The organism is Acinetobacter seohaensis (genome assembly GCF_056431365.1).
On record NZ_JBWKMK010000042.1, the window covers coordinates 1 to 57,671 of the forward strand.

The 57,671-nt window shown below is 41.4% G+C and carries 49 protein-coding genes and 4 tRNA genes (1 of these 53 running past the window's edge); 20 read left to right on the forward strand and 33 right to left on the reverse strand.

The window, feature by feature from the left end:
- Positions 1-104: 104 nt before the first annotated feature.
- From AC07E5_RS06765 to greB, 3 genes are all read right to left on the reverse strand, one after another.
- On the reverse strand, positions 105-1,217 hold the full coding sequence (locus tag AC07E5_RS06765; RefSeq protein ID WP_498625082.1) for a hypothetical protein: 1,113 nt from the start codon (positions 1,215-1,217) through the stop codon (positions 105-107).
- A 106-nt stretch (positions 1,218-1,323) separates the two neighbouring features.
- Positions 1,324-1,413 (reverse strand) — tRNA-Ser (locus AC07E5_RS06770).
- A gap of 86 nt (positions 1,414-1,499) precedes the next feature.
- Complete coding sequence (gene greB, locus AC07E5_RS06775) at positions 1,500-1,997, reverse strand: transcription elongation factor GreB (RefSeq protein ID WP_004972106.1); 498 nt, start codon at positions 1,995-1,997, stop codon at positions 1,500-1,502.
- A gap of 363 nt (positions 1,998-2,360) precedes the next feature.
- Here greB and AC07E5_RS06780 point away from each other — a divergent pair, with 363 nt between their 5' ends.
- On the forward strand, positions 2,361-3,476 hold the full coding sequence (locus tag AC07E5_RS06780; RefSeq protein WP_498625084.1) for an MltF family protein: 1,116 nt from the start codon (positions 2,361-2,363) through the stop codon (positions 3,474-3,476).
- Positions 3,477-3,639: 163 nt separating this feature from the next.
- Here AC07E5_RS06780 and AC07E5_RS06785 read toward each other — a convergent pair whose 3' ends face one another.
- The gene (locus AC07E5_RS06785) at positions 3,640-4,023 is read right to left on the reverse strand and encodes an SCP2 sterol-binding domain-containing protein (protein ID WP_004972111.1); all 384 of its coding nucleotides are present in this window, start codon (positions 4,021-4,023) and stop codon (positions 3,640-3,642) included.
- A gap of 248 nt (positions 4,024-4,271) precedes the next feature.
- Positions 4,272-5,192 (reverse strand): tRNA 2-thiocytidine(32) synthetase TtcA, encoded by a 921-nt coding sequence (ttcA, locus tag AC07E5_RS06790; protein WP_104853169.1) that lies wholly within the window; start codon positions 5,190-5,192, stop codon positions 4,272-4,274.
- A 556-nt stretch (positions 5,193-5,748) separates the two neighbouring features.
- On the opposite strand from ttcA, the gene AC07E5_RS06795 reads away from it, so the two are divergent.
- Entirely contained in the window at positions 5,749-6,636 is an 888-nt protein-coding gene (locus AC07E5_RS06795) for a lytic transglycosylase domain-containing protein (RefSeq protein WP_004972115.1), read from the forward strand.
- Between the two features lie 189 nt (positions 6,637-6,825).
- Positions 6,826-7,731 (forward strand): protease HtpX, encoded by a 906-nt coding sequence (gene htpX, locus AC07E5_RS06800; RefSeq protein WP_498625087.1) that lies wholly within the window; start codon positions 6,826-6,828, stop codon positions 7,729-7,731.
- 111 nt (positions 7,732-7,842) lie between these two features.
- On the opposite strand, the gene AC07E5_RS06805 is transcribed toward htpX, so the two are convergent.
- The 3 genes from AC07E5_RS06805 to AC07E5_RS06815 form a co-directional block, all read right to left on the reverse strand.
- Positions 7,843-8,433, reverse strand: a complete 591-nt coding sequence (locus tag AC07E5_RS06805) for a DUF4112 domain-containing protein (protein WP_234113856.1) — start codon at positions 8,431-8,433, stop codon at positions 7,843-7,845.
- Between the two features lie 146 nt (positions 8,434-8,579).
- Positions 8,580-9,914 carry a magnesium transporter gene (gene mgtE / locus AC07E5_RS06810; protein WP_075175071.1) on the reverse strand — a complete coding sequence of 445 codons (1,335 nt, stop codon included), beginning with the start codon at positions 9,912-9,914 and terminating at the stop codon, positions 8,580-8,582.
- A 165-nt stretch (positions 9,915-10,079) separates the two neighbouring features.
- The gene (locus tag AC07E5_RS06815; protein ID WP_498625089.1) at positions 10,080-13,184 is read right to left on the reverse strand and encodes a multidrug efflux RND transporter permease subunit; all 3,105 of its coding nucleotides are present in this window, start codon (positions 13,182-13,184) and stop codon (positions 10,080-10,082) included.
- A gap of 244 nt (positions 13,185-13,428) precedes the next feature.
- On the opposite strand from AC07E5_RS06815, the gene AC07E5_RS06820 reads away from it, so the two are divergent.
- Positions 13,429-14,610: a hypothetical protein gene (locus AC07E5_RS06820; RefSeq protein WP_498625091.1), complete on the forward strand. Its 1,182-nt coding sequence runs from the start codon at positions 13,429-13,431 to the stop codon at positions 14,608-14,610.
- A 38-nt stretch (positions 14,611-14,648) separates the two neighbouring features.
- Here AC07E5_RS06820 and AC07E5_RS06825 read toward each other — a convergent pair whose 3' ends face one another.
- The 5 genes from AC07E5_RS06825 to AC07E5_RS06845 all read right to left on the reverse strand — a co-directional run bounded on the left by AC07E5_RS06825 (position 14,649) and on the right by AC07E5_RS06845 (position 19,923).
- Entirely contained in the window at positions 14,649-15,800 is a 1,152-nt protein-coding gene (locus AC07E5_RS06825; protein ID WP_004972128.1) for a helix-turn-helix domain-containing protein, read from the reverse strand.
- Positions 15,801-16,060: 260 nt separating this feature from the next.
- Positions 16,061-17,695 (reverse strand): chaperonin GroEL, encoded by a 1,635-nt coding sequence (gene groL / locus AC07E5_RS06830; protein WP_498625092.1) that lies wholly within the window; start codon positions 17,693-17,695, stop codon positions 16,061-16,063.
- A 59-nt stretch (positions 17,696-17,754) separates the two neighbouring features.
- Positions 17,755-18,045 (reverse strand): co-chaperone GroES, encoded by a 291-nt coding sequence (locus AC07E5_RS06835; protein ID WP_004972131.1) that lies wholly within the window; start codon positions 18,043-18,045, stop codon positions 17,755-17,757.
- Positions 18,046-18,230: 185 nt separating this feature from the next.
- Entirely contained in the window at positions 18,231-19,004 is a 774-nt protein-coding gene (locus AC07E5_RS06840; RefSeq protein ID WP_286416596.1) for a metallophosphoesterase family protein, read from the reverse strand.
- Positions 18,985-19,923 (reverse strand): diacylglycerol/lipid kinase family protein, encoded by a 939-nt coding sequence (locus AC07E5_RS06845; protein ID WP_498625094.1) that lies wholly within the window; start codon positions 19,921-19,923, stop codon positions 18,985-18,987. Before AC07E5_RS06845 ends, AC07E5_RS06840 begins: the two co-directional genes overlap by 20 nt.
- A 417-nt stretch (positions 19,924-20,340) precedes the next feature.
- On the opposite strand from AC07E5_RS06845, the gene AC07E5_RS06850 reads away from it, so the two are divergent.
- Together AC07E5_RS06850 and AC07E5_RS06855 are read left to right on the forward strand one after the other, a co-directional pair.
- Positions 20,341-22,170: a phosphoenolpyruvate carboxykinase (GTP) gene (locus tag AC07E5_RS06850; RefSeq protein ID WP_096900993.1), complete on the forward strand. Its 1,830-nt coding sequence runs from the start codon at positions 20,341-20,343 to the stop codon at positions 22,168-22,170.
- A 293-nt stretch (positions 22,171-22,463) separates the two neighbouring features.
- Positions 22,464-22,898: a hypothetical protein gene (locus tag AC07E5_RS06855; RefSeq protein ID WP_131260784.1), complete on the forward strand. Its 435-nt coding sequence runs from the start codon at positions 22,464-22,466 to the stop codon at positions 22,896-22,898.
- 39 nt (positions 22,899-22,937) lie between these two features.
- Here AC07E5_RS06855 and AC07E5_RS06860 read toward each other — a convergent pair whose 3' ends face one another.
- Positions 22,938-23,606: a class I SAM-dependent methyltransferase gene (locus AC07E5_RS06860; protein ID WP_004972140.1), complete on the reverse strand. Its 669-nt coding sequence runs from the start codon at positions 23,604-23,606 to the stop codon at positions 22,938-22,940.
- Positions 23,607-23,876: 270 nt separating this feature from the next.
- Entirely contained in the window at positions 23,877-24,725 is an 849-nt protein-coding gene (folD, locus tag AC07E5_RS06865; protein WP_004972142.1) for a bifunctional methylenetetrahydrofolate dehydrogenase/methenyltetrahydrofolate cyclohydrolase FolD, read from the reverse strand.
- Between the two features lie 152 nt (positions 24,726-24,877).
- Here folD and AC07E5_RS06870 point away from each other — a divergent pair.
- The 3 genes from AC07E5_RS06870 (at position 24,878) to AC07E5_RS06880 (ending at position 25,893) form a co-directional block, all read left to right on the forward strand.
- Positions 24,878-24,951, forward strand: a tRNA-Cys gene (locus AC07E5_RS06870).
- 15 nt (positions 24,952-24,966) lie between these two features.
- Positions 24,967-25,052, forward strand: a tRNA-Leu gene (locus AC07E5_RS06875).
- 109 nt (positions 25,053-25,161) lie between these two features.
- Positions 25,162-25,893 carry a hypothetical protein gene (locus AC07E5_RS06880; protein ID WP_498625095.1) on the forward strand — a complete coding sequence of 244 codons (732 nt, stop codon included), beginning with the start codon at positions 25,162-25,164 and terminating at the stop codon, positions 25,891-25,893.
- A 73-nt stretch (positions 25,894-25,966) separates the two neighbouring features.
- On the opposite strand, the gene AC07E5_RS06885 is transcribed toward AC07E5_RS06880, so the two are convergent.
- On the reverse strand, positions 25,967-27,739 hold the full coding sequence (locus AC07E5_RS06885; RefSeq protein ID WP_498625097.1) for an alkaline phosphatase D family protein: 1,773 nt from the start codon (positions 27,737-27,739) through the stop codon (positions 25,967-25,969).
- 209 nt (positions 27,740-27,948) lie between these two features.
- Between AC07E5_RS06885 and AC07E5_RS06890 the strand changes: the two genes are divergently transcribed.
- Both AC07E5_RS06890 and AC07E5_RS06895 read left to right on the forward strand, forming a co-directional pair.
- Positions 27,949-28,034 (forward strand) — tRNA-Leu (locus tag AC07E5_RS06890).
- Between the two features lie 119 nt (positions 28,035-28,153).
- Entirely contained in the window at positions 28,154-28,579 is a 426-nt protein-coding gene (locus AC07E5_RS06895; RefSeq protein ID WP_167845853.1) for a hypothetical protein, read from the forward strand.
- Between the two features lie 25 nt (positions 28,580-28,604).
- Here the strand turns inward: AC07E5_RS06895 and AC07E5_RS06900 are convergent, their stop codons facing one another.
- The 4 genes from AC07E5_RS06900 to rlmE form a co-directional block, all read right to left on the reverse strand.
- On the reverse strand, positions 28,605-28,919 hold the full coding sequence (locus tag AC07E5_RS06900) for a DUF5713 family protein (RefSeq protein WP_131260668.1): 315 nt from the start codon (positions 28,917-28,919) through the stop codon (positions 28,605-28,607).
- A 90-nt stretch (positions 28,920-29,009) separates the two neighbouring features.
- Positions 29,010-29,864, reverse strand: coding sequence for a dihydropteroate synthase (folP, locus tag AC07E5_RS06905; RefSeq protein ID WP_498625098.1), 855 nt, complete (start codon positions 29,862-29,864; stop codon positions 29,010-29,012).
- A gap of 178 nt (positions 29,865-30,042) precedes the next feature.
- A complete protein-coding gene (gene ftsH / locus AC07E5_RS06910; protein WP_004972155.1) occupies positions 30,043-31,932 on the reverse strand; it encodes an ATP-dependent zinc metalloprotease FtsH in 1,890 nt (629 codons plus the stop codon).
- A gap of 136 nt (positions 31,933-32,068) precedes the next feature.
- On the reverse strand, positions 32,069-32,719 hold the full coding sequence (gene rlmE / locus AC07E5_RS06915; RefSeq protein WP_498625100.1) for a 23S rRNA (uridine(2552)-2'-O)-methyltransferase RlmE: 651 nt from the start codon (positions 32,717-32,719) through the stop codon (positions 32,069-32,071).
- Between the two features lie 297 nt (positions 32,720-33,016).
- Between rlmE and yhbY the strand changes: the two genes are divergently transcribed.
- The gene (yhbY, locus tag AC07E5_RS06920; protein WP_168418845.1) at positions 33,017-33,340 is read left to right on the forward strand and encodes a ribosome assembly RNA-binding protein YhbY; all 324 of its coding nucleotides are present in this window, start codon (positions 33,017-33,019) and stop codon (positions 33,338-33,340) included.
- Positions 33,341-33,349: 9 nt separating this feature from the next.
- Positions 33,350-33,889: a DOMON-like domain-containing protein gene (locus AC07E5_RS06925; RefSeq protein ID WP_070153929.1), complete on the forward strand. Its 540-nt coding sequence runs from the start codon at positions 33,350-33,352 to the stop codon at positions 33,887-33,889.
- Positions 33,890-34,012: 123 nt separating this feature from the next.
- On the opposite strand, the gene AC07E5_RS06930 is transcribed toward AC07E5_RS06925, so the two are convergent.
- Complete coding sequence (locus AC07E5_RS06930; protein ID WP_498625101.1) at positions 34,013-34,492, reverse strand: hypothetical protein; 480 nt, start codon at positions 34,490-34,492, stop codon at positions 34,013-34,015.
- 323 nt (positions 34,493-34,815) lie between these two features.
- Here AC07E5_RS06930 and carA point away from each other — a divergent pair, with 323 nt between their 5' ends.
- The 6 genes from carA (at position 34,816) to AC07E5_RS06960 (ending at position 41,448) form a co-directional block, all read left to right on the forward strand.
- Entirely contained in the window at positions 34,816-35,955 is a 1,140-nt protein-coding gene (gene carA / locus AC07E5_RS06935) for a glutamine-hydrolyzing carbamoyl-phosphate synthase small subunit (protein WP_498625102.1), read from the forward strand.
- Between the two features lie 15 nt (positions 35,956-35,970).
- Positions 35,971-39,201, forward strand: coding sequence for a carbamoyl-phosphate synthase large subunit (gene carB, locus AC07E5_RS06940; RefSeq protein WP_498625103.1), 3,231 nt, complete (start codon positions 35,971-35,973; stop codon positions 39,199-39,201).
- Positions 39,202-39,283: 82 nt separating this feature from the next.
- A complete protein-coding gene (gene greA / locus AC07E5_RS06945) occupies positions 39,284-39,760 on the forward strand; it encodes a transcription elongation factor GreA (RefSeq protein ID WP_004972169.1) in 477 nt (158 codons plus the stop codon).
- Positions 39,761-39,873: 113 nt separating this feature from the next.
- Positions 39,874-40,086, forward strand: coding sequence for a hypothetical protein (locus AC07E5_RS06950; protein WP_317097584.1), 213 nt, complete (start codon positions 39,874-39,876; stop codon positions 40,084-40,086).
- A 93-nt stretch (positions 40,087-40,179) separates the two neighbouring features.
- A complete protein-coding gene (locus AC07E5_RS06955) occupies positions 40,180-40,818 on the forward strand; it encodes a CatB-related O-acetyltransferase (protein WP_317097583.1) in 639 nt (212 codons plus the stop codon).
- 189 nt (positions 40,819-41,007) lie between these two features.
- The gene (locus AC07E5_RS06960; protein ID WP_178318542.1) at positions 41,008-41,448 is read left to right on the forward strand and encodes a universal stress protein; all 441 of its coding nucleotides are present in this window, start codon (positions 41,008-41,010) and stop codon (positions 41,446-41,448) included.
- Between the two features lie 155 nt (positions 41,449-41,603).
- Here the strand turns inward: AC07E5_RS06960 and AC07E5_RS06965 are convergent, their stop codons facing one another.
- The 3 genes from AC07E5_RS06965 to AC07E5_RS06975 all read right to left on the reverse strand — a co-directional run bounded on the left by AC07E5_RS06965 (position 41,604) and on the right by AC07E5_RS06975 (position 43,890).
- Positions 41,604-41,939: an MGMT family protein gene (locus tag AC07E5_RS06965; protein ID WP_004972177.1), complete on the reverse strand. Its 336-nt coding sequence runs from the start codon at positions 41,937-41,939 to the stop codon at positions 41,604-41,606.
- 84 nt (positions 41,940-42,023) lie between these two features.
- Positions 42,024-42,929: a KPN_02809 family neutral zinc metallopeptidase gene (ypfJ, locus tag AC07E5_RS06970; RefSeq protein WP_136144278.1), complete on the reverse strand. Its 906-nt coding sequence runs from the start codon at positions 42,927-42,929 to the stop codon at positions 42,024-42,026.
- Between the two features lie 34 nt (positions 42,930-42,963).
- On the reverse strand, positions 42,964-43,890 hold the full coding sequence (locus AC07E5_RS06975; RefSeq protein WP_004972181.1) for a DUF808 domain-containing protein: 927 nt from the start codon (positions 43,888-43,890) through the stop codon (positions 42,964-42,966).
- 191 nt (positions 43,891-44,081) lie between these two features.
- Between AC07E5_RS06975 and trpS the strand changes: the two genes are divergently transcribed.
- Entirely contained in the window at positions 44,082-45,095 is a 1,014-nt protein-coding gene (gene trpS / locus AC07E5_RS06980; protein WP_498625105.1) for a tryptophan--tRNA ligase, read from the forward strand.
- A 590-nt stretch (positions 45,096-45,685) separates the two neighbouring features.
- On the opposite strand, the gene sucD is transcribed toward trpS, so the two are convergent.
- The 9 genes from sucD to sdhC all read right to left on the reverse strand — a co-directional run.
- Positions 45,686-46,579 carry a succinate--CoA ligase subunit alpha gene (gene sucD / locus AC07E5_RS06985; protein WP_136144279.1) on the reverse strand — a complete coding sequence of 298 codons (894 nt, stop codon included), beginning with the start codon at positions 46,577-46,579 and terminating at the stop codon, positions 45,686-45,688.
- 11 nt (positions 46,580-46,590) lie between these two features.
- A complete protein-coding gene (gene sucC / locus AC07E5_RS06990) occupies positions 46,591-47,757 on the reverse strand; it encodes an ADP-forming succinate--CoA ligase subunit beta (RefSeq protein ID WP_070153939.1) in 1,167 nt (388 codons plus the stop codon).
- Positions 47,758-47,931: 174 nt separating this feature from the next.
- Positions 47,932-49,365, reverse strand: coding sequence for a dihydrolipoyl dehydrogenase (gene lpdA, locus AC07E5_RS06995; protein ID WP_004972188.1), 1,434 nt, complete (start codon positions 49,363-49,365; stop codon positions 47,932-47,934).
- A 60-nt stretch (positions 49,366-49,425) separates the two neighbouring features.
- Positions 49,426-50,640 (reverse strand): 2-oxoglutarate dehydrogenase complex dihydrolipoyllysine-residue succinyltransferase, encoded by a 1,215-nt coding sequence (gene odhB, locus AC07E5_RS07000; RefSeq protein WP_004972191.1) that lies wholly within the window; start codon positions 50,638-50,640, stop codon positions 49,426-49,428.
- A 16-nt stretch (positions 50,641-50,656) separates the two neighbouring features.
- A complete protein-coding gene (locus AC07E5_RS07005; RefSeq protein ID WP_096901045.1) occupies positions 50,657-53,479 on the reverse strand; it encodes a 2-oxoglutarate dehydrogenase E1 component in 2,823 nt (940 codons plus the stop codon).
- 883 nt (positions 53,480-54,362) lie between these two features.
- A complete protein-coding gene (locus AC07E5_RS07010) occupies positions 54,363-55,073 on the reverse strand; it encodes a succinate dehydrogenase iron-sulfur subunit (RefSeq protein ID WP_004972196.1) in 711 nt (236 codons plus the stop codon).
- 14 nt (positions 55,074-55,087) lie between these two features.
- Positions 55,088-56,986, reverse strand: a complete 1,899-nt coding sequence (locus AC07E5_RS07015; RefSeq protein WP_004972199.1) for an FAD-binding protein — start codon at positions 56,984-56,986, stop codon at positions 55,088-55,090.
- A 12-nt stretch (positions 56,987-56,998) separates the two neighbouring features.
- Positions 56,999-57,364: a succinate dehydrogenase, hydrophobic membrane anchor protein gene (sdhD, locus tag AC07E5_RS07020; protein WP_004972200.1), complete on the reverse strand. Its 366-nt coding sequence runs from the start codon at positions 57,362-57,364 to the stop codon at positions 56,999-57,001.
- Positions 57,364-57,671: the 3' portion of a succinate dehydrogenase, cytochrome b556 subunit gene (gene sdhC, locus AC07E5_RS07025; RefSeq protein ID WP_026438062.1), read on the reverse strand. 91 nt of this gene lie beyond the right edge of the window; only the last 308 of its 399 coding nucleotides appear in the window; the start codon falls outside the window, past its right edge; it ends in the stop codon at positions 57,364-57,366. Before sdhC ends, sdhD begins: the two co-directional genes overlap by 1 nt.

The window sequence follows — 57,671 nt, forward strand, 5'->3', positions numbered from 1 at the left end:
GAGATCCATGCACGTGTAGCAGTTCTTAACAGATTTACGGAATTAGGTCGACCACTTACCCAAGTTACGCCTTAAATTTGGCTCAATTAGGGGCGCTTTGCATTTCAAATCTTTGTGCAACAAAGCCTTTGAGAGTTGAAGACTAGTCTAGCTTTATCTTTTATAAAAGCTTTTGAATCAATCATTATATCTTTGCATGTCAAACCACAAATATTGAGGATTTTGTCCAACTCGCCAATTACCTCTTGTTTATTGTGGTATTCTTTTATTTCCATTAAATTTAATAATACATAAAATAAAATTGGTCGTTCTAAAAATTTAAGACCATTTTTTAAAGATGAATTGAAATAAATATAATCTTGTAATTCTTCAGCACTAAACCTCTGTGATGGCTTATATAGCCGATCCACTAAATTACTTTGATTCAATAATTCAAAATGCCTTTCTGTGAAATTCAAACATATATCTATTAGAACCCTAGAAATATCAAATAATTTTTGTAAATGTGTAATTCTAAAGCGGTTAGCAGTTAAATGAAAACAAGTCGAGTATTCTGTCAAATTAATATTATAAATATAATCCATATTAATTTTATCAAAACGGGCTATTAGAAAATTATAACTTGCTTCATTTTTAGATAACGACGAAATAAGCCCCATAGAATTTATATATTCATCAATAGTCGCAGAGCATTCCAATAAACTCACCATTGAAAAAGGGTGTCTAGATAAAGCCTCACCCTGAGAATTAAAATACCGAGCAAATAAAACTGGTCTATCAGATACGTGCCCATAAGAATCAAAGACCTTTCCGATAGTAGGTCGCAACTCCCATTGCTTGCTATTATCTTCCTGCCATAAATGACTGTAATAAGATGGATATCTAATCTTTTTTAATTCATTCGTAAAACTTTTTATTTTATGAAAACTAAATTCATCACCTTTATTCTGCTTAAATCTTTGTCTTAATGCTTGATCTAAATTATAAAAATGAGTAATCCCATAAGTTGTATGCGTCATATCAAAGTAATGTCGATATTCGTGGATAGCTGCAGAATAAAGCTTTAAAGACTCCTCAAAATCACTTAATTCTGCATCATTCTTTAAGTGTCGCAAAAAACTTTTATCATCTACATTTAAAAACACAGAATAGTCTTCAAACCCAAAACTTCCTAATAAATCTGAGTCTGCAAGAATATAGTTACTATTTAACCCCAAAACTGTTCTCCAAAATATTATTTTATTTAGCTTACTACAGGCTTACGTTGCATAAACCCCAAAAACAACAAAACCCTGACAATGTCAGGGCTTTGTTGGTAATATTTGGCGGAAGCGGTGAGATTCGAACTCACGGAGGACTCACACCCTCGTCGGTTTTCAAGACCGGTGCATTAAACCGCTCTGCCACGCTTCCAATGGCGGCTATCATATAAAGAAAAATTCAGCTTGGCAAATATTTTCTAAAAATTATGATCCAAATGTTCAAAATAAAATCAAAAATCAGTCATTTTCTGCAATTTCAGGCTTTTCATAGCGTATCGAATTAATAAACCAGCTCTTTTTGCCTAACGGCGTCTGCACTTCCACCTCATCATCTACCTGTTTAGACAACAAAGCTCTAGCCATAGGTGAATCAATCGAAATATGTTGTGGATGATGATCATAAATTTCATCCACGCCCACAATTCTCAAGGTCTTTTGCTCGCCTTGTTCATTTTCAATTTCGACCCATGCGCCAAAATATACTTTACCCTCTTGTTCTGGTGCAAAATCGACAATACGCAGCTCTTCTAAACGCTTGCCCAAATAACGTACCCGACGGTCAATTTTACGCAAAAGCTGTTTGTTATATTGGTAATCTGCGTTTTCAGAGCGATCGCCGAGACTTGCCGCCCAGTTTACTTTTTTGGTGATTTCAGGGCGTTCTTCATGCCACAAATGCTGTAACTCAGCCACGAGTTTATCGTGTCCAGAACGTGTAATTAAGTTAGATTTCATGGTGTTTTTGCAGCCGGTTTTTTACATTTGGTTAACATCAATCCTATATTTTATTGCATTTTTATACACAATAAAAATTTATAAAATTTATTTCTCAATGAAATGAATATCTTATGTTACATTTTTCAAAAAATTTATGTACAAAATTTGACATCCAAAATTTTCATCTTTATTATTCGCACATCTTTTAGTTTTGATCACTTTTTAACCTGTGTATAAATTTTACACATTTTCCCTTTAATCCCAAGTCATTTTGAATGACGTCATGACTGCCCAACCCTTATTGAATTTATCAAACTTGAAAAAGTTTAAGGTGTGTTGCCTTTGCTTTTTAGGGCATAAATTACTTGTAGCGGAGCCAACATGCACAGTAGTTCAACGTCTGGGTCTAGGCTTAGCCTTCACTCATTTTTTAATCGCCTCCCATTCAAAGTCCTCGCTTTCAGTACTGTTGTTCTCCCATTCCACAGTATTAACGCAGGCAAAGCCGTTCATCAATTTGACAGCGTCGTCAATCAGAACAAATTGACCGTTGTGTCTGTGGAAAATCCAACCACAGTGTTTAAAGATGGACAACATTTACATGGCTTTGGTTATGACCTTGTGCGTAACTATGCCGACAGCATGAATGTGAAACTCGAATTTAAAACGGTAAGCGACAATGCGACCGCTTTAAAATGGGTGTCTTCTGGTAAAGCGAACTTTGCCATGACCACGTCGAGTATCCAAAGCATCGAAAAGCAGCAACTCACGGCATTTTCTGCCAGTTGTGGCGATTTAAATACTTTAAAGCGTAATGGTTTAAATAGTGAGCTGAACTGGGTGTTTAAACACGCAGATGATCCTCTTAGCCAAACCGCAAGCAACTTTGTTTGTCGTGGCAAGCAAAACGGCTCAATTACCCAATTGGCTTCATTTTATAATCGTAATGTGGTCAAACAAGAATCGTGGGATGTGATCCAGCGGGATTTGCGTAATCGTTTACCTTTATATAAGGCCAACTTTAAAAAGACTGCCACGCAGTACGATTTAGACTGGCATCTTTTGGCGGCAATTGGTTATCAGGAATCTTACCTCAAACCCAACTCGGTTTCGCCAACAGGTGTGCGCGGTATTATGATGCTGACCAATAATACAGCCAAAGCGATGGGCGTAAGCAACCGTACCGATCCTGCACAAAGTATTCAGGGTGGTGCTAAGTATTATGACCAAATGCTGAGCCGTTATGAGCATATTCCATTTCCTGATCGTAACTGGTATGCCCTAGTCGCTTATAACATGGGTCCTGGTGCAGTCAGTCAAATTCAGAAGCGTATTCGCTCACAAGGCAAAAACCCGAACAATTGGGTTAACCTATATGCGTATTTAGACCGTAACAAAGCGAGCAACGGTCGTTATCGTCAAGCAGTGCAATATGTGACTCGTATTCGCGCCTACCTTGAGCATATTAAGACCACACCGCAATTGGTGAATATCTAAAATTTACCTCGCGTGATTGAGTTGCAGTGTATATCAGCTGCAATTCAAACATGAATAATGCGCTGTTAAAGCTGCAGTGCATAAAAAAGCCTAGTTGATACTTCAGCTAGGCTTTTTTGTACTATAGCGGGAAATTCGCCTGCTACAGCGTAAATCGCTTGAATTAAGCAGATTGCTCAAGAATCTTCTTAAATAAGTCTTTTTGTTCTTGGCTTGGTTTTGCAGTTTGTAATGCCATTAATTGTGACATATCGCCCTGTACTTTGATTTTACCTGTCATAAAGGCTTGCATAGCAGCCGCCATGTCAAACTCTAGGAATACTTTACGTAAAGTTTCCGCATCCATATTTAATGTTGTTTTTGCGTTGTCCGCCAAACCTTTTTGGATTTTACCGCCATCTAAAGACAATTCTGTGTTGCCTGCAGCATCAGTCACCACTAAGTTAATTGCCAGATTTGCAAGTGCTGGAGGTAGGTTTAAATCACCAGCTTGAGCCGTTAGATTTTCTACAGTTGCAAACCAATCATCAGTTAAAAAAGCAGGCATGATTTTTCCTCAATATATTTGTGCATGTGTGTTGTCTATCCAGACACCATCATTATTAAGCTGTTTTGCTTGCTGATTGTTATAGCATGAACCTTTCGTGAAAGGCTAAGAAATTTTGTACGGGACGTTCAGTTTTTGTATTTTTAGTCGAAATGACGACTTTCTCAAATAAATCAAATTCATAAAAAAACACCAAGCTCTGGCTTGGTGTTGATTACATTTTAAAGGGATTGACAGGCTGTTATCGCTTAGTCTGCAGCGTAGCCTAAATTGACCATATTGATGCGTTTGTTTTGCTCTGCTGCGTTTTGTTCGGCCTGATCGGCAAAATCAAATACGCGCTGGCTGTCTAACGCTTCAAAGTCGAATAATTCACGGTCTGCCAACTGCGATGGCGATACATTCTGTAATGCGCCAAAAATACTGTGCAAACGCTTAGGATGTGCTTTATCCCACTCACGTAACATGTCGTTAATAATGGCACGCTGTAAGTTTTCCTGTGAACCACACAAGTTACACGGAATAATTGGGAATTTACGCATTTCTGCATATTTAATGATGTCTTTTTCTTCCACATAAGCCAGTGGACGAATCAGCATATTTTTCTTGTCTGATGACAACAACTTCGGTGGCATGGCTTTTAAGCTACCGCCATGGAACAAGTTTAAGAAAAAAGTCGCCAAAATATCATCACGGTGATGCCCAAGCGCCACTTTGGTTGCCCCTATTTCCTGCGCAAAGCCATACAAAGAACCACGACGCAAACGCGAACACACTGCACAGTAAGTTTTACCTTCAGGCGTTAAACGCTTGGTGATGCTATAGGTGTCTTTTTCTAAAATGTAATATGGGATGTTATTTTCTTCTAAATAACGCGGCAATACATCTTCAGGGAAGCCCGGTTGCTTTTGGTCTAAGTTCACAGCCACCACATCAAAATTGATGGGTGCGATGCGCTTGAACTGCAACATAATGTCCAGCAAGGTATAACTGTCTTTACCACCAGAAATACACACCATGACTTTATCGCCATCTTCAATCATGTTGAAGTCACGAATCGCATGCCCGACTTGGCGACGCAGCTTTTTCAACAAACGATAATACGCAGAGCTGGTTGGAAGTTCTGGTTTGAAATTAAAGCCTTGATCGGACTCAACTGGTGAGAACATAGACGCGATTAACCCATGAAAAAAATTACCGCGCAATTTTAGCCGATTCAGACCAATCCCGCATCAAAAGAATGTAATTTCATCGCAATCTTCCTTTTCGTCAGAGAACTTAATTTCTGACTGCGCGTTCATTTCTGTTTGCACACTTTATTTTTGTCTGCGCAGATCGTTTTTTCTGCGGCAAGTTTGAACCCTCAGGTTCACTTTTTCGCCAAGATGCTTATCTTTTGGACTTTTCCACAGTTTTCCACAAAAGCTGTGGATAACTTTGTGGATTTAAAACAACTTGACAACGCCTCTTGCCGTTATTCTAAGGCTTCTCTTTAAATTGATTACTTTTTGATCGATTTTATTTTAATTTAAAATCATACACTTAAGTGTGTCAAGCTGATCCAATTAAAAAAAAATAAATATTTTTTTTGATTACTCTGTCAGCAATTAAGCTTGATTTTTTTCGACACTACTGTAAATGAATTTGTACAAAGCCTTTTCATCTGTGAGATTTTTGTTAAACTCCTCATAACTGTTTGGGGACAGCTTTTAGTGTATTCACAGCATGAACAATAAAATTAATGCCTTTTTACTGTATATTTTGGGGACTGCCAGCATCATGCCTTTGGCAACGACAACGCACGCAGGTCAAATTTATATGTATAAGGACAGCAATGGCAGTACCTTGCTGACCAACCGTAAAAGTGCAGATCGTTCGCTGACAAAAGTAAAAGTCACCTATTATCCAGACAGCAATATTCACAGTTATCGCAACTGGGGCAATTCCGAAGCATCGGTATTGCCAAGTTATAGCCGCAATAAAAATGCCTTTGACCATATTATTCAGCAGGCAGCACAGCAACACGGTGTTTCAGAAGGTCTAATTAAAGCGGTAATGCATACTGAATCGGGGTTTAATGTCAACGCCCGCTCGCCTGTCGGTGCGCAAGGTTTAATGCAGCTCATGCCTGCGACAGCACGACGTTTTAATGTTAGCAATGCTTATGACCCGCATGAAAACATTATGGCGGGTGCAAAATACTTGGCTTGGTTACTCAAACGCTTTAATGGCAACACCACTTTAGCTTTGGCGGGCTATAACGCAGGCGAAGGCAATGTTGCAAAATACGGCGGCGTACCGCCTTTTCGTGAAACACAGGATTATGTACGTCGTGTGACCAGTCGCTATAGCAACCTATATGCTAGCGGCGTTAGTGCAAGTTCTGGCAGTAACGCGATTACGGCAAATAACAATAGCAATACTCAGAGTCAAAATGCACAAGTGATTGCGCAGTCAGACAATTACACTGCCAGTAATCATCAAGTGGCGGCAAACAAACGTCCACAACGTCAAATTATTATGGCTGCCGATGGTCGCTTTACCGATGCACCTGCAGGTTCTTACGCGACAGGGAATGCCACGGCTTCGGCACGTATTTTTATTTCAGAATAAAAGCTACAGCACTTCATTTGAGCTTGCGGCAACGCAAGCCTTTTTGAAATGCCAATTGCAGTATCAGCGCAAAATATTTTTAGTACAGTTTTATTATTTTTTCTTGAATTTTTAATACATACACCGCATATTTACGGCATGGTTTATTAATAAATCAGATTACATTTTTAATATAAGAGGATTTACTCAATGATGCGGATTGGTTTGTTCTTGCTAACCAACCTCGCGGTACTGGTTGTAGCTGGCATAATTTTGTCACTCTTCGGTGTCGGTAGTTACCATGGCGCGGGTGGCTTAAACCTAGGCAACCTGTTGGTCATCTGTTTTGTCTTTGGTATGGTTGGCTCTTTAATTTCACTATTCATGTCTAAATGGATGGCGAAAAAAACAACTGGGACTGAATTAATTGACCCGAATGCCCCTCGTAACCAAGCTGAAGCGTGGTTATTAAATGAAGTTGCGCAATTGTCGCAACGTGCTGGTATCAAAATGCCAGAAGTGGGTATTTTCCCTTCTTACCAATCGAATGCTTTTGCAACAGGTTGGAATAAAAACGATGCTTTAGTCGCTGTATCTACAGGGCTGCTTGAGCGTATGAACAAAGATGAATTACGTGCAGTTTTGGCACACGAAATTGGTCACGTTGCCAATGGCGACATGGTGACCTTGGCACTCATTCAAGGTGTGGTCAACGCATTCGTCATGTTCTTTGCCCGTGTTGCAGGTGACTTCATTGACCGTAACGTATTTGGTCGTGAAGACGGCGAAGGACCTGGCTTGGCTTATTTTGCAATTACCATTGTACTGGATATCGTATTTGGTATTTTGGCCTCTTCAATCGTGATGTGGTTCTCGCGTCAACGTGAATACCGTGCCGATGAAGCAGGTGCACGTTTGGCAGGTAAACAAGCCATGATTTCTGCATTATTACGCTTACAAGCAGAATCTGAAATGCCAGATGCAATGCCAAAAGAAATGAAAGCTTTTGCGATTTCTGCAGGTAAAGAAGAAGGTTTTAGCTTGGCAGCGTTATTCCAAACTCACCCAAGCATTGAACAACGTGTTGCGGCCTTACAGCAATTAAATTTACCTTAATACGCATAGCAACACATTAACAGCGACACCAAAAAGCTTCCTCAGGGAAGCTTTTTTCATGTCTGTAAATTGAATCTGCCAGATGGTTTTGGACTTTTTAAACGGGCTGTTTTAAACGGCAAAACTTTGTGACCAGTGCCACAACCAACTTGCACCAAGCCAGACCGCCCAAATAAAGAAAATAAGAAAAATCACGCCAAGCAAATCAGGCAAATGTAACCACAGCCACGCCACCACTGGATTACGCCAAAATGCCGACTGCTGTTGTTTGCGTTCCAATCGCTCATGTAAAAAAGGATGTACCACATGATGCTCACTGTGAATCTGATATTCTTCACGGATATGCGTATGCACTACATCTAAAGCTTTACGGCTTGGACGAATAAATACATCAAATACTGTGCCGACAATTGGCACAAAACCAACTACTGCATCCATCACAGCAAGTTTAATCACTGGCGTGAGTTTAGTTTGCGGTACACCAATTTGTTTGGCTTTATAAATCGCATAACAGGTCAGTGCAAAACCTGCGACATCCCCCGCGACAGGTACAGTGCCTAATGCGGCATCTGCCCCCACACCCTGCTTGGTAAATGGAATACGCACCACAGAATCCATCATATTGGCAAACTTGGCTAAATCGCGCTCTAAGCGAATCACCTCTTGCTGGCTAAGTTTTTTTGAAGATGCTGGTTCTGGCATAGAAAACGTATCGTTGGGTAAATGCAATCTAATTGAGAATAAAGCAGTTTTTTACTCAGGTCTGTTATGATTTTATAAACAGAATTTTGATCAATGCAAAAAGTTTTAAGATGAGGTGTTGAATGAGTCATCATCACCGACAGCGTTTAAAGTAACAACTGTGAAGCAATAAATAAGTACACCACCACACCCGTTGCATCACAAATCGAAGTCACCAAAGGTGCAGAGGCGCTGGCAGGGTCTAGTTTCAGGCGATGCAAAATAAAAGGTAGACTCATGCCAATTAAACAACCCATCAGCACAATGCCCAGCATACTCAGTGCCAATACCACAGACACCATCATATCGCCACGGTAATAGCCTAAAATTGAAACCGCAAAAGCCATCGTTCCACCCAAACATAGCGCCACCAAACTTTCACGTCCGAGTAAATGCAGCCAATCTTTAAATTGCACATCACCTGTAGCCAGTGCCCGTACCATTAAGGTCGCAGACTGAGAACCCGCATTACCACCACTACCGACCAAAAGCGGCAAGAAAAAAACCAGTACAATATGTGCTGCAATAATGTCTTCATAATGCGCAATGCCAATTCCAGACAATAAACTGCCAAATACCAAAATCACCAACCAAAACACACGTTTGCGATATAAAAATAAAATTGGCGCAGTTTTTATACTCATGCCAGGTGAAGACGCTACCGCACTGGATTTTAAAAAGTCTTCTGTAGTTTCTGCCTGTACCACGTCCATCGCATCATCATAGGTGACAATCCCCAGTAAATGCTGTGCATCATCTACAATCGGTAAGGCCAAAAAATCATAATGGCTGAGTTTTTGCGCGATACTTTCCTGATCTTCAGTCACCAAACCTGTGACCAAATCGGTGCACATCACATTTTTAATTTTTTGTTCAGGCGGGTTTTGAATAATTTCCCTTAAAGAAATAACACCCAATAGTTTCATTAGTTCATCGACAATATAAATCAGGTACAAAGTTTCCCGATCTGTGGTCATTCTGCGCAATTCATCTATAGCTTGCTGCATGTTCAGTTCTGGCGAGAGCACCACGAAATCCGAACTCATAATCGCGCCCGCAGATTCTTCAGGATAGCGCGCTAAAGTCTGAATCTGTGCGCGTTTTTCTTCCGTAATGTGTAAGCTGACAAAACGCTGTAAATGCGGAGAAAGTAACTTAAATAAGTCGGTGCGGTCATCTGAATGCATGGCTGAAATCAGTTTGACCAATTGCTGCGGTGCAATCGCTTCGGCAATTTGAAGTTGTGAATGCAGTGGTAAAAATTCCATCACCAAGGCAGCACTGTCAATTTGTTCAATTAAACTCAGCTGTGCTTTCAGGCTTAAATACTGCATCAAGTCGGCTAAATCGGCAGGATTGATACTGTCGATCAGGCTGTGTACTGTGCTTGGCTGATGCAATTGTAAGGCTTGTTCTAACTGTTCAGCGTGCAGATTGGTCATTGCTCTCACCCACTCCATCATTCCAAAAACGTAAAATGAAGAATGGGCGCAGTGTCTCGGCCCAAACCAACCCTTAAAAAACCGAAAATCTGTAGATTTATGCAAGATTTTTAGCGTTTCATATCATAGCCTATAATTTTGCTAAGTGCCTAATAAAAAACATCTTTAGTTTATGGGTGATGAACGATTCACTTGAAATATAGAACGAACCAGCACATACATAAACGGAATAAAAACAAGCACTAAAATTGTGCCAAAAATAACTCCACCTAAAACACTCACCCCAATTTCCTGACGGCTTGCTGCACCTGCACCAAAGGCAAATACTAGCGGCAAAATACCTGCGCCAAATGCCAATGAAGTCATTAAAATTGGTCTAAGCCGTAAACTCGCACCTTCTAAAGCAGCTTGCACCACTTGTTTTCCCTGCTGCTGCGCCACAGAGGCAAATTCCACAATTAATATTGCATTTTTACAAGACAAACCAATGGTGGTCAGTAAGGCAATTTGAAAATAAATGTCGTTAGGAAAGCCGGCAAAATAACTAAATAGAATATTGCCACCTATACCCAATGGAATTGCAGTCATTACTGCGGTTGGAATGCTCCAGCTTTCATACAAGGCAGCCAAACACAGAAAAATAAAACCAATTGAAACCAAATATAAAATTAAGGCTTGAGCGCTGGACTGATTTTCTTCATAAGACAATCCACTCCATGCCAAATCTATTCCTTGTTGCTGTGCAACTAATTGTTCCAAATCACGCATAGCCTGACCAGAACTTTTGCCTTCTGTCGTATCGGCTTCCATTTGCAAGGCGCTATATCCCATGAAACGATTGACCACTTCAGGCCCACCGCCCCAGCTTAGCTGGGCAAACTGGCTAAATGGCACCATCTGGTTTTGTTGATTACGTACCGACCACTGATATAAATCTTCAGGTTGGGCACGAAACTCAGCATCGCCTTGCATAATCACACGTTTAATTCGGCCACGATCAATAAAATCATTAATATAATTGCCACCCCATGCAGCCGACAAAGTGCTGTTGATTGCAGTTTGGGTTAGACCCGCTGCCATGGCTTGTTTCTGATCCATTGTGACATTTAATTCAGCTTTTTCTGGATTAGCACGCTGATCCAAATTTTCAAAACTTGTGTATTGAGTCGCTTGCTTCGCTAAGTTTTCAAACTGTTGCGTTAAAAAGTCCCGCCCTGCACCATTCACATCCCGAATCCAAAACTCTAGACTGTCGGTTTGACCCAAGCCACGTACTGAAGCAGGCAATCCAATCATAATCTGGGCATCAGGATGCTGACGAAAATGTTGCATCGCCCGTTCACGAATGGCTTCTGCGGTATTCGCTTTACCCGTGCGTTCATCCCAATGTTTAAGTGCTATAAAGCCTTGTCCTAAATTCTGTCCCGTTCCCGAAAAATTACGTCCATAACGCAGCATCACCAAGTCAACATTGTCTGCCTCTTGCTGCATGAAATATGCACGGACACTTTCTCCCACTTCTCGGCTTTTCGATAATGGCGCACCTTCTTGTAATTTAATTTGAACAGATAACATGCCTTGATCTTCATTGGGAATAAAACTGGTAGGTAAGGCACGGTAAAATAAGGCAAAGACCGTGAGCAAACTGGCAAAAACAACCAGACAGATGCTCTTATGTTGCATGGTCCATGCAGAAAGCTGGAGATAGCGTTGTTTGAGTTGTTCCAGTTTTTGATTAAACCACAACGCCCATTTTGCAGGCTGTGGATTCGGCTTTAAAATCAAAGCACATAATGCAGGCGTTAAAATGAGCGCAACCAGTAAGGATAAAGACATTGCCGTAACCAACGTAATGGAAAACTGACGATAGATCACGCCTGTTGACCCACCAAAAAACGCCATAGGAATAAATACTGCTGTCAGTACTAAAGTAATACCCACCAAAGCACCACTAACTTCCTGCATGGATGCAATGGCGGCCTGTTTAGCGTTTAGCTGCTGTTCATGCATTAAGCGCTCTACGTTCTCCACCACCACAATCGCATCATCCACCAATAAACCAATCGCCAAGACCAACGCAAATAAAGTCAGGGTATTGATGCTCATGCCAAATACTTGCAGAATGGCCATTGTCCCCAAAATCACCACAGGCACAGTCACGGTGGGAATAAGCGTGGCACGCCAATTCTGTAAAAATAGGAACATGACTATCACGACTAAAATGACCGCTTCAATTAAAGTTTTCACCACTTCTTTAATTGATTCCTGCACAAATGGCGTGTTGTCTCTTGGAAATACGATTTGATAGCCATCAGGTAACTGTTGTTTTAAGTGCTGTATTTCTTTTTGAATTAAAGCTGAGGTTTGCAGCGCATTCGCCCCTGAAGATAAGGAAATCCCCATACCTGCCGATGGAAAACCATTAATGGTATTAAAACTTTGGTAATTTTCTGCGCCCAACTCAATCCGTGCAACATCTTTTAAATAAACAAAGCCGCCTGTTTGATTGGCCTTTAAAATAATATTTTCAAATTCTTCTACAGTTTTTAAGCGTGAACCTGAGGTAACTTTGGCATTGAGGTATTGATCCTGAGCAGTCGGTAATTCTCCAATTGCCCCTGCGGCAACCTGTGTATTTTGTGCTTGTACTGCTGCCCGAATATCGCTGGGCATTAAGGCATATTGTTTAAGCTTTAAAGGGTTTAGCCAAACTCTCATGGCATATTGCGAACCAAAAACATCGACCTCTCCTACACCCTCAATACGGGCAAGGTCTTGTTCCAAATGGCTCATCATATAATCTGATAAGGCAATATTACTGCTTTTGCCTGTAGCATCGTACAGCCCAATGACCATGTGGGTATCACCCAATGATTTAAAGACATTTACCCCCTGACGCTGCACATCTTCAGGTAAGCGGTTAATTGCGCCATTAATCGCATTTTGTACCTGGACTTGTGCGGTATCGGGGTTGGTACCATTTTCAAAGCTAATGCTGATGCGACTTCGTCCTGAAGAATCACTGCTAGAACTGAAATACAGTAAGTGATCTAAGCCTTTAATTTGCTGTTCTAAAACCTGTGTGACGCTTTCTTCAACGGTTTCTGCCGAAGCTCCCGTATAGGTTGCGCTGACAGTGATACGAGGTGGTGCAATGTCTGGATAGCGTTCTACTGGTAAATTTAATACTGAAAAAATCCCGAGTGCCATCACCATAATGGCGAGCACACCAGCAAAAATAGGACGTTCAATAAAAAATTTAGACAGCATAAAACAGGATCACTTTCTGGTGGCGATTGGGCTTAAACACGCAATATTTTTCTTCAAATTAACATAGGCGAGTGGATCTTCCGTGACTGAAAATCAAAAAATTATACTTTTTCACAAAAATATTGTTTTTTCTTCATTTTTTCTCACAGATTTAAGCCCTTAACCTCCTCATTTTAGGATATGCAGCGACTCAGCCATGTTTTTATACTTTGTCTATAAACAACGAGATGACAAGGAAATCATGATGAAAAAAACGTTAATTTGCTTAACCTTAGCAGGTTTACTCAGTGCATGTGGCGGTTCAGACAATGATTCTGGTAGTTCTGCTCCCCCACCTTCAAGCTCCCTAAAAACTGGGATACTGACCGATGGACCTGTAACTGGGGTTAAATATCTCAGAGCTTCGAGTTCAGGTGATAGTATTGAAGGTACAACTAATGATAAAGGTGAGTTTGAATATGCGGAGGGCGATACTGTTCGCTTCCTGATTGGTGATGTGCAACTGGGCGAAGCCATTGAAGCTAAAGCACGTATTACCCCACTAGATTTAACTGAAAATGAAAATGCCCGTACCAACTTAATGGTATTGCTACAATCTTTAGATGCCGATGGCGACCATAGTAATGGGATTGAGATTAGTGAGGAGACTCAAGCAGCCTTCAATGCTGTAAATCTAGATTTTAAACAAAGCAGCACCGACTTCGCAACTGAAGTGCTTAGCAAAACACCCCTCACAGTTGACCAACTCGTGACACCAGAAAAAGCTGCAGAAAACTTCCAAGCCACCTTTTATAAAGATATTGCTGGAACTTGGGAAATTGGACGCACCAACACATCTGCTGTTTTATTACATATTTTACCAGACGGACGTTATGCGCTAGGTGAAGCAGATGTAGCTGATGAAACAGGGAAGTCTGGTATCGAAACAGGACGACTAAATTGGAATGCTTTAACTTCAGCGCTGAGCCCTGTGATCTCAGTAGATACTAATGGAGACTACGGGCTTTCACATCCAGACAATGATGGTCATTACCGCCTAAGTTATAACGGTACAGATTTAGTGCTGACTGATGTAGGAAGTAATAGCACCTATATTTTAACTAAAGTCAAACAATCATCAGGTTTAGTCGGCACTTGGCAATTTAATCAAACTCATTTATTTGCTTTCTTTGACACAGGATTCTATTTCTTGTTAGACACTGAAGGCGATGATGATTGCGCTAACCCAGGTATTGAATATGGCAAATATTCAATGACAGCCAATACACTTGCCGCAACAGAAGTGTTATATGACACCAACGATTGCGGTGGCTTACAAGACTCTTGGGATGGCAGTAAAGTGAATGCAACTTATAGCATCTCCGGAACAAGCCTAACCTTGCATCCGCAAGGCGAAGACTCTGTTACCCTACAACGTAGTAACTAAACATATTTTAAGGCTGCCTAAGCCAAACTTAGGCAGCTTTAACCAATATGCTCAAAATGAATGGTACAACCCATTAATAAATGCATAAGTTCAATTTGCGAGTTGCATTGGGTTTTTTCATAAATATTTTTAAAATAAGTGCGCACCGAACTGAGGGTAATCCCGCAATGTTCCGCAATTTCTTCTAACTTATAACCATTCAACAACAACTCACACAACTCAAACTCACGTTTAGATAATTGATAAGCTTGCTGCAAATAGGCTTTAGACAAGGCATAGTGCTGATGTTTATCGGTCAGAAATACCGCAATTTGATGTTGTCCTGCATTTTGATGCTGCATATTTTTTAATTTAGAACAAGGTACGATAGTCAGCATTAATTGTTGTCCTTTCGCATCTGACAAAGACAATACACCGCCTACATCTGCGTTTAATGCCGACTGTCCCAACAACGCTGAATGTAATAGTTGATCTAAACGACTTTGATCATAAGCATGGGTTTTTAATCGATTATACAAATCCAAATCTAAACATGAATCGTGTTCCAGCATGCTTTGAGCTAAAGGGTTTGAATAAGTCAAACTCAGCTGATGATCAAGCAAAATTACACCTGTTTTTAAATGATCGAGCACGCTATACAAACTTAAATTTTCTTGTTTAACCAAACTAAACTGACGATGGATTTGTAAAGCACGGCGTAAATGCACACCCAAATGCTTTAAAAAATCCAACTCTTTTTGTTGATACGGCGCTACATCTGGCGCACGGTGTAATCCCAAAACCGCCCAGCGATGTGAACCCTGATCGAGCAAAACAGCCGAGATATAACTAATTCCCGTCGGATTCAAACACCGTTCATAAAAGATATATTCATCACTTTCAGGGTTTTCCCCATAATGCGATAAATCCGAGCTCGCTACTTGGCCCACACCTAAATTTTCCCACAATACTCGGTGTAACTGCATGTCAATCACACGAATCCGCTCATCACGATAGGCATGCAAAGCTTCATCTGGAATATTGTGACTAAATAAAAAATCGTAACTTGGACTAAATTGATCTAAGGCAGTAAAAATGGCGGTTTTACTGTCTGTATATTGAACAATTTTTTCAATTACTTGCGGCCATAAATTCACATCTACAGCGGCATCATAAATACTGCCTATAATTTCGTGTTCTCGGTTATCCATTTTTATCCCCTTTATGCCTACTCCAATCTGCATTACATTTATTTAATCATTTGTTTTTCTTATTGTTCTAAAAAGAATAATGAGTTTTATTCACAAAAAAAAGGAGTTTAGATACATATTACACATTTAATGTGTAAATAAAAAATAGCTAGGTGATTTTGTCTTTTCATGTGTGCAATCTCTACATTACAAAAACTGCGCCATAAAAAAAACCCCGTATCTGACGATACGAGGTTTTTGAAGTTTGGGTACGCTGAGGTTTACATCATACCGCCCATACCACCCATGCCACCCATATCTGGCATTGCTGGCTTGTCTTCTGGAATTTCAGTAATCATACATTCTGTTGTTAACATCAGGCCAGCAACAGACGCTGCATGCTCAAGTGCAGAACGAGTTACTTTTGCAGGGTCAAGAATACCCATTTCCAACATGTCGCCATATTCACCAGTCGCAGCATTATAACCATAGTTACCTTCACCGTTCTTCACAGCATTGATTACTACAGATGGCTCATCACCAGCATTGGCTACGATTTGACGAAGCGGAGCTTCGATTGCACGACGAAGAATGTTGATACCTACGTTTTGGTCATCGTTAGCACCAGTCAGACCATCAAGTGCAGATGCAGCACGCACCAGTGCAACACCACCACCTGCAACAACACCTTCTTCAACCGCAGCGCGAGTTGCGTGAAGCGCATCATCCACACGGTCTTTCTTCTCTTTCATTTCAACTTCAGTTGCAGCACCAATTTTGATGACTGCAACACCGCCTGCTAATTTAGCAACGCGTTCTTGAAGTTTTTCTTTGTCGTATTCTGAAGTAGATTCTTCGATTTGCGCACGGATTTGCTGAACACGCTCAGCAATTTGACCTGCATTGCCCGCACCATCCACAATCACAGTGTTTTCTTTAGATACCGTTACTTTATGTGCAGTACCTAAGTGTTCAAGTGAAGTTTGATCTAACTGCATACCAATTTCTTCAGAAATCACAGTACCGCCAGTCAGGATCGCGATATCTTGAAGCATTGCTTTACGACGGTCACCGAAGCCAGGAGCTTTAACAGCACATACTTTGATAATGCCGCGCATGTTGTTTACAACAAGAGTTGCCAACGCTTCGCCTTCAACATCTTCAGCGATGATCAGAAGAGGCTTACCTGTTTTTGCAACCGCTTCTAGGACAGTAATCAGTTCACGAATGTTGCTGATTTTTTTATCAACAAGAAGAATGAACGGGTTTTCAAGTTCTGCAGTCAAAGTATCTTGTTTGTTCGCGAAGTATGGCGAGATATAACCGCGGTCAAACTGCATACCTTCTACAACGTCAAGCGCGTCTTCAAAGCCTGAACCTTCTTCAACAGTGATTACGCCTTCTTTACCAACGCGTTCCATTGCTTCTGCAATTAACTTGCCCACAGTCGTGTCCGAGTTTGCAGAAATAGAACCTACTTGCTCAATCGCTTTCGTGTCAGAAGCAGGTTTAGCCGTTGCTCTAATGTCTGCAACGACTGCCTTTACAGCAAGGTCGATACCACGTTTCAAATCCATTGGGTTCATGCCCGCAGTTACAGATTTGATGCCTTCATTTAAAATGGCTTGTGCAAGTACTGTTGCAGTGGTCGTACCGTCACCTGCGATATCATTGGTTTTGCTAGACACTTCACGTACAAGCTGAGCACCCATGTTCTCAAACTTGTCTTTCAAGGTGATTTCTTTCGCAACAGATACACCATCTTTAGTGATGTGCGGCGCACCGAAAGAACGGTCAATCACTACGTTACGACCTTTAGGGCCTAAAGTTACTTTAACTGCGTCTGCAAGTACGTTTACACCTGCGATCATTTTTGTGCGAGCTGAATCACCAAATTTTACGTCTTTAGCTGACATGTTTAACTCCAAATATTTTTAAATAATGTTCAAATTTGCTTTGAATATGAGTTCTGAACTTAGCCTTCAAGTACCGCTAAAATATCAGACTCTTTCATAATTAGAAGTTCTTCACCGTCTACTTTAACTGTGGTGCCTGCATACGTACCAAACAAGACTTTGTCGCCCACTTTTACGTCTAAAGCGCGTACGCCATTGTCTGTAATTTGACCATTCCCTACTGCAATCACTTCACCTTGGGCTGGTTTTTCTGCAGCAGAACCTGGAAGCAAGATACCGCCAGCTGTTTTTGTTTCTTCTTCAACACGACGAATAACTACGCGGTCATGTAATGGACGAATGTTGCTCATAAATAACTCCATCAGACTAAGTCTATGTATAGATTCCTGATGACGACTTATTTATTCCATGTGTCATCATCAAAATAAATTTTAGATGACACAGTTGTGGGGATGGAAAAATTCGCTTCAAGGGGAAACGCTAAAAATATTTCAGTTTTTGTTGTTTTTTTAGACAAGTTGAGGGGTTCAACCTTTTATTCTGCGTTTTGCTGCCACAACACGAATTGTTTTTGTCCTACATCAAAGATGTAATGCTGCACATCACCATTATTGCAGACTATATTTAAGCTATTCGGCATACCTTGATGCAAACGCTGTGAAATTGCAGTTCCGGCATGAATATCGAGCACAGGATGTGCTGCACCAAGTGCATAGATTTGATTGAGGTCATATACAGCAGGCTGGTGTAAATGACCATGTAGCAAGGCATGCAAGCCGTTTTTACTCCATTGCTCCAACGCAATACGTCCCAACACAGGACAATCTTTAATACCGTGCACATTATCGGGCGGTGTATAGAACGGCTGATGCGCCACCAAAATTTTTAACTTATTGCTGGGCGCAGCTTGCAATAAGGCGTCGATCTCCTGAATTTGATTCAAAGAAATATGCCCACGGGTATGAAAACGTCGCCGAATACTGTTCACCCCTATCACATAAAAATGGGCGGTTTCCAAAATTGTTTCCATACGCCCAAAAAACAACTGATACCGTGCAAACGGACTAAAAAAACGATTCCAAAGATGGTATAGCGGAATATCGTGATTTCCTGGCACAACTAAATACGGTAAATTCAAACTGTCTAAAAAATGCTTACAGGCATAAAACTGTGCGTAGCGTGCACGTTGGGTTAAATCTCCACTGACCACGACCGCTTCAGGTCGCATATTTACACACAGTTGTTGCACTGCCTGCATACAAACCACATTTTCAGTGCCAAAGTGCAAATCAGACAGATGCAGCAGCATGCGGCACCATAATCTTCAATGCATTTTTCAATACAGATATACGCAGCGGCGGACGCATTTTGACAATTTCTCCATCAAGCGCCACGGTCAGTTGTTGGCGTTTACTATGAATGACCACCTGCTCTGCTGCAAAACTATACATATCATTGGCTTGCTCAGCCTTCCCCTGAATTAATTGCCACAGAATTTTAAATAAAGTCAATTTATCGGACTTTGCCACGGTAACACCTGCGACTTTGCCTGCTGCAGCAGCTTTGGCAATACGTAAATTCATTTCAGACAGTTGTAATTGATTATTCCCAAAGAAAATGAGCGGCGTTTTCAGCGGATAGCGCTTTGTATCGACCTCTATTTCTAATTTTAATTCTTTACGGTCACGCAGCAGTACATCTAAAGCCGAGGTATAGGCATGTAAAGGAAAGCGTCCTAAATAACGGTTATAACGCTCACGTTTTTGAATAAATAAAGGGTATAAACCCAAACTGGCATTATTTAAATAGATGTGTTGATTGATTTGTGCCACATGCACAGCACGCGTACTGCCAGTTGCGATCACATGTGCTGCTTCAATTAAATCTAACGGAATATTCAGTAAGCGCGCCACATAATTAAACGTGCCCAAAGGCAAAATACCCATGGGGATAGATGTCCCTTTTAACTTTGCAGCAACCGCATTTAAAGTACCATCTCCACCCGCTGCAACCACAACACCGCTTAACTGCGCTGCTTGATGCCGTGCTAACACCTGTTGCATCAGTTGATCAAAATTGGCGATTTCACCCATTTCAAACAATTGGATTTCAAAACCATGCTGTGACAAAACATGCAACAGTTCTTCATAGACACCTTCTTGCTGTGTGGCATGAAATCCTGATTTTTGATTATAAATAAGAGATAAAGGCTGTAATGTTGTCGACATTTTCTTCAATCATTTTAAAGCTTTTGCTCTAATTTCAACCAATTGATGCAGAATGAAAAGCAGCTTTATGTAAAAATCGAATGACGACCATTCATTAAATCAATAATCATTCTTTATAAAATTTAAGATATAAGTACATGTTTTAATTAAAAATAATTAAAATAAATAATGCCCATAATTTTTTTAAATAATGATAAATGGAACACAAAAAAGTTGTAAGCCCATGTTTCATATATGTTATTCATTATTTATATGGGTATTTTTCACATAAAGCTAAATCAAGCCTATGTCTTATTTTTTTTATGTTTTTGTGCTTTAATACAGCCACTTTTTTTTCATATTTCATCTGAACCATGTACCCCATCGTTCAGATTGTACTTTGTACACGATTTGTACACATTTAAGATAGGCCTCACCATGACCCAAGTGAACGCACCAGAATTCGTTCGTCACCCTAAGCTTATTGCATGGGTTGAAGAAATTGCAAAGTTAACGAAACCAGCAAAAATTGAATGGTGTGACGGTAGCGCAGAAGAATATCAACGTCTAATCGACTTGATGATCGCTAACGGCACCATGCAAGCATTAAACCAAGAAAAACACCCTGGTTCGTACCTTGCAAATTCAGATCCTTCTGACGTTGCTCGTGTTGAAGACCGTACTTACATCTGCTCTGAAAACAAAGAAGATGCTGGTGCGACGAACAACTGGGAAGCGCCAGCTGAAATGCGCGCTAAATTAAACGGTTTATTCGACGGTTCAATGGCTGGTCGTACCATGTATGTGGTTCCATTCTCTATGGGCCCATTAGGTAGCCACATTGCTCACATCGGTATTGAATTAACTGACTCTCCTTATGTTGCTGTCAGCATGTCTAAAATGGCTCGTATGGGTAAAGCTGTTTATGACGTATTGGGCACAGATGGCGAATTTGTTCCTTGCGTACACACTGTGGGCGCACCATTGGCTGAAGGCGAAAAAGACGTTGCTTGGCCATGTAACAAAGAAAAATACATTGTACATTATCCAGAAACTCGTGAAATCTGGTCGTATGGTTCTGGTTACGGCGGTAACGCATTATTGGGTAAAAAATGCTTAGCGCTTCGTATTGCTTCTGCAATGGGTCGTGAACAAGGCTGGTTAGCAGAACACATGCTAATTTTAGGCGTGACCAACCCACAAGGCGAAAAACACTACATCGCTGCAGCATTCCCTTCTGCATGTGGTAAAACCAACTTTGCGATGTTAATTCCACCTGCAGGTTACGAAGGCTGGAAAATTGAAACTGTAGGTGACGATATTGCTTGGATCAAACCAGGTGAAGATGGTCGCTTATATGCAATTAACCCTGAAGCTGGTTTCTTCGGTGTTGCTCCTGGTACAAACACCAAGACTAACCCGAACTGTATGGCAACTCTGCACAAAGACGTGATTTATACCAACGTTGCTGTGACTGACAACGGCGAAGTATGGTGGGAAGGTCTATCTAAAGAAGTTCCTGCAAACCTAACCAACTGGAAAGGTCAACCACACACTGGCGCAGAAAAAGCAGCTCATCCAAATGCGCGCTTCACTGTTGCAGCAGGTCAATGCCCTTCTATCGATGCTGACTGGGAAAATCCAGCAGGTGTTCCAATTTCAGCGTTCATCTTCGGTGGTCGTCGTGCAGACACAGTGCCTCTAATTTCAGAAGCATTTGACTGGGTAGATGGCGTATATAAAGCAGCAACGATGGGTTCTGAAACGACTGCAGCAGCCGTTGGTCAACAAGGTATTGTACGCCGTGACCCATTTGCAATGCTTCCGTTTGCTGGTTACAACATGGCAGACTACTTCTCTCACTGGTTAGAGATGGGTGAGCAAGTTGGCGAGAAAGCAAAAGCTGCAGGCAACAAATTACCAGGTATCTACAATGTAAACTGGTTCCGTCGTGATGCAGAAGGCAACTTCGTATGGCCTGGTTTTGGTCAAAACATGCGTGTGCTTGAGTGGATCATTGATCGTTGCGAAGGTCGTGCAGAAGCTGTTGAAACTCCAATTGGTTTCGTTCCAAAGTATGAGCAATTGAACTGGACTGGTTTAGATTTCTCTAAAGAGCAATTTGAAACTGTAACAGCGCAAGACAAAGAACAATGGATCAAAGAGTTAGAAAGCCACACTGAGTTATTCAACAAACTTGGTGAGCGCTTACCTGCTGCATTGAAAGCACGTCAAGCTGCTTTACTTGAAGCGGTTAAGTCTGCGTAATTCAACGCTGATGACTAAAAAAAGGTCACTTCGGTGACCTTTTTTATTGCCCTAATATTTTATGTGTTAAAAGCACCGAAATCCGCTCTTCAACAATCCCACCTGATGTGTAAATACTAAATAATACGAAGATTCAAGGTAAAAACATGACATCACAAGCACACGCTTATCAGCTCAAATATAGACAGCCTGCTACACCGCCAACAAAGCCATGCTTTGTCCTCTCAGCTATGGCATACTTAAAACAAGAATGAAATGACATCAAAACATGAGACATGATCATGAATAAAACCATGAAGAATACAATGATTATTTTGGCTATGACGGGACTTGGGTTAGGTTTATCCGCTTGTCAAAGTTTGCCTGAGCAAAACGAGAATAGTTTTATTGGCTATAAAGTCGAAAGCAAAACTGATCGCAACGCAGTATTAGCCTACACTCTTGCAGGACGTCAAAACCAACAGCGCGATGAAAGTAAATTACAGCGTGCCTGCCAAAAAGAACTTGGTGCGCATAAAACTTATCAATTGCGGATTTTAAGTATTAATGAAGTGGTGAATCCTGCAGCCAACCAACAAGACCCGTATGGTCGCCAACTTGGGCAAAGCCGCACCTCTATTGGCTTATCGAACACACCTGAGCTACATAGCAGTGAAAACTATGCTACACGTCAGGCCTTAGATGCTCGCCCAAGCACACTGCGCATTGTGCGTTATAGCTGCAATTAATTCGCGCCACAAAACTGGCTTCCTATAAGACGTGATGAGTTATCGCGTCTTATAAAAACTCACATTACGGAACTCTTTGGCTTCATCCAAATCTGGCCATGTGGTCGCGCTGCGTTCATCTATTTTTATATATTGTGGATGACTAAAGTTTTTCACTCGGCTGTCTGCCACCCAAACTTCTGGGGCGAACTTTAAGAACTCATCTAAAAAAAAGCGATTGCATTGATCATAAAGTACATCGGCAGCCAACAATACATCCACTTGTTCTGCTTTGTATAGATCATCTAAATATTCAAGCACCACATCATTCAATTCAGCATTGGCTCGACAGGCTGCAAGGCTAATGGGGTCAATATCACAACAAATTACCCGTTTGGCACCTGCCATTTTTGCAGCAATCGCCACCACGCCCGAACCTGCACCAAAGTCTAAAACGACTTTATTTTTTACTTGCTGCGGTTCTGCCAATAACCATTGCGCCATTGCAAGTCCTGAAGCCCAACAGAAAATCCAGTACGGCGTATCATTCCAAATACGACGAATCACTTCATCATCTAGCTTGTCGGTAGGAAATACTGGTGGAATAAGCCAAAGTGAAATAGGCGTTTCAGGCAATTGCTGTGCCAGTAATTCACAATTTGGAATTACATCATGTAAAGCATCTAAAAGATGTTCAGGGGCTTTAGGAAATTGAAAGGTACAGCTCATTGGATTTTTATTCGTTCTAATTTAAAAAGTTCCCTCTGCTTTTTTAAAGGAGAGGGAGCATTCATTATTTTTACAATGAATTCCCCACTCTTTTTTAGGAGAGTTAGGGAGAGAATTTTTAAGCCCTCACCCCAGCCTTCTCCCTGAGCCGTATACGGCGCAAGAGAAGGAGCATCCATTATTTTCACAATGAATTTCCCCTCTCCTGAGCAAAATTTAAAGCACTGCTTTTAAATTGAAGCGCAAGAGAGGGTTAGGGAGAGGTCTTCATCAACCTAACGCTTTCTCAGCCGCTTCAACCGTTTGACGAATCAAAGTTGTAATCGTCATTGGACCAACGCCACCTGGTACAGGCGTATATGCAGAAGCAATCTCTTCAATGCCTTGCAATTGGATATCTCCAACACCACCGCCATCACGTGGATGGAAGCCTGCATCAACAACCACAGCGCCTGGTTTGATCCAGTCTTTTTGAATCAATTCAGCTTTACCAACCGCACCAACAATAATGTCCGCTTGTTTCACAAAACTTGCAAGATCTTGGGTACGTGAATGGCAAATGGTTACTGTTGCATTGGCTTCAAGAAGCATCGCAGCCATTGGTTTACCTAAAATTGCCGAACGCCCCACAACAACGGCATGTTTGCCTGCAATTTCAATGTTTTTTTCTTTAAGAATGGTCATAATGCCTGCAGGTGTTGCAGAACCATATGCAGCTTCGCCCATTGCCATACGACCATAACCTAAACAGGTCACACCATCTACGTCTTTTGCAAGTGAAATCGCATCAAAACAAGCACGCTCATCAATTTGCGCAGGAACTGGGTGTTGCAACAAAATACCATGCACATCAGGATTGGCATTCAATTTTTCAATTTCTGCCAATAATTGTTCAGTGGTGGTTTCTGTTGGCAATTCTACTTTTAAAGAATCCATGCCCACACGACGGCAAGCATTGCCCTTCATGCGTACATAAGTTGCAGATGCACCGTCATCACCGACCAAAATAGTCGCTAGAATTGGGGTACGACCTGATTTTGCTTTTAACGCTTCTACACGTGTTAACAGATCAGCTTCAATTTGTTTTGCCAATGCACGACCGTCTAAAATTAATGCCACGGCACATCTCCAAATGTTGATATGAATCAATTTTGCAAATAATACATGATTATTTAGACTATTTTATTCTATATGTCGAATTAATGTGCATCTGCTCATTTAATAGTATTGTTTTTTTTTCAGAGCTTGCTAATATACGCATCACAAGACGCGGCGGGGTGGCAGAGTGGTCATGCAGCGGACTGCAACTCCGTGGACGCCGGTTCGATTCCGACCTCCGCCTCCAATCTTGTAAAACTATGCCCGAGTGGTGAAATCGGTAGACACAGGGGATTTAAAATCCCCCGCCCTCAAAGCGTGCCAGTTCGAGTCTGGCCTCGGGCACCATTTTAAAATAGATTAAAATGGTGCAAATAAAGAACCCAGCATTAAGCTGGTTTTTTTATGCCTAAATTTTAGGTTTTCCCCTCTTTATTCAATATTCAATGATGCCTCTATGAACCCTAAACAAGCGCTTCTTGATTTGCAGCAATTGCAACAACAATACCCTGCTGCATTTAAAAGAAATATTTTGTTTTATGGTTTTATTCAAAGCAAAGGCATGCTGGATGATTGGAAAGAAATGATTCCATGGGTCTTGGCCTGCCTGATTTTTATTCCTATTTCAATCAGTCTGGCGCACGGGATTCAAAACTTTGCACCGCAGTACGATGCCTTTCAAGCCAAGGCATTGGCGATTTTAGCCATCATGTTAGGTTTTATGCTGCTTCTACCTTATGTGTTGTATCAAATTAAACACAGTTCGGCATCGTGGTATCAACTACAGCAACATGCCACCATAAAAATAGCAGTATTGATTCTGCTACAAGCGGTAAATTTCGCCTATTTTCAGAGTGCAATTCTGCAAGGGATTTTATTCTTTTTCTGCATCAGTTTTGGTTTTGTACGTTTCTATAAAGAGAATATGTTCCGTGACCACATAAGCCTTGAACAAAAATATTGTTTAACCCAGATTCGTCGTGCTGCTTACTGGTCGTATCGTCAGGCTGCTAAAATTCAATTCCGCTTATATTTCACTAATAAAAATAGCCCCCGCTTTACACAACTCACTCAGCAATATCAGCACGCACTTGAGTTACATCAACAGATTATGCAGGCTGAGCAAGCCTTATGTAAAAGTATTAAATACATTGATTTAGACAGTTATATTCAAGATAAACTGGATTAAAAATCATCTCTTTCATCCAACTTATCTATAAAAAAACCGAGCAAATTGAGCTCGGTTTTTAGAACATATAAATTTAGGCCGATTTTGCAACATCGATGATTGGATTCAATTGAACATCGTAGGTCATTTGATGACTACGTGTTGAATCTATTTTATATTCACGTGCCTTCACCGTATCCACAAACTTCCAATCGGCAACCACTTGCGCACGATCAAAAGTCACCGTTAAATAACCACGCTGATTTAAGTTGCAATAATCCAACTCATCAATCAGCAATTTAAAGGCATTCTCTAACTCTACCATTTCCGCTGCAGGCACATTTAAGTAATACTCAATTCCTGGCGATGATACGGAACTGGTCGCAAGCTCTACCCCAACCACATGATTGCTATTTTGTGGATGTAAACTGGATGCCCAAGCATTATGCGTATCACCCGCCAACACTACCGCTTTTTTGCCTAACTGTTGCAAGGTACCATACACAACTTCGCGCTCGTAGGCATAACCATCCCAGGCATCGAGGTTATAAGGTGCAACCGCATACAAACGTGCCTTATCTACTGCTGTCAAAGTTGGATCATTCGCTTTTAAACGCAATTTCAGCGTGACCAATTCTGTAATTTTCTGCTTCATTTGTGCAAGTGTTTCAGGTTGCTGATCACCATTGGTGATTTTCGCTAAAGGCAATAACAGTTCTTGTGGAATCAGCATTTTCGCCATCAACACTTGTTGGCCCAACACATTCCATTTTGCAGTAGACTGCATCAATTGCACTTGTAACCATTGCAGTTGTTTTACGCCCAATAAACTACGGCTATTGCTGCTTAAATCAGCCATAAATCGGACAGCATCCATACCTGTTGCCGTCATATAGTTAGCATAATCTAATTGCTTATGACGCGCCAAAATACGCGTATCCAGCATCATCAAATTCACCAAACCACCAAAATCAAACTGGCGATAAATATTCAAATGATCATTTTCTGCAACTGGACGAATTGGCATCCACTCGAAATAAGCCTGTAATGCCGCAATTTTACGTTCTATAAAGCTGCCTTCACCTTCTTGATGATTATCTGCACCCGCTTCCCAAGTATCATTACTGAGTTCATGGTCATCCCAAATGACAATAAATGGATGGCGTTGGTGAGCAGTCTGCAAATCAGCATCGGTACGATATAAAGCATAACGTTTACGATAATCATCTAACTTGATAATTTCTTTATCATTGTCTGCAGCAAAGGTACGTCCTAACTGTTTTGCATCGTCAGTCGCGTAGCCACCTTGTCCATATTCATAAATATAATCACCCAAGTGAATAATCACATCCAGATTGCTTTCCTGTGCCATTTCTTTATACACATGAAAATAACCTGCGGGATAGTTCGAGCAAGAACAGACCGCAAATTTCACCTGATCGCTGCGTTGTGGCAAGGTTTTGGTCTGTCCTATAGCAGAAACCGTATTACCAAAGCGGAAACGGTAATAATATTTAGTCCCTGTCTGCAAACGATCTGCATCGACCTTTACAGTAAAATCTTGCGCTGCACTGGTTTGTACTTTGCCTGTGTTTACTAATTGCTTAAACACCTCATCGCTAGCAATTTCCCAAACCACTTCAATGCGCGCTGCTGTATCACTTGGCGTTACACGTGTCCATAAAATGATACGATCATGCAGCGGATCACCACTGGCGACACCATGCAAAAACTGCACTTTTAAAGCATTTTCTACTGTATTTTCATTGTCATCGCCACATGCAGTTAATGCGACTGGCAATGACAACGCCCCAAAACCAGCCAAACTTTTTTGAATCAGCTCTCGGCGAGTTAAGCGAATGTTCATGAATATTCCTTTTATTTTTCTTGAGCGCTCAACATAGAAATTTATGATTTCGCTTTGATCTCAAATTCATGAAATATTGATGACAAACAGCAGAAATATACTGCAAACCGAACTTTTTTCAAGCTAATAAGTTGAATTGATTGAAAAGAAAGCAATTGTAAATAAATTTACTTGCCAAGATTTATTTCGTCCTCTATTATTGCGCACATGCCCGAGTGGTGAAATCGGTAGACACAGGGGATTTAAAATCCCCCGCCCTCAAAGCGTGCCAGTTCGAGTCTGGCCTCGGGCACCATTTTAATGAATCAAATCATTCAAATGGTGCAAATAAAGAACTCCAGCATTAAGCTGGTTTTTTTATGCCTAAAAAATATAATATTGAAAACGATAACACTTATGTGCCGATGATTTGAAATGTCTCTACAACGCTTTATCTTCTCTTTCAAATGGGTGATCTGTTTATGCTGCTTGCTCAGTTTTGCAAGCCATGCACAAAATCCCAGCCTTGAGTCAGCAACCGAATCCGTAAACCCAATTGAAACTGATGCAGAATTTTATGATGTTTTTGCAGGAACATTGCAATATAAAAATCAAGAATTACAATTACGTCGTTGCAGCTTAGGCAACAATTTATATTTATTAAATTTCCAAAATCCTGAAGAAGAAAAGCAACTCAAAACTTTGCTGCAACAAAATACAAAGTTTTGGGTCAATTTAATTGCACAGCCGAATGAACATAATGGGCTATATACGTTGAATGTTCGGGAAATTGCAGAACTACATACACAGCAAAGTTGCCATTTGGATGATGTTTTAGATGATTTATTGAATCACCCATAAATTAAAGCTGAAAGAGAGTGACCTATCACCACTCTCTCGTTGCAATCAACTCTTCCATTTCAATCTCGAAATAGCCTTGATCTTGCAGCACCATCATCATCGCCTCAGCAATATAATCTGCTGCGGTATCGTCCAAATCTGAATCCAGATCTTCAAATTGTGGTTTCATTTTATTGATGGCTTGCACGGTCTGATCAGCAAAATGATAAATATCCGTTTCAGATAAATTGGATTTAGACACGTGTTTTGCAAACTGTTGAATCAGTTGTTTTAACTCAGCAACTAAAATATCAGGATAAAACTCATCATCAAACATCGGGAGAAGTAAATCTGCAAACATACAGGCACTCAAAAATACAGAGATTCAAGCGTGCCTATATAGCATAAGCAGGGCTTTAATTCTAGCTTCACCCAAATCTACAAACAGCGATTAATTTGCTAACAGCATTGCTTGCCAGACTTTAATGGCATCAGACATAGCCTTAACATCATGCGCACGCACCATACAAGCACCTTGCTGAATACTGAGTAAATGTGCCGCTACAGAACCAACTGCACGCTGTGTTGGCTCTGCCCCACCCAAAGCTTCACCAATAAAGCTTTTACGGGACAATGCCGATAAAATTGGATACCCCATACCATTCAGTTGATGCAACTCATTTAACAATTTCAGATTCTGTTGTGCATTTTTCGGCAAACCAAAACCTGGATCAATCATGATATTTTCAGGCTTGACCCCTACCGCCAAAGCATCAGCGACACGTTGCTGCAATTCTGCAATCACATCTGCAGTGACATCATCATATTGATCTAAATTGTTCATGGTGGTCGGTTCACCACGCATGTGCATAATAATCACGGGAATATTTAACTCAGCAGCTGTTTGCAACGCATTTGGACGGGTCAGCGCACGTACATCATTCCAGATATGCGCCCCCGCAGCTACGGCAGCACGAATCACTTCAGGCTGTGACGTATCAATCGAAAGCACCACATCATAAGCAGATAAGGCTTCTACCACAGGTACCACACGACGAATTTCTTCTTCTACACTCACAGGGCTGGCTCCCGGACGTGTTGACTCTCCGCCAATATCAATCACCGTTGCACCTTCGGTTATCATTTCCAAAGCACGCGCCACAGCAGCATCTTTTTCATTATGTCGCCCACCATCACTAAACGAGTCTGGTGTCACATTTAGAATTCCCATCACATGCGGCTGAGATAAATCTAAACGCAAACGTCCACATTGCAATACACGTTTGGGTAATGGCATTAGCTGCATGCTGGTCTTCCTTTCAATTTGAAAAGCTTATTTTAACATGGCTAATTTTAAAGATGTGGAATTCTTTTCGATGAGCGTCAACAGACCTCAATATTCCGGTCACAACTGCACATAAACCACACGAACAAAAAAAAAGAGCCTTTATACAAAGACTCTTTTTTAACATCATGTGAGCTGATTAGCTCGCTGGTAATGGTGGCGGTGTGCTTGGACCATCAGTTGGTGTTACATCAATCACAGGATTGTCTGCAATATACACTTTCGGTGGCTGTGGCTCACGACCTTCCATAATGTCGCGGATTTGGTCACGATCAATGGTTTCCCATTCCAACAATGCTTTTACCATTGCATGGGCAATATCTTGGTTATTTTCCAAAATATCGCGGGCAACTTTATATTGCTCATCAATAATACGACGAACTTCAGCATCCACTTGTTGTTGGGTTGCTTCAGAAATCGTACGGCTGCCTAAACTACCCATGAATGATTGTTGTGTATCATCTTCATAGACCATTACGCCTAACTTGTCAGACATACCGTATTTGGTCACCATCGCACGTGCTAATTTAGTCGCACGCTCAAAGTCATTCGATGCACCTGTCGACATTTGATTAATAAAGACTTCTTCTGCAATACGACCACCAAACAAGATAGACAAGTCGTTCAGCATTTTGTCTTTATAATGGCTAGTTTGGTCATGTTCAGGCAATTGCCATGTCACACCCAATGCCCAACCACGCGGCATAATCGTCACTTTATGCACAGGGTCTGTACCTGGCAGCATTTCAGCAACAATCGCATGACCTGCTTCATGATAAGCCGTTGCACGACGTTCTTCTTCACGCAGCACCATCGACTTACGTTCAGGGCCCATATACAACTTATCTTTAGCATCTTCAAAGTCGTGCATATCCACCGTATTTTTATTACGACGGGCAGCAAACAATGCAGCTTCATTCACAAGGTTCGCCAATTGCGCACCAGAGAAGCCTGGTGTACCACGTGCCAAGACTTTGACATCTACACCTGTAACTGAAGGCAGTTTTTTCAAGTGAACATTCAGAATTTGCTCACGACCTTTAATGTCTGGCAAGCCAACCATTACTTGACGGTCAAAACGACCTGGACGCAATAAAGCTTTATCCAGTACATCGGCACGGTTTGTCGCAGCGATAACAATAATGCCTTCATTGCCTTCAAAACCATCCATTTCAACAAGCATTTGGTTAAGTGTTTGCTCACGTTCATCGTGACCACCACCTGTACCTGAACCACGGTGACGACCTACCGCATCAATCTCATCAATAAAGATGATACATGGTGCATGGCGTTTAGCTTGCTCAAACATATCACGAACACGAGAAGCACCTACACCCACGAACATTTCAACGAAGTCAGAACCAGAAATGCTGAAGAAAGGAACTTTGGCTTCGCCTGCAATGGCTTTGGCCAATAAGGTTTTACCTGTACCCGGTGGACCTACCATCAACACACCTTTAGGAATAGTTGCACCTAAACGCTTGAATTTAGCAGGGTCTTTTAAGAAATCTACAATTTCAACCACTTCTTGTTTTGCTTCGTCACAACCTGCTACATCGGCAAATGTGACTTTAATTTGGTCTTCAGACAACATTTTGGCTTTAGATTTACCAAAGCTCATCGGGCCGTTTTTACCACCTGCACCGCCACCCATGTTGCGCATAAAGAACATGAATAACAAAATGATTAAAAGTACAGGGAAACTTGCGATCAATAGTTGCATTAACAAACCTTGACGTTGAGGTGCAGTACCTTCAACAACAACGTTGTTTTTAATCAGATTCGGCATCAGTTCAGGGTCTTGAACTGCTGGACGAATGCTTTCAAAGGACGAGCCGTTGACTTTTTCGCCACTAATTCTTTCGCCATCAATTGTGACTTGCTTAATTTGACCAGCATTCACCGCTGTAACGAACTCTGAATAGTTCATTGCAGTTGGCTTTTCACTGTTATTGATGTTGCTGAAAATTAGAATCAGCACACCAAGTATAATCAGCCACAATACGGCATTCTTGAAGAGATCGCTCAAAGCTTTATTCCCATATCAATCTAATTTGATCATGCCCGTTACTGGGTGACCTTTCATTCAAAAAGCTGAAAATCAGCTAGACAATTCGTTAAAAACGTACAAAATGCACAATTTTTAACGGCTTGGCAAGTAAACTTTATTTAGACGCCTTTTTACGTCCTTGTCCAATAAGGAATACTTCTTTGGAACGCGCCCGTGAAGCAGCGGGTTTTGCTGTCTTTAGAACATCAAAACTGTCCACGACCTGTTTACGAAATTCGTCAAACCCCGAACCTTGGAACACTTTGACCACAAACTGGCCATTGGGTCCCAATACACGGTTGGCAAAATCGAGCGCCAACTCGCATAAGTAAATTTGACGCGGTTGATCTACAGCTTTATTACCTGATGTATTGGGGGCCATATCAGAAATTACAACGTCTACCGTGCGTCCGTTTAAAATATTTAACAATTTTTCGAACACTTCCTCTTCACGGAAGTCACCTTGTAAAAAGGTCACATCTGGTAGTGCGTCCATTTCCAAAATATCGGAAGCAATCACCAAGCCTTTGTCGCCCACAAGTTGCCCTGCAATTTGTGACCAACTGCCTGGAGCAGCACCTAAGTCCACCACAGTCATACTGGGTTTGATCAGTTTATATTTTTCTTGAATCTCAAGTAGTTTGTATGCAGCACGTGCACGATACCCTTCTTTTTGCGCTCTTTTCACAAAGGGATCATCTAGGTGCTCTCTCATCCACGCACGACTACTTTTGGATAACTTTTGGTTGGTAATGCGTGTTGCCATAACTCTCTTAGTAACGAATAGCCATCTAAATTGCGATTGTACGTGAAAATTCACCCGCTTGCAGTAGACATCTGTATCTAAATACCAAGAACTGACCTATTTTTTCTATTAAATCCATCGCTTATTTCTGTACTGAGGCTTAAAAAAGTCACTTTGACTGTTACAGAGAAATATCACCAAGTATTCAGTTTCAATATTTCTACATGGCAGTAAGATCACAGATTATTTGCATAGAATTTACAGCGTTTCAAACTGGCTTTTGTTATACTAAGCCGTTTTTAAAATTAGGTTATCTTTATGGCGGCTCTATCTATTCAGGAACGCAAGCGTTTACGTCAAATTGGTCATGCACTCAACCCTGTAGTGATGATTGGCGGGCAAGGTTTGACTGAAAATGTGATTGAAGAAACCAACCGTGCTTTAAACGATCACGAATTGATTAAAGTCAAAATTGGCGGTGAAGACCGTGAGGTACGTGCAGCTGTGATTACTGAAATTGCAGCAGCAACAGGTTCTGAAGTGGTACAAAGCATTGGTAAAATTGTCTTACTCTACAAAAAAGCAGCCAAACAAAATGCTAAATTATCTAATTTAGTTCGCCACGCTCACTTGTCTAACTAATCTCCCTCAATGGCAAGTTACGAACTCAGTGCTTTTAATCGTCAATTTCAGGCCATTTCTTTGGTCGGTGCAATTGAACAACAAAGCCCATTTACGTTAAATGTTGGCTTTTGGCTGCGCGATCCAAATCAGTGGGTCGAATGGCCTGCTTTGGTGGCGTCACATCCACGTCAGGATTTTTTGTGGGAACACACCTGCTTTGAAATTTTCATTGGGGTTCAGGGCGAAGATTTTTATCGTGAAATCAATTTATCCCCTTCTCAAGCTTGGCAAGCCTACGCCTTTGAAGAATATCGTTATCCTGAGCAAATGCCGCCCGTGGCTGCGTACGATATTGAACTGAATCAGCTGAAACGCACCCATTATGGTTTGAATGTGAGTCTGGATTTAACCGAATTTATGCTGAAACATAAACTGAAATGGACAGATTTGTTTATAGGTCTAACGGCTGTGCTAAAAACCAGTCAGGGCGAACAGTTTTATGCCATGCAACACAGCAGTCCTGCAGCCGATTTTCATAATAAACGAGATTGGTTACATCAATTCTAATCTTGACTAGTTTCAAAATGCATAATTGGATTTTCATTTTGTACTTGAGCAGAAATTTGAATAAAAAAAGTGAGGCCGAACCTCACTTTTTTTATGGCTGATTAGGCTATAAGTCTTACTTGTTTAAGCTTGATCAGTTTCATCATTCGTTTCTGTTTTTTGTGGATTAACTTTTTTCCACGCTTCCAAAGTGTGTTCTTTAGAACGCTGAAACGTTTCAACCAATTGGTCTTTATGTTTCACTGAAATGCTGCTGACATCTTCTTTCAACTCTTTACCCAGTTTAGAAAGATCTTCAATAATTGCGCTAAATTCAGTTTTCACAAAGTCTTTTAATTCACCCAAATCTTTAGGTGAACTGCCAAATTGTGCTTTTAAAGCTTCAATTTTTTGCAAGACATCTTGTTTTAACTGACCCAATTGCTCTTGCACGCTGGCATTGAGTTGTTTCGCTTCGGCTTGAAGTTTTTCTTGCGTTTCCGCAACCACATCAAGCACCTGTTCTTTGGCATCATAAGTGACTTTTTCAAGCTTTTCAGCACCCTCATGCACCGCATCTTTGATTGCTTTATTGTCAGCTACTGATTTTTCTTGTTCAGTCATTTTGCTTCACCCAAGGTCGTTGTTGTTTATATTTTCAGCATAAGTGAATTTGCTCGAATATGGGTTTTGTATTGTTAGACAATCGTAGATTACTTACATTTTACTACATTGCTAAAACATAAATCAGCCAAAAAAAGCAAGCCCTTTATCTTACATATTCATCAGAAACTGAATGGACTTTTGGTGAGCTCATGCGTATAATGCAATGTTAAGTTCAAGCGAGCAGACATAGGAGGGTAGGTTTAAACATTGACCTTCCTTTTTTTTCGTCTACTCGCTTTTTTACAGCCCTATTTTTGTGGTTTTAGTTCAGGAGCTTTGGTTTGAGCACCCCCGCCATTTTAGCCCTTGCCGACGGTACAATCTTTAAAGGTACGTCTATCGGTGCAACGGGAAGTACGACTGGTGAAGTCGTTTTTAACACTGCCATGACTGGCTATCAAGAAATTTTGACCGACCCGAGTTATGCACAGCAACTTGTGACTTTAACTTACCCGCACATTGGGAACACAGGTTGTAATGATGAAGATGTCGAGTCTGGTCGTATTCATAAAGTATGGGCAAACGGTTTAATTATCCGTGATTTGCCTTTACTACACAGTAACTTCCGTTCTAATCAATCTTTAGCAGAATATTTGCAAGCACACAACGTGGTTGCGATTGCAGATATTGATACCCGTAAATTGACCCGTATTTTACGTGCCAAAGGTGCGCAAAACGGCTGTATTCTTGCTGGTGAAAATATCACTGAAGAAGAAGCAATTGCTAAAGCACGTGCATTTGGCGGCTTAAACGGCTTAGATCTTGCAAAAGTATGCTGCGACCCTGAAGGTTTTGAATGGACTGAAGGTTCATGGGAACTTGGCAAAGGCTTTACTCAACCTGAACTTAAATATCATGTGGTTGCATACGATTACGGTGTCAAAACCAACATCCTGCGTATGCTGGCAGACCGCGGTTGTCAATTAACCGTTGTTCCTGCACAAACCCCTGCTGAACAAGTCCTTGCGTTAAACCCAGATGGCATTTTCTTGTCAAATGGCCCTGGCGACCCTGCTGCATGTGACTACGCAATTGAAGCTGTAAAAACAATTGTAGAAACCACGAATACTCCTGTATTTGGTATCTGTTTAGGTCACCAAATTCTTGCACTTGCATCAGGTGCAAAAACAATGAAAATGCCGAACGGACACCACGGCGCAAACCATCCTGTACAGAACTTAGAAACTGGTACAGTGATGATTACTTCTCAGAACCACGGCTTCGCGGTAGATGAAAGTACCTTACCAAGCAATGTACGTTCAACGCATCGTTCATTGTTCGATGGCACAAACCAAGGTATTCATCGTACAGACAAGCCTGCATTTAGCTTCCAAGGTCACCCAGAAGCAAGTCCAGGTCCACATGACTGCGCACCATTGTTCGATCATTTCATTGAACTTATTGAAGCCGCTAAGAAGTAATTAAGGAGCGAAATAATGCCTAAACGTACGGATATTAAAAGCATCTTAATTATTGGTGCTGGTCCTATTGTTATTGGTCAGGCTTGTGAGTTTGACTATTCTGGTGCTCAAGCATGTAAAGCGCTGCGCGAAGAAGGTTACCGCGTTATTTTGGTAAATTCGAACCCTGCGACCATCATGACTGACCCTGCAATGGCAGATGCAACTTATATCGAGCCAATCACTTGGCAGACTGTTGCAGCAATCATTGAAAAAGAACGTCCAGATGCAGTACTTCCGACCATGGGCGGTCAAACTGCGTTGAACTGTGCGCTTGCATTAGATGCCAACGGTATTTTGGCCAAATACAATGTTGAATTAATTGGTGCAACCAAAGACGCAATTGAAAAAGCCGAAGACCGTAAATTGTTTGATGAAGCAATGCGCAAAATTGGTCTTGAATGTCCAAAAGCTGCGATTGCTGAGTCTATGGAAGAAGCCCTTGAGATTCAATCTCGCTTTGGCTTCCCTGTGATTATTCGTCCATCATTCACTATGGGTGGTTCTGGTGGCGGTATCGCATACAACAAAGAAGAATTCCTTGAAATCTGTGAACGCGGTTTCGATCTTTCTCCAACTAAACAGTTATTGATTGATGAATCACTCATTGGTTGGAAAGAATATGAGATGGAAGTTGTACGTGACAAAAACGACAACTGTATTATCGTATGTTCAATTGAAAACTTTGACCCAATGGGCGTACACACAGGTGACTCAATTACCGTTGCTCCTGCGCAAACCTTGACTGACAAAGAATACCAATTGATGCGTAATGCATCTTTAGCAGTACTGCGTGAAATTGGTGTAGAAACAGGTGGTTCTAACGTTCAGTTCGGTATTTGCCCGAATACTGGCCGTATGGTTGTGATTGAGATGAACCCACGTGTATCTCGTTCATCTGCACTTGCATCTAAAGCTACTGGTTTCCCAATTGCAAAAGTTGCAGCAAAACTGGCTGTAGGCTACACCCTTGATGAATTGAAAAATGACATCACAGGCGGCACAACACCTGCATCATTTGAACCATCAATTGACTACGTTGTCACTAAAGTTCCACGTTTTAACTTTGAAAAGTTCCCGCAAGCTGACGCTACTTTAACCACACAGATGAAATCTGTAGGTGAAGTCATGGCAATTGGTCGTAACTTCCAAGAATCTGTAAATAAAGCCCTTCGCGGTTTAGAAACTGGTGCGTGTGGTTTTGACGAAAAAATTGAAGTGGGTGCTGAAGGCGCACGTGACAAAATTTTGGTTGAACTCAAAGTTCCTGGTCCAGAGCGTATTTGGTACGTGGCAGACGCTTTCCGTCATGGCTTCTCTGTAGAAGACGTGTTCCAAGCGACCAAAATTGACAAATGGTTCCTCGTTCAGATTGAAGACATTGTTAAAACTGAAGAACAGATCAAATCTTTAGGTTTTGGTGACTTAACTGCTGAAAATGTACGTTCATTTAAACGCAAAGGTTTATCTGACTTACGTATTGCCAATTTGATGGGCATTTCACAAAAGCAATTCCGTAAACAACGTTGGAACATGGGTGTATATCCAGTTTACAAACGTGTGGATACCTGTGCTGCAGAGTTTGAATCTGACACAGCATATATGTATTCAACTTACGATGAAGAGTGTGAATCAAATCCTTCAGCGAAAGACAAGATCATGGTGATTGGCGGTGGTCCAAACCGTATTGGTCAAGGTATCGAATTCGATTACTGCTGTGTACACGCTGCGCTTGCAATGCGTGAAGATGGTTTTGAGACCATCATGGTGAACTGTAACCCTGAAACAGTATCTACCGATTACGACACTTCAGACCGTTTGTACTTTGAACCAATTACTTTGGAAGATGTACTTGAAATCGTACGTACTGAAAAGCCAAAAGGCATTATCGTACAGTACGGTGGTCAAACTCCATTGAAATTGGCACGCGCTTTAGAAGAGGCAGGTGCGCCAATTATTGGTACATCACCAGATGCAATTGACCGTGCAGAAGACCGTGAGCGTTTCCAGCAAATGATTCAACGTCTGCAATTGCGTCAGCCTAACAACAGCATTGTAAAATCTGCTGAAGAAGGTATCGCAGAAGCAGCGAAAGTGGGTTACCCGCTCGTTGTTCGTCCATCTTATGTATTGGGTGGTCGTGCAATGGAAATCGTGTATAACGAAGAAGAATTGAAACGCTACTTGCGTGATGCAGTTCAAGCATCTAACGATGCACCTGTACTGTTAGACCGTTTCTTGGATGATGCGATTGAAGTTGACGTAGACTGCGTATCTGACGGTAAAGATGTGGTGATTGGCGGTATTATGCAGCACATCGAACAAGCAGGTATTCACTCTGGCGACTCAGCATGTTCAATTCCACCTTATTCATTGTCAGATGAAGTACAGGACGAAATGCGTCGTCAAACTGTTGCAATGGCAAAAGAGTTGGGCGTTATTGGTCTAATGAACGTACAGTTTGCAGTGAAAGGCAATGACGTTTATATCTTGGAAGTGAACCCACGTGCATCACGTACTGTTCCGTTCGTTTCTAAGTGTATTGGCGAATCATTGGCTAAAGTTGCAGCACGTTGTATGGCAGGTCAATCTTTAGAAGCACAAGGCTTTACTAAAGAAATTATTCCGCAACACTTCTCTGTGAAAGAAGCTGTGTTCCCATTCAACAAGTTCCCTGGTGTAGACCCTGTGCTTGGGCCTGAGATGAAATCTACAGGTGAAGTGATGGGTGTGGGCAAAACTTTTGGTGAAGCATTCTATAAAGCTGTGTTAGGCTCGAATGATCGCTTACCAGGAATCCCAACTGAAGGCGAAGTAAAACATGCATTCTTATCTGTACGTGAGTCAGATAAACCGCATGTGGCGCGTATTGCAAAACAATTGGCTGATTTTGGCTTCAAACTTGTTGCAACGGGTGGTACGCATAAAGTCATCACCGATGCAGGTATTGAGTGTGAACGTGTGAATAAAGTGACTGAAGGTCGCCCACACATTGTAGACCGCTTGAAAAATGGTGAGATTCACCTCATCATCAATACTTCTGAAGGCAAACAAGCTCAGCAGGATTCATTCTCAATCCGTCGTTCTGCATTGCAAGGTAAAGTGTATTACACCACGACCTTGAATGGCGCAGATGCTGTATGCCAAGCCTTAGCGATTAAATTACCAATGGATGTATATCGCCTGCAAGATCTTACTGTAGGTTAATACATTTCAATAAAGTCCCGTCACCTTTCGGGTGGCGGGCTTTTTTCATTTATAGACTTCAATATTTTTAAAGAGGGACAACATGCAACGTTATCCTATGACGCCTGAAGGTAAACACGCTTTAGAGCAAGAATTACAACAACTTAAATCGGTTGAACGTCCACGTATTACTGCAGCGATTGCAGAAGCGCGTGAACATGGCGATTTAAAAGAAAATGCTGAATACCATGCCGCACGTGAACAGCAAGGTTTCTGCGAAGGTCGTATCCAAGACATCGAAGGTAAATTAGGCGCTTGCCAAGTAATTGATGTTAAAGAATTGGAACAAAACGGACGTGTGGTTTTTGGTGTGACTGTGACCATTGAAAACCTAGACACCGAAGAGCAAAAAACCTACAAAATTGTAGGTGATGATGAAGCTGATTTTAAAATCAATAAAATTTCAGTGAATTCGCCTATTGCACGCGGTTTGTTGGGCAAAAATGAAGGCGATGAAGCCAAAATTGTCACTCCGCAAGGCGAAGTGGAATATGAAATTGTGAATGTAGAATATCTTTAAGTTTTAATAAAGATGACTACACGCGATGCCCCTCTTTGAGGGGTTTTTTATTGCCTATAAATCATACAGCCGAGCTTATAGATTATACTGCGATAAAAATAGAGGAAAATAAGATGGAAAATCGCTTCATTCATGCATTTGTTTATGCACTTTCAGGGGCTGTTTTAGGACTTATTTTGATTCCAGTTTGGGGACTCTATATCAATACACAGAGCAATCCCATCAACATCATATTGGCAGCATCACTCTTTTTTGGCATTTGGGGTTTCATCTTTCCCCATAGTGTCAAAAATATTTTTATGTTTTTGTGGCATTGGTTTAGATAATCAGAACATCCCTACACCGCAAAACTTTCGCACTTTTTAGCAGTGCTGAGCAATATTCGTTATAATTCCCTTACCTTCCCACACGAAAAAACCATGTCAGAAGCGCTGATTAATTCCCCTGTCAAACACTGGTGCGAATTTGAGTTTATCTCCAAAACTGTAAAAAATCCGAATATCCATATTAAAGGCAATTACTCGTATTATTCAGCTTATTGGGATCAGGGCTTCGAGCGTTGTGTAGTGCGCTATTTGCACGACAAACCCGCTACAGTAGAAAAACCAATTGATCAGCTCTATATTGGCAATTTTGTCTGCTTTGGAGCTGAATGTGTGATTATGATGGGTGGCAATCAATTGCATCGCAGTGACTGGATTTCCGCTTTTCCATTTGATACCCGTAGTTTTGTTGCTGCAGGTGATACCAAAATTGGTGATGGTTGCTGGATTGGCAGTCGAGCCATGATTATGCAAGGCGTTGAACTGGGTGAAGGTGCTATTGTGGCTACAGGTGCAGTGGTTACGCAAGATGTACCACCTTATGCCATTGTGGCGGGGGTACCTGCTAAAGTGATTAAATACCGTTTTAATGCAGCTGAAATTTCCGACATTCTGGCACTAAAACTGTATGATTTAGATGAAAAATATCTGCTACAAATACGAGAACAATTGCAGACAGATGACGTTAAAAAACTGGTGGAATTTTTTAAAATTCAGCACAACAATAAGGACTAAAACTTTAGTTGAATTTCAAGCACAGCGTCATAATTTCATGCTAAATTAAGGTGAAATAAGGACTTACAGCACTCAATTATCTTTATGAAATTACTGGGTTTTATTCTCTATGAATTCAGCGTAAGATAAGACAGGACTCAGAGCGAATATTTTATTAAAGTATTGAAATTACAATAAGGAGAAACACTCATGGCTTACCAAAACATCCTCGTACCAGTGGACGGTTCTGAAACTTCTTTTGCTGCTGTTGCAAAAGCTGCTGAACTTGCAAAAGCATTTGGTAGTAAAATTACTGTGGTTCAAGTACTTACTCTTGACCCATACATTGCTGCAGAATACATCACAGCAAACCAAACCAATGACTTAATTGAACGTGCGCGTGCTTCTATCGTAAAAACTTTAGAAGAAGCGAAACTAAAATTCACTGAGCAAGGTGTTGAAGCTGAAACTAAATTACTTGAAGGTCAAGTCATTGCACGTGAAATCAGCAATGCTGCGAAAGAGTTAAATGCTGACCTGATCGTGATCGGTTCTCATGGTCGTACTGGCTTGAAAAAATTATTCTTAGGTAGCGTTGCGCAAAGCATCCTAAGTGAAGGTACAACACCTGTATTGGTTGTACGTCAATAAGATTGCGTGTTCCTCATTTCTACGGAAGTGAGGAACTTCCCCTCTCATTTAGATTTCTTTGTTTGTTCTAAAATTTTTATTTGCAGCACTCTATTCAGCAAATTTTCTCAGTATCACCATATCTCAATATTAAACGCTCGATTTAGCAGCTCAGTTTAATTCTGCCATTGGTATTGTTTTAAATTCACCTTTTCTGCAATTACCACAATCCCTTCTTCCTGTAATTTTAAAGTTTGTATATTTTCTCCTTGGGCGTTTAGTTTGCTTAGGCTAATTTTTCCTTGCGCATTAATCACCCGATGCCACGGCACAGTATGTTCTGCCGATAAATGCCTGAGGACATAACCGACCAAACGTGCATGTTTGGGCAGACCCGCTAGGCGTGCCACTTGCCCATAGGTCGCAACCTGACCTGCTGGAATCAAACACACCACGTTCAAAATCATGTGTGCTAATTCATCACTCGGTTTACGGCTTAACGTTGTTTGCATCTATCCACTCGCATTCATTTAGCCTATAAAAAAGGAGCGACTGGCAGCACTCCTTTTGTTTATAAAACTTGATTTTTAAGTCAGTTAAATTGCGGCATTGAATGTATCACAATCACTGATCAAGCCTGATTTTAAGCCAGTCTGGAACCATTGTACGCGCTGTGCACTGGTACCATGCGTAAAGCTATCAGGCACGACTTGCCCACGTGCACGTTTTTGTAAATAGTCATCGCCAATTTTATGTGCCGCATCCATTGCTTCTTCAATATCACCTTGTTCGAGGAATTGAGTACGTTGATGGTTATGATGCGCCCACACTCCCGATAAACAGTCCGCTTGTAATTCCTGACGTACCGAAAGCTGATTACCCTGTACTTCGCTGACTTGCTGACGTGCTTTATGCACTTGTTCTGAAATCCCTAAAATGGTCTGAATATGATGCCCAACTTCATGCGCCACCACATAGGCTTGAGCAAAATCGCCCGCTTGATCATTTCGGCTTAATTCAGTCTGATTTTGTTCACCACCAATGCCCATTTGCTGACGCATGGCTTGGAAGAATGAAGTATCAATATATACTTTTTGATCGGCAGGACAATAAAATGGCCCCATTGCCGATTGTGCCGTACCACAGCCAGAATTGACCACACCTGTAAATAACACCAGTTTAGGTGGTATATATTGGCTATTTAACTGCTGCTGAAACACTTGTGACCACGTATCTTCTGTATCGGCCAAAACAGTGCCCACAAACTCCATCGCCTCTTGTTGTTCAGGACTTGGATTATCTAAACCTTTAGTTTCAGCACTTTGCGCATGTGAGGTGACTTGCTTGGTCGCTTGATAAGCCGATTGCGGATCGATGCCAAAGAACTTCCATGCAACAAAGGCCACCACTAAGCCCAAAATACTGATACCGCCCGCTTTTGCTCCACCGCCACCACGGCGGTCTTCTACATTCGTGCTAACTCGACGACCTTTCCAACGCATTATTCTTATCCTTCTCTTAAACTCTGATAATAGATTAAGCCGATTTAGACTTTGACCACACTTTTTGAACAAGTGCGACCACAATCACCACCAAGATGCCTGCCAAAATACCCACGACAAGGTTCATCAACATTGGCGTGACTGAACCTACAATACTGCCCATCGTTGGGATGTCTTGTACATACTCTACCGTATCTTCTGTGAAATGGTGCACAAAAGGAATAGCATGATTGATAATTCCTCCACCAACCAAGAACATCGCTGCAGTACCCACCACAGATAAAGTCTTCATTAAAATTGGAGCAAATGCCAGTAAACCACTCCCAATACGTTGTTTAAAATTGGCAGCTTGTTCTGTGAGGTATAAACCAATGTCATCAATTTTGACAATTAACGCAACGAACCCATAGACACCCACCGTCATGGCAATCGCAATTAAACTTAATACTGTCACTTTGGTTAGAAAGCCTGCCGCAGCCACAGTCCCCAAAGAAATCACCACAATTTCCGCCGATAAAATAAAGTCAGTACGCACAGCACCTTTAATTTTTTCGGTTTCATAAGCCGCAAGGTCTTGCTCAGTTTGAATTAGCTCAAGTTGCGCTTCTTTAGCCGTTTGGGCTTTTTTGTGTTGTAAGGTGTGCATGATTTTTTCCACACCTTCATAACTTAAAAATAGACCACCAACCACCAATAAAGGATTGATTAACCACGGCGCAACGACACTAATTAATAACGCGAGCGGTACTAAAATTAGCTTATTGATGAATGAACCTTTAGCCACACGCCATACCACAGGCAACTCACGCTCTGCACGTACACCACTGACTTGCTGCGCATTCAATGCCAGATCATCACCCAATACCCCTGCTGTTTTTTTAGCAGCCATTTTACTCATGACGGCTACATCATCTAAAACGGTTGCAATGTCATCTAATAAAAGTAATAAACTGCTCGCCATTGCTTTGTTATCCTTATGCGATTTTCTATCTATTTTAAAACTGTACGCAAATAAACTCTGTATTTACTTCATTAATTTTTTAAACGAATTCAATTCAATCTATTTAAGGAAGTGACATTGAAAAATATTATGCCTTACAATGTAGCAATTCATCGGTACATAGATGTCGTAGATACGACTTGGAATAAAAAATGAGTAATCAAGATAATCGTCCTGTGATTTTGACAGGCGATCGTCCAACTGGACAACTACATTTAGGTCACTTTGTGGGTTCTTTACGTTCACGTGTAGGTTTACAAGACTCACATCATCAACATCTGTTACTTGCCGATGCTCAAGCCTTAACTGACAATGCCGATAACTTTGAAAAAGTCCGTCGTAATATTATTGAGGTAGCAACCGATTATTTAGCGGTGGGGATTGATCCAACAAAAACCACCATTTGCGTGCAATCTTGCCTGCCTACATTAAACGAACTCACCATGTTGTATTTAAACTTCGTGACTGTGGCACGTTTGGAGCGTAACCCAACCATTAAATCTGAAATTCAGATGCGTGGTTTTGAGCGTGATATTCCTGCAGGTTTCCTGTGCTACCCTGTAGCTCAAGCAGCCGATATTACTGCATTTAAAGCAACGGTCGTTCCTGTAGGTGAAGACCAAATTCCAATGATTGAACAGACCAATGAAATTGTGCGTCGGGTGAATCGTCAAATTGGTCATGACTTGCTACCTGAATGTCAGGCATTGTTGTCAAATGTCGGACGTTTACCTGGTTTTGATGGTAAAGCGAAAATGTCAAAATCACTGGGCAATACCATTGTGTTAGATGCCACAGACAAAGACATTAAAAAAGCTGTCAATGCAATGTACACCGACCCAAATCACCTGCGTATCGAAGACCCAGGTCAGGTTGAAGGCAACGTAGTATTTACTTATTTAGATGCCTTCGATACCAACAAAGAAGAACTTGAAGAACTGAAAGCGCATTATCGTCGTGGTGGTTTGGGCGATGGTACGGTGAAAAAGCGTTTGGAAGGCATTCTAAAAGAATTGATTGGGCCGATCCGTGAACGTCGTATCGAACTTGCTAAAGATCCTGACTACATTATGGATATTTTGAAAACAGGCACCGACAAATGCCGTGATATTACCCAGCAAACTTTAGATGAAGTGAAAGCTGGCTTGGGTGTATTCCGCTTCTAAGCATTTTGTAGATACAAATATTTTAAAGTCTCTTATTCACATGAATAAGAGACTTTTTATTTGAGTAAAAATCAACATAAGATGACGTGATTCACAAAAAACACTTATTACTTACGTGATTTAACATCACGTAACCTGAATACTGCGGATTAGTATTTCTTCTCAGTTTAGTATACTTACATGCTTTAGGAGTAATCCTAATTTCATAACATTTCTCCGTTATCGAAGCTGTGAAAGCAGATTCGTTTTCATACGCAATGATCACCCCAATCATTGCGTATTTTTTTTATTTGAATCAGCTGTTTATACAGCTTGTTCAACAATAAAAAATCATTTCCCTAGATGCAAAAACTACTTGAACGGCTTTGTCGCACAAAGATTTCATAACTATATGATTTAAAAGTTTTGATTATTTTTTGATACAAAATTAAATTTATTTAAATCAGATGCTTACATATTTATGCAACAAAGCAATACCAAATTAACTCTTATCATATACTTTATCTCTCAAATGTGGCTAATTTTTCAACATAAAAAATCCCCAAAATTGGGGATTGAGTACTGAATAAAATCAAGATCTTCAAAATTTGTTATTTAAGCAAACCTTGATCTTTTAATACTTGCCACATGGTAGAACCCAATTCAGCAGGGCTACGCGTATAAGCAATTCCAGCACGCTCAAAAGCTGCAAATTTTTCTTCCGCAGTGCCTTTACCGCCTGAAATAATTGCACCCGCATGTCCCATACGCTTACCTTTAGGTGCTGTCACTCCTGCAATATAACCCACCACAGGTTTGCTAACATTCGACTGGATATATTCCGCAGCTTCTTCTTCTGCCGTACCACCAATTTCACCAATCATAACAATCGCATCGGTGTCTGGGTCGTCTTGGAACAATTTTAAAGCATCAATTTGATTCATACCTGGAATTGGGTCACCACCAATCCCGATACAGGTCGATTGCCCTAAGCCTAATTTGGTGGTTTGTGCCACAGCTTCATAGGTCAAAGTACCTGAACGTGAAATAATGCCAATTCGTCCTGGTTGATGAATATGCCCTGGCATGATGCCAATTTTACATTCACCTGGTGTAATCACACCTGGGCAGTTTGGTCCCACCAAACGTGTACCATTGCCATTGGTTTCTAAATAACGCTTGGCTTTGAGCATGTCGATGGTTGGCACACCTTCCGTAATCACCACAATCAAACCTACTCCAGAATCGACTGCTTCTACAATCGAATCTAAAACAAACGGTGCAGGCACATAAATCACCGATGCATCTGCACCTGTTTCACGTACAGCTTCTTTCATGGTGTTAAATACAGGTAATTCCAAATGGGTTTGACCACCTTTTCCTGGCGTTACCCCACCCACCACTTTAGTTCCATAATCAAGTGCTTGTGCTGAGTGAAAAGTACCATTTTTACCAGTGAAACCTTGTACCAATACTTTGGTGTCTTTATTAATTAATACGCTCATCCTGATTCTCCTTAAGCTTTCACTGCAGCAACAATTTTTTCTGCGGCATCAGACAAGCCGTTTGCAGAAATAAGTTTTAATCCTGATTCATCGAGTAATTTTGCACCAAGTTCCGAGTTGTTCCCTTCTAGGCGAACCACTACAGGTACCGTCACATTTACTTCCTGAACCGCTGCAATAATTGCTTCCGCAATCATGTCACAACGTACAATTCCACCAAAAATATTAATCAGTACGCCTTTAACCGAGTGATCTGCCAAAATAATTTTAAAGGCTTCAATTACGCGTTCTTTGGTTGCACCACCACCTACATCCAAGAAGTTCGCAGGCTGACCACCATAGAGTTTAATAATATCCATAGTTGCCATTGCTAAACCTGCACCATTCACCATACAACCGATATTGCCTTCTAAAGCAACATAGTTCAGGTCAAATTCTGATGCACGCAATTCACGTTCATTTTCTTGTGTTTTATCGCGCAGTGCCAAGACTTCAGGCAAACGATACAGCGCATTGGAATCAATACCGACTTTGGCATCGACACATAAAATGTCGCCATTTTCACGTACAGACAATGGGTTAATTTCAAATAAGGCAAAATCATTGTCGATAAATGCCTGATAAGCCGCTGTCATAATCTTCACAAACTGCGTGATTTGACTGTCTTTGAGTTTTAATGCAAAAGCCACTTCACGTGCCTGAAATGGCAATAAACCCACTAAAGGATCAACTTCTACTTTAATAATTTTTTCTGGGGTTTCTTCTGCCACTTTCTCAATTTCAACACCACCTTCAGTAGATGCCATAAAAGTGACGCGACGGCTAGAACGATCTACCACTGCACCCAAATACAGTTCACGCTCTACAGGATAAACATCTTCAGCCACTAAAATACTGTTTACAGGCTGACCATAGGCATCGGTTTGATAGGTGACCAAACGTGTTCCAAGAATTTGGTTGGCATAGTCTGCTGCTTCTTGTGCAGATTTTACGACCTTCACGCCGCCCGCTTTACCGCGACCACCTGCATGCACCTGAGCTTTCATCACTGCAAATTTACCGCCCAGTTGCTCGAAAGCTTGCACAGCTTCTACGGCTGTAGTTGCCAAAATGCCTTCTTGTACTGGCATACCATATTTTTTTAATAGCGCTTTTGCTTGATACTCATGTAGATTCATTGACTAACCTTTTACTACTTCTTTTATTCAGTTATCACCACCAATATCAAACCTGCGTTTTAATATTGCTTTCCTTGTGTGGTGTTTTTCCTATGCTCTTTACTTTTAGATGATTATTCCCATAAATACAACCATCAAATGCAAAAAGAGCGGCCTAAGCCGCTCTTTTTAGTGTTATTTGCGTTTACGCTGAATCGCGTGAATCGCACGCCCATCTACAGCTAAAGCGGCTTCATGCACCACTTCAGAGAAGGTTGGGTGACCAAATGTCATTAATTGTAAATCTTCAACTGAAGATACAAACTCAAGTGCAATCATACCTTGGTGAACGATGTCAGACGCAGCAGGTCCAATCACGTGCATACCCAATAAACGATCTGTTTTTGCATCTGCAACAAACTTCACGAAACCAGCACCTTCGCCTGCAGCTAAAGCACGACCATTTACCGCGAAACCGAATTGACCAGTTTTCACTTCGTGGCCTTTTTCTTTCGCTTGCTCTTCAGTTAAACCAACCCACGCCGCTTCAGGGTGTGTGTAGATTACTGAAATGATTGTGTCGTAGTTAACTTGTGCAGCATGACCGTGAATACGCTCAACTGCCATTACGCCTTCTTCCATTGCTTTGTGTGCAAGCATTGGACCACGTACTAAGTCACCAATTGCATATACACCTTCAACAGAAGTTGCACACCAATCGTTTACTTCAACCAAACCACGTTCAGTCAGTTTAATACCGCAGTCATCTGCCAATAAACCTTCAGCATAAGCACGACGACCTACACAAACGATCAATTTATCGAATGTTTGTTCTTTGTCTTCGCCGCCTTGGGTATATTTAACAGTCACTTCACGACCATTAACTTCAGTACCTGAAACTTTCGCACCGATACGGATATCCATACCTTGCTTGGTCAATAGTTTTTGGTAGTCTTTTGCCAAAGCTTTGTCAGCCATTGGTAAGAATGCATCCATTGCTTCAAATACAACAACTTCTGCACCTAGACGACGCCATACTGAACCAAGTTCAAGACCAATTACGCCTGCACCAATCACACCTAAACGCTTAGGCACTTCTGGGAATTCTAATGCACCAGTAGAATCAACAATAATGTCTTGATCTACAGGAGCAACAGGAATATTTACAGGAACTGAACCAGTCGCAAGAATCACATACTTAGGCTCTAAAACTTGAGTTTCGCCTTCATGAGAAACGAACTCAACTTTTTTACCTGCAAGCAATTTACCCGTACCTTTTAACCACTCAACACCGTTACCTTTTAATAACTGATCAATACCGCCAGTTAATTGGTCAACGATTTTGTCTTTACGTGCTAATAGCTTCGCAAGGTCAAACTGTACTTCACCTGTAGTGATACCATGATCTGCCAAGTGATGAACCGTATCTTCATAACGATGTGAAGAATCAAGTAATGCTTTAGATGGGATACAGCCCACGTTTAAGCATGTACCACCCAAAGATGGTTTACCTTTGTGAATACGTTTTTCGATACACGCAACTTTAAAGCCAAGTTGAGCCGCACGAATTGCCGCTTCATAACCACCTGGGCCACCGCCAATAACAACAAGATCAAATTGTTGAGACATTTTTATCTCCAAAAATGGGCTTAGAGGATCGCTCCAAGCCCACTGATTTATTCTTTAGAATTAAAGGTCAAGGATGAGTTTAGCTGGCTCTTCTAACAATTCTTTGATTGTTACAAGGAAACCTACAGCTTCTTTACCATCAATTAAACGGTGGTCATAAGAAAGCGCTAAGTACATCATTGGCAAGATTTCAACTTGACCATTTACCGCCATAGGACGCTCTTGGATTTTGTGCATGCCCAAAATTGCAGTTTGTGGCGTGTTTAGAATTGGTGTAGATAATAATGAACCGAAAGTACCACCGTTAGTAATGGTGAATGTACCGCCAGTCATATCTTCAATACCTAGCTTACCGTCACGTGCTTTATAAGCATAGTCACGAATACCGTTTTCTACTTCAGCGTAGTTCATGCGGTCTGTATCACGTAATACAGGAACCACTAAACCACGGTCAGAAGAAACCGCAACACCGATGTCGTAGTAACCGTGATATACGATGTCTTCGCCATCAATAGAAGCGTTTACTGCTGGGTAACGTTTCAATGCTTCAGTTGCAGCTTTCACGAAGAAAGACATAAAGCCTAAACGTGCACCATGACGTTTTTCAAATGCGTCTTTGTATTGTGCACGCATTTCCATGATTGGCTTCATGTTCACTTCGTTGAATGTTGTCAACATTGCAGTTTCTTGAGTCGCTGCAAGTAAACGCTCTGCAACACGCTTACGTAAACGTGTCATAGGAACACGTTTCTCGATACGCTCACCTACCGCAACGCTTAATGGCGCAGCTGCAGCAGCAGGTTTAGCTTGATGATTTGCAACATCTTCTTTAGTGATACGACCACCACGACCTGTACCAGAAACGTCTGCAGCATTGATACCTGTTTCAGTCAACGCTTTACGTACTGCTGGTGCTTGGTCAGCAACTGGTTGTGCACGCTCAACAACTGGCGCAGCGCCTGCTTCAGTTTTCGCCGCAGCTTGCTCTACTTGTGCTTCAGACTGAACTGCTTGAGTTTGAGCAGCGCCAGAAACAGCACCCGCTTCAAATTGAGCAATTACTTCGTCAGAAAGAACTGTATCGCCTTCGTTTTTGATGATTGCAGAGATTGTGCCATCAGCAGGAGCGACTACTTCCAAAACAACTTTATCGGTTTCAATATCACAGATCACTTCATCACGTGAAACTGCTTCACCTGGTTGTTTGTGCCAAGTTGCAATCGTACCGTCTGCAACTGACTCTGGAAATACCGGTGCTTTAATTTCGGTTGCCATTACTTCGAATCTCCTGTTATTCAGCTACGATCGCAAGCGCGTCATTGATGAGCTGAGCTTGTTGTTTTGCATGCAAATATGGTGAACCACACGCTGGTGCTGCAGATGCTTCACGACCCGCATAACTAATGCGAATCTGTTTACCAGTTTTCATTACGTCATCATATAAACGTGGCGCGATGAATAACCAAGCACCTTGGTTCTTCGGCTCTTCTTGAGTCCAAACTAATTCTTTTACGTTTGGATAAGAAGCAAGAACTTCAGCAAGACGTTGTTCTGGATATGGGTACAACTGTTCAATACGAACAATTGCAGTATTGTTCAATTCTAATTCACGACGCTTTTCAAGCAAGTCGTAATACACTTTACCACCACACAATACCAAACGCGTCACGTCTGATTTGTTGATGTTGTCAATTTCATCAATCACAGTCTGGAATGTACCAGTTGCAAGCTCATCAAGGTTAGACACTGCTAACTTGTGACGAAGTAAAGACTTCGGCGACATGATGATCATTGGCTTACGGATTGGACGAATCGCCTGACGACGTAAAGCGTGGAAAATCTGTGCAGGTGTTGTTGGTGTCATCACTTGCATGTTTTCTTCCGCACAAAGCTGTAAGAAACGCTCTAAACGTGCAGATGAGTGCTCAGGACCTTGACCTTCAAAACCGTGTGGAAGAAGCATCGTTAAACCACACACACGCTCCCACTTGGTTTCGCCAGATGAAATGAACTGGTCGATTACCACTTGAGCACAGTTGGCAAAGTCACCGAATTGTGCTTCCCAAATAATCAAGCTCTTTGGAAGGGTCGTCGCATAACCATATTCAAATGCCAATACTGCCATTTCAGACAATAATGAGTCGTAGATTGCAACGCGTGGTTGGTTCTCTTTGATGTGGCAAAGTGGAATATAAGTTTTACCATCGACTTGGTTATGCAGTTTTGCATGACGGTGCGAGAAAGTACCACGACCAACGTCTTCACCAGTCAAACGAACAAGGTAACCCTCATCCAACAAAGATGCGTAAGCTAAAGTTTCAGCTGCACCCCAGTTTAGTGGCATTTCACCTGTTTGCATTTTCAAGCGATCGTCAATCACTTTGGCAACTTGGCGCTGCATCACGAAACCTTCTGGAAGTTTACGCATGGTTTGACCAAGTTCTTTCAAACGCTCGATAGGGAAAGTTGTATCCCAAACGTCTGTATAGTCGTGACCCAAGTATGGCGACCAATCTACAAACATTTTAGTATTTGGCTCAAGTACCAATGCGTTCGCAACGTGATTACCCGCTTCTAAATCTGCGCGGTAATCTTCAATCATTTGATCTGCTGCTGCGCGATCCAACACACCTTCTTGCACCAATTGGTCAGCATACAAAGTACGTGTAGTGGTCTTTTTGTTGATCACTTGATACATCATTGGCTGAGTTGCTGCAGGTTCATCCGCTTCGTTGTGACCACGACGACGGTAGCAGAACAAATCAATCACAACGTCTTTACGGAATGTATGACGGAAATCGTGTGCCAATTGAGATACAAAAATCACCGCTTCAGGATCATCGCCATTCACGTGGAAAATTGGCGCCTGAATCATTTTTGCAATGTCAGTACAGTATTCAGTAGAACGTGCGTCACGTGGGTCAGATGTTGTGAAACCAACTTGGTTGTTAATCACAATGTGAACTGTACCACCTACGGTATAACCGCGAGTTTGTGACATTTGGAAGGTTTCTTGGTTAACACCTTGACCTGCAAATGCGGCATCACCGTGAACGATTAATGGCAATACATCATCACCACCAATGTCTTTACGACGTACTTGGCGCGCACGTACAGAACCTTCAACCACAGGTCCAACAATTTCTAAGTGCGATGGGTTAAACGCAAGTGCCAAGTGCACTTCACCACCCGGAGTCATCACGTTAGATGAGAAACCTTGGTGATATTTTACGTCGCCAGAACCTTTTTTATGCAAGCTCTTACCTTCGAACTCACCAAATAGGTCTGCAGGGTTTTTACCCATGATGTTCACAAGCAGGTTCAAACGACCACGGTGTGGCATGCCAATCACGACTTCTTTACAGCCAACAGCACCCGCACGTTGAATGATTTCATTCACCATAGGGATAAATGATTCACCGCCTTCTACACCAAAGCGTTTCGCACCAACGTATTTATTACCTAGATATTTTTCTAGACCCTCAGCTGCTGTTAAGCGCTCAAGAACGTGTTTCTTTTGATCTGCAGTAAATGTGAACTTACCACGTGCGCTTTCTAAGCGTTGTTGAATCCAGCGTCTTTCTTTGGTATCAACAATGTGCATGTATTCTGCACCAATTGAACCGCAGTAGATCGCCTGCATGGCATCAACCATTTCGCCTAGTGTTGCTTCAGACTTACCAATTTCCAAATTACCTGTATGGAAAACAGTATCTAAATCAGACTTGGTTAAACCATGTGCAGCAAGATCAAGATCTGGCACGTCTTCACGTTTTGCCAAACCTAGTGGATCTAATTTTGCTTTTTGGTGACCACGGTTACGGTAAGCAGCAATCAGTTGCAACACGCCAATTTGACGTTGTTCATGTTCAGAACTCACTGAACCTTGAACAATGGCTTGAACGCGATTTGAATTACGACCTAATAAAAGGAATTGCTCACGTACATTACTGTGTGGTTGATCACCCTTCGGGAATTTATCGAAATATTCGCGCCAATCAGCACCGACTGATTCCGGTGACGTCAAATAATGCTCGTAAAGTTCTTCAATATACGCTGCACTATCAGCGGAAAGTTCAGTGTCAAGACGCAGTGCGTCAGCAACTTCTTGCATTTGTGGACCCATTTCCTATTGCAAAAACATTTTCCAGGATGCTTTTTAAGCAAAACCCATGATTGATAATGTCAAATTGGTAACATGACATTAGTCCCCAGTTGACATATGTCATGAGGCGTTATCACTACATTAGGAAAACCCAATGTCATTTATGAATCATAACGCCCTCATTGGCATCATCACTCATTTATATACTCGACCCAAGCCGAGCAATTTTTTGCAAAATCGTTTTAGAAAAAATAAGTGCTCAGTCTTAGCTTTTCTAATACGACTTTTCTGCAATAGTCCTGATTTAATAACACATCATTTGCACTTAAAATGTTGATAAAATGTACAAAAATTCAACATTTTTCAGATATAGTCATTTGTTAATCGTAACATGATCTCAGAAATGCAATTGATTTTTTTGACACATACCTCCTATAAATTGGCGAAATACACTGATTCTATTTTCATCTAACATATGGTGCTTTATTTAAAAAACAGATGCAATTTAGACCAAAGTCCAACACCGCTATTTCAGATAAAATAAAAGAGAGCACATCTCTCAATCTGCCCTCTCACTTACACGTTACATGATAACATCTAAAAATAAATATTGCAGCTAAACTTGGCATTTGCCCATGCTTTACAACAAAATAGCAGCACTGGATTACAATTGTGTGCAACTTTAGTCGGCTAAATGCTGTTTTTGTCTATTTATCCAACAGTTATACCTAAAAAATATCAAATACTCACTTTTTAATCACTTCTTTGCATGCAACATTTTTCATTTACGTACTCATCAAAAACAAGCAACTTATCACACGACTTTTATCGTAATTTTGGCACAAAAAAAAGCACACCTAGGTGTGCTTTTCTCAACTGATCACGCAGTCTATTAGCCAGCCATATCTAAAAGCATGTTACGGATGTGACCGATTGCTTTAGTTGGGTTCAAGCCTTTAGGACATACAGATACACAGTTCATAATACCTTTACAACGGAACAAAGAGAATGGATCGTCAAGACGAGCCAAACGCTCTTGAGTTGCAGTATCACGCGAATCGATAATGAAACGATATGCATTCAACAACGCTGAAGGACCCAAGAACTTGTCTGGGTTCCACCAGAATGATGGGCATGAAGTTGAACAACATGCACAAAGAATACATTCATACAAACCATCAAGATGCTCACGCTCTTCTTGAGATTGTAAACGCTCTTTTGGTGGCGCAGGTTGGTTGTTGATCAAGAACGGATGAATCTTGTTATACTGATCGTAGAACTGATTCATGTCTACAACCAAGTCTTTAATTACAGGAAGACCTGGAAGCGGACGAATTGTGATCACTTCTGGTAAATCGTTTAGGTTCCAAAGACACGCTAAACCATTTTTACCATTGATGTTTACACCATCAGAACCACAAATACCTTCACGACATGAACGACGGAATGTCAAAGATTCGTCTTGTACCTTCAATTCAAGAAGTGCATCAAGCAACATACGGTGCTTATCAGTCAATTCAAGCTTAAAAGTTTGCATGTACGGTGCTTTATCCTTATCAGGATCGTAGCGGTAGATATTAAATGTACGAGTACCTCTACTCATCTTACTTCTCCCAATTAGAATGTACGTGGTTTAGGTGGAATAGCAGCTACAGTAAGCGGCTTGTAACGTACTGGTTTGTACTCAAGACGGTTATCTGTAGAGAACCATAAAGTATGCTTCATCCACTCATCATCACGACGACCATAAGAATAAGTTGGGTGATCTGGTGGTAACTCAAAGTCTACAACCGTATGCGCACCACGACATTCTTTACGTGCAGCAGCTGAGATTAGTGTCGCTTTAGCAACTTCATACAAGTTTTCAACTTCTAATGCTTCTACACGTGCAGTGTTGAATACTTTAGATTTGTCTTTCAAATGAATGTTGCGAACACGTGGCTCAAGCGCAAGAATTTGTTTCACACCTTCATCAAGCAATGCTGAAGTACGGAATACACCTGCGTGGTCTTGAACGATGTTACGAATTGCATCAGCAACTTCTTGAGCGTTTTCACCTGAAGTCGATTCGTCAAGTTTACGAATACGGTTCACAGTATTTTCAAGTACAGTTGTTGGAAGTGGTTCGTACTCACCATCATGTTGCTTAGTCACATACTCAATGATGTGTTGACCAGCAGCCTTACCAAATACAACCAAGTCAAGCAATGAGTTTGTACCTAAACGGTTTGCACCGTGTACAGATACACATGAACACTCACCAATTGCATAGAAACCTTTTACTGGTTTAGCAAAGTCACGGTCACCCGCGTTGGTTGTATATGTATCAGTTTCTGCGTTGTAGTTCGCAACCAACTCTTGAGTTTCACGGCTTTCTGGAACAACCACTTGACCATGAATATTGGTTGGAATACCACCCATTTGGTAATGGATTGTAGGCACAACAGGAATTGGCTCTTTAGTACAGTCAACGTTCGCGAATTTCTTACCAATCTCAAATACAGATGGAAGACGCTTCATGATTGTGTCTGCACCCAAGTGCGTCATATCAAGCAAGATGTAGTCTTTGTTTGGACCACAACCACGACCTTCTTTAATTTCTTGGTCCATAGAACGTGATACGAAGTCACGTGGCGCCAAGTCTTTCAAAGTTGGTGCATAACGCTCCATGAACGGCTCGCCTGAATCGTTACGAAGGATACCACCCTCACCACGACAGCCTTCCGTTAACAATACGCCCGCGCCCGCAACACCTGTTGGGTGGAACTGCCAGAATTCCATATCTTGTAATGGAATACCTGCACGCGCAGCCATACCAAGACCGTCACCAGTATTGATATATGCGTTTGTAGATGCACGGTACACACGACCTGCACCACCTGTAGCAAACAATGTCGCTTTCGCTTGGAATACTGCAATTTTACCTGTTTCTTGGTCAATTGCAGTCACACCTAGTACATCGCCAGCTTCGTTACGGATCAAATCAAGAGCAATCCATTCTACGAAGAATTGAGTACCCATTTTCACGTTGCTTTGATAAAGCGTGTGAAGAAGTGCGTGACCTGTACGGTCAGCTGCAGCACATGCACGTGGAACCGCTTTTTCACCGTAGTTTGCAGAGTGACCACCGAATGGACGTTGGTAAATTGTGCCGTCTGCGTTACGGTCAAATGGCATACCCAAGTGTTCTAATTCATAAACCACTTGTGGCGCTTCACGCGTCATGAATTCAATCGCGTCTTGGTCACCCAACCAGTCAGAACCTTTTACTGTGTCATAAAAGTGGTAGTGCCAGTTATCTTCTTGCATGTTACCAAGAGATGCACCAATACCACCCTGCGCTGCAACAGTGTGTGAACGTGTAGGGAATACTTTGGTCAATACCGCAACTTTCAAACCTGCTTGAGCAAGTTGGTAAGATGCACGCATACCTGAACCACCACCACCAACGATGACTGCGTCAAAGAATTGGTGTGGAATATTTGTATAATCTTCTTTAGGGTTAATCGCGCCCATGATATTTTCCTATCAATTCGCCCAGAAAATCTGGATTGCCCAGATTGCGTATGCAAAAACAGCAATAATCACTGCTGAAGTCAGCACTAGGCGTAAACCTGAAGCTGAAGGACCCATTTGACGAGTAGTCACATAGTCAGTGAATACTTGCCACATACCGATCCAAGCATGTGCAACAAGAGATAAGACTGCCAATAAAGACATAATCTTCATTGGTAATGTCATCATAAAGCCGTACCACTGTTCAAAGTTGAATCCACCGTTAAGAAGAATCCAACCAAATACCACAACGGTATAAACAGCAAGAACAACAGCACTAATACGTTGGATAAACCAATCGCGAGAACCTGAACCCGTTAAACCTGTAGCACTTTTCATTAGATTACAATCCATACAAATGCTGCAACGATACCGATAGCAGACAAGATCAATGAAATAGTAGCTGCAATGCGACCACTTTGCAGTTCTTCTGCAAAACCAAGGTCAGCAAGTAAGTGCTTAACACCAGCAATGAAGTGATAGATTAAGCCGGCTACAAATACCCATACGATAAAGCGCACAAAGAAACCGTTAAAAATTTCTTGAACTTGAGCAAAACCTTCAGGTGAAGACAAAGACTTGTCTAACAACCATAAAAGTACTGGTACGAGTAAAAATACGATGACACCAGAAAGACGGTGTAGAA

Coding starts and splice junctions, on each gene's coding strand:
- greB (WP_004972106.1), bottom strand. CDS start 1,997: ATGAAATCTAACTTAATTACACGTTCTGGACACGATAAACTCGTGGCT.
- AC07E5_RS06780 (WP_498625084.1), top strand. CDS start 2,361: ATGCACAGTAGTTCAACGTCTGGGTCTAGGCTTAGCCTTCACTCATTT.
- AC07E5_RS06785 (WP_004972111.1), bottom strand. CDS start 4,023: ATGCCTGCTTTTTTAACTGATGATTGGTTTGCAACTGTAGAAAATCTA.
- ttcA (WP_104853169.1), bottom strand. CDS start 5,192: ATGTTCTCACCAGTTGAGTCCGATCAAGGCTTTAATTTCAAACCAGAA.
- AC07E5_RS06795 (WP_004972115.1), top strand. CDS start 5,749: ATGAACAATAAAATTAATGCCTTTTTACTGTATATTTTGGGGACTGCC.
- htpX (WP_498625087.1), top strand. CDS start 6,826: ATGATGCGGATTGGTTTGTTCTTGCTAACCAACCTCGCGGTACTGGTT.
- AC07E5_RS06805 (WP_234113856.1), bottom strand. CDS start 8,433: ATGCCAGAACCAGCATCTTCAAAAAAACTTAGCCAGCAAGAGGTGATT.
- mgtE (WP_075175071.1), bottom strand. CDS start 9,914: ATGACCAATCTGCACGCTGAACAGTTAGAACAAGCCTTACAATTGCAT.
- AC07E5_RS06815 (WP_498625089.1), bottom strand. CDS start 13,184: ATGCTGTCTAAATTTTTTATTGAACGTCCTATTTTTGCTGGTGTGCTC.
- AC07E5_RS06820 (WP_498625091.1), top strand. CDS start 13,429: ATGAAAAAAACGTTAATTTGCTTAACCTTAGCAGGTTTACTCAGTGCA.
- AC07E5_RS06825 (WP_004972128.1), bottom strand. CDS start 15,800: ATGGATAACCGAGAACACGAAATTATAGGCAGTATTTATGATGCCGCT.
- groL (WP_498625092.1), bottom strand. CDS start 17,695: ATGTCAGCTAAAGACGTAAAATTTGGTGATTCAGCTCGCACAAAAATG.
- AC07E5_RS06835 (WP_004972131.1), bottom strand. CDS start 18,045: ATGAGCAACATTCGTCCATTACATGACCGCGTAGTTATTCGTCGTGTT.
- AC07E5_RS06840 (WP_286416596.1), bottom strand. CDS start 19,004: ATGCTGCTGCATCTGTCTGATTTGCACTTTGGCACTGAAAATGTGGTT.
- AC07E5_RS06845 (WP_498625094.1), bottom strand. CDS start 19,923: ATGTCGACAACATTACAGCCTTTATCTCTTATTTATAATCAAAAATCA.
- AC07E5_RS06850 (WP_096900993.1), top strand. CDS start 20,341: ATGACCCAAGTGAACGCACCAGAATTCGTTCGTCACCCTAAGCTTATT.
- AC07E5_RS06855 (WP_131260784.1), top strand. CDS start 22,464: ATGAAGAATACAATGATTATTTTGGCTATGACGGGACTTGGGTTAGGT.
- AC07E5_RS06860 (WP_004972140.1), bottom strand. CDS start 23,606: ATGAGCTGTACCTTTCAATTTCCTAAAGCCCCTGAACATCTTTTAGAT.
- AC07E5_RS06880 (WP_498625095.1), top strand. CDS start 25,162: ATGAACCCTAAACAAGCGCTTCTTGATTTGCAGCAATTGCAACAACAA.
- AC07E5_RS06885 (WP_498625097.1), bottom strand. CDS start 27,739: ATGAACATTCGCTTAACTCGCCGAGAGCTGATTCAAAAAAGTTTGGCT.
- AC07E5_RS06895 (WP_167845853.1), top strand. CDS start 28,154: ATGTCTCTACAACGCTTTATCTTCTCTTTCAAATGGGTGATCTGTTTA.
- AC07E5_RS06900 (WP_131260668.1), bottom strand. CDS start 28,919: ATGTTTGCAGATTTACTTCTCCCGATGTTTGATGATGAGTTTTATCCT.
- folP (WP_498625098.1), bottom strand. CDS start 29,864: ATGCAGCTAATGCCATTACCCAAACGTGTATTGCAATGTGGACGTTTG.
- rlmE (WP_498625100.1), bottom strand. CDS start 32,719: ATGGCAACACGCATTACCAACCAAAAGTTATCCAAAAGTAGTCGTGCG.
- yhbY (WP_168418845.1), top strand. CDS start 33,017: ATGGCGGCTCTATCTATTCAGGAACGCAAGCGTTTACGTCAAATTGGT.
- AC07E5_RS06925 (WP_070153929.1), top strand. CDS start 33,350: ATGGCAAGTTACGAACTCAGTGCTTTTAATCGTCAATTTCAGGCCATT.
- AC07E5_RS06930 (WP_498625101.1), bottom strand. CDS start 34,492: ATGACTGAACAAGAAAAATCAGTAGCTGACAATAAAGCAATCAAAGAT.
- carB (WP_498625103.1), top strand. CDS start 35,971: ATGCCTAAACGTACGGATATTAAAAGCATCTTAATTATTGGTGCTGGT.
- greA (WP_004972169.1), top strand. CDS start 39,284: ATGCAACGTTATCCTATGACGCCTGAAGGTAAACACGCTTTAGAGCAA.
- AC07E5_RS06950 (WP_317097584.1), top strand. CDS start 39,874: ATGGAAAATCGCTTCATTCATGCATTTGTTTATGCACTTTCAGGGGCT.
- AC07E5_RS06955 (WP_317097583.1), top strand. CDS start 40,180: ATGTCAGAAGCGCTGATTAATTCCCCTGTCAAACACTGGTGCGAATTT.
- AC07E5_RS06960 (WP_178318542.1), top strand. CDS start 41,008: ATGGCTTACCAAAACATCCTCGTACCAGTGGACGGTTCTGAAACTTCT.
- AC07E5_RS06965 (WP_004972177.1), bottom strand. CDS start 41,939: ATGCAAACAACGTTAAGCCGTAAACCGAGTGATGAATTAGCACACATG.
- ypfJ (WP_136144278.1), bottom strand. CDS start 42,929: ATGCGTTGGAAAGGTCGTCGAGTTAGCACGAATGTAGAAGACCGCCGT.
- AC07E5_RS06975 (WP_004972181.1), bottom strand. CDS start 43,890: ATGGCGAGCAGTTTATTACTTTTATTAGATGACATTGCAACCGTTTTA.
- trpS (WP_498625105.1), top strand. CDS start 44,082: ATGAGTAATCAAGATAATCGTCCTGTGATTTTGACAGGCGATCGTCCA.
- sucD (WP_136144279.1), bottom strand. CDS start 46,579: ATGAGCGTATTAATTAATAAAGACACCAAAGTATTGGTACAAGGTTTC.
- sucC (WP_070153939.1), bottom strand. CDS start 47,757: ATGAATCTACATGAGTATCAAGCAAAAGCGCTATTAAAAAAATATGGT.
- lpdA (WP_004972188.1), bottom strand. CDS start 49,365: ATGTCTCAACAATTTGATCTTGTTGTTATTGGCGGTGGCCCAGGTGGT.
- odhB (WP_004972191.1), bottom strand. CDS start 50,640: ATGGCAACCGAAATTAAAGCACCGGTATTTCCAGAGTCAGTTGCAGAC.
- AC07E5_RS07005 (WP_096901045.1), bottom strand. CDS start 53,479: ATGCAAGAAGTTGCTGACGCACTGCGTCTTGACACTGAACTTTCCGCT.
- AC07E5_RS07010 (WP_004972196.1), bottom strand. CDS start 55,073: ATGAGTAGAGGTACTCGTACATTTAATATCTACCGCTACGATCCTGAT.
- AC07E5_RS07015 (WP_004972199.1), bottom strand. CDS start 56,986: ATGGGCGCGATTAACCCTAAAGAAGATTATACAAATATTCCACACCAA.
- sdhD (WP_004972200.1), bottom strand. CDS start 57,364: ATGAAAAGTGCTACAGGTTTAACGGGTTCAGGTTCTCGCGATTGGTTT.